At 62.8% G+C, this 57,671-nt stretch carries 46 protein-coding genes (1 of these 46 running past the window's edge); 28 read left to right on the forward strand and 18 right to left on the reverse strand.

Going from position 1 to position 57,671, the window contains the following annotated elements; all coding sequences use genetic code 11:
- Positions 1-545 precede the first annotated feature (545 nt).
- The 4 genes from JQ641_RS29060 to JQ641_RS29075 all read left to right on the forward strand — a co-directional run bounded on the left by JQ641_RS29060 (position 546) and on the right by JQ641_RS29075 (position 6,218).
- Positions 546-2,621: a DEAD/DEAH box helicase gene (locus tag JQ641_RS29060; protein WP_211999300.1), complete on the forward strand. Its 2,076-nt coding sequence runs from the start codon at positions 546-548 to the stop codon at positions 2,619-2,621.
- Between the two features lie 147 nt (positions 2,622-2,768).
- Positions 2,769-3,479 carry an SDR family NAD(P)-dependent oxidoreductase gene (locus JQ641_RS29065; RefSeq protein ID WP_211999301.1) on the forward strand — a complete coding sequence of 237 codons (711 nt, stop codon included), beginning with the start codon at positions 2,769-2,771 and terminating at the stop codon, positions 3,477-3,479.
- 66 nt (positions 3,480-3,545) lie between these two features.
- A complete protein-coding gene (locus JQ641_RS29070) occupies positions 3,546-4,907 on the forward strand; it encodes a class-II fumarase/aspartase family protein (RefSeq protein ID WP_211999414.1) in 1,362 nt (453 codons plus the stop codon).
- Between the two features lie 54 nt (positions 4,908-4,961).
- Positions 4,962-6,218 carry an aminopeptidase gene (locus JQ641_RS29075; protein ID WP_211999302.1) on the forward strand — a complete coding sequence of 419 codons (1,257 nt, stop codon included), beginning with the start codon at positions 4,962-4,964 and terminating at the stop codon, positions 6,216-6,218.
- Positions 6,219-6,242: 24 nt separating this feature from the next.
- On the opposite strand, the gene JQ641_RS29080 is transcribed toward JQ641_RS29075, so the two are convergent.
- Positions 6,243-7,295: an amidohydrolase family protein gene (locus JQ641_RS29080; RefSeq protein WP_211999303.1), complete on the reverse strand. Its 1,053-nt coding sequence runs from the start codon at positions 7,293-7,295 to the stop codon at positions 6,243-6,245.
- A gap of 42 nt (positions 7,296-7,337) precedes the next feature.
- The gene (locus tag JQ641_RS29085; RefSeq protein WP_211999304.1) at positions 7,338-8,153 is read right to left on the reverse strand and encodes an MBL fold metallo-hydrolase; all 816 of its coding nucleotides are present in this window, start codon (positions 8,151-8,153) and stop codon (positions 7,338-7,340) included.
- A gap of 152 nt (positions 8,154-8,305) precedes the next feature.
- On the opposite strand from JQ641_RS29085, the gene JQ641_RS29090 reads away from it, so the two are divergent.
- Positions 8,306-9,235 (forward strand): alpha/beta fold hydrolase, encoded by a 930-nt coding sequence (locus JQ641_RS29090; protein ID WP_249150812.1) that lies wholly within the window; start codon positions 8,306-8,308, stop codon positions 9,233-9,235.
- Positions 9,236-9,317: 82 nt separating this feature from the next.
- Here the strand turns inward: JQ641_RS29090 and JQ641_RS29095 are convergent, their stop codons facing one another.
- The 4 genes from JQ641_RS29095 to JQ641_RS29110 all read right to left on the reverse strand — a co-directional run bounded on the left by JQ641_RS29095 (position 9,318) and on the right by JQ641_RS29110 (position 13,594).
- Positions 9,318-9,953, reverse strand: coding sequence for a 5-bromo-4-chloroindolyl phosphate hydrolysis family protein (locus tag JQ641_RS29095; protein ID WP_249150816.1), 636 nt, complete (start codon positions 9,951-9,953; stop codon positions 9,318-9,320).
- Positions 9,954-10,055: 102 nt separating this feature from the next.
- Positions 10,056-11,114 (reverse strand): toxic anion resistance protein, encoded by a 1,059-nt coding sequence (locus tag JQ641_RS29100; protein WP_192737008.1) that lies wholly within the window; start codon positions 11,112-11,114, stop codon positions 10,056-10,058.
- A 210-nt stretch (positions 11,115-11,324) separates the two neighbouring features.
- Entirely contained in the window at positions 11,325-12,848 is a 1,524-nt protein-coding gene (locus JQ641_RS29105; protein WP_211999307.1) for a permease, read from the reverse strand.
- On the reverse strand, positions 12,845-13,594 hold the full coding sequence (locus JQ641_RS29110) for an ABC transporter ATP-binding protein (RefSeq protein WP_211999308.1): 750 nt from the start codon (positions 13,592-13,594) through the stop codon (positions 12,845-12,847). The genes JQ641_RS29105 and JQ641_RS29110 overlap by 4 nt, the downstream gene beginning before the upstream one ends.
- A gap of 337 nt (positions 13,595-13,931) precedes the next feature.
- Between JQ641_RS29110 and JQ641_RS29115 the strand changes: the two genes are divergently transcribed.
- The 7 genes from JQ641_RS29115 (at position 13,932) to JQ641_RS29150 (ending at position 22,970) form a co-directional block, all read left to right on the forward strand.
- Complete coding sequence (locus JQ641_RS29115; RefSeq protein WP_211999309.1) at positions 13,932-14,807, forward strand: branched-chain amino acid ABC transporter permease; 876 nt, start codon at positions 13,932-13,934, stop codon at positions 14,805-14,807.
- 6 nt (positions 14,808-14,813) lie between these two features.
- Positions 14,814-15,965, forward strand: a complete 1,152-nt coding sequence (locus JQ641_RS29120; RefSeq protein WP_211999310.1) for a branched-chain amino acid ABC transporter permease — start codon at positions 14,814-14,816, stop codon at positions 15,963-15,965.
- The gene (locus tag JQ641_RS29125) at positions 15,962-16,720 is read left to right on the forward strand and encodes an ABC transporter ATP-binding protein (RefSeq protein ID WP_192737013.1); all 759 of its coding nucleotides are present in this window, start codon (positions 15,962-15,964) and stop codon (positions 16,718-16,720) included. The genes JQ641_RS29120 and JQ641_RS29125 overlap by 4 nt, the downstream gene beginning before the upstream one ends.
- Positions 16,721-16,730: 10 nt before the next feature.
- Entirely contained in the window at positions 16,731-17,510 is a 780-nt protein-coding gene (locus tag JQ641_RS29130) for an ABC transporter ATP-binding protein (RefSeq protein ID WP_211999311.1), read from the forward strand.
- Between the two features lie 119 nt (positions 17,511-17,629).
- Entirely contained in the window at positions 17,630-19,468 is a 1,839-nt protein-coding gene (locus JQ641_RS29135; protein ID WP_211999312.1) for an AMP-dependent synthetase/ligase, read from the forward strand.
- Between the two features lie 84 nt (positions 19,469-19,552).
- Complete coding sequence (locus JQ641_RS38170; protein ID WP_249150817.1) at positions 19,553-21,589, forward strand: ABC transporter substrate-binding protein; 2,037 nt, start codon at positions 19,553-19,555, stop codon at positions 21,587-21,589.
- A 181-nt stretch (positions 21,590-21,770) separates the two neighbouring features.
- Positions 21,771-22,970, forward strand: coding sequence for an ABC transporter substrate-binding protein (locus tag JQ641_RS29150; protein ID WP_211999313.1), 1,200 nt, complete (start codon positions 21,771-21,773; stop codon positions 22,968-22,970).
- A gap of 477 nt (positions 22,971-23,447) precedes the next feature.
- Here the strand turns inward: JQ641_RS29150 and JQ641_RS29155 are convergent, their stop codons facing one another.
- Positions 23,448-25,559, reverse strand: coding sequence for a PQQ-dependent dehydrogenase, methanol/ethanol family (locus JQ641_RS29155; RefSeq protein ID WP_349628644.1), 2,112 nt, complete (start codon positions 25,557-25,559; stop codon positions 23,448-23,450).
- 408 nt (positions 25,560-25,967) lie between these two features.
- Positions 25,968-26,789, reverse strand: a complete 822-nt coding sequence (locus tag JQ641_RS29160) for a transglutaminase-like cysteine peptidase (RefSeq protein ID WP_211999315.1) — start codon at positions 26,787-26,789, stop codon at positions 25,968-25,970.
- A gap of 623 nt (positions 26,790-27,412) precedes the next feature.
- On the opposite strand from JQ641_RS29160, the gene JQ641_RS29165 reads away from it, so the two are divergent.
- Together JQ641_RS29165 and JQ641_RS29170 are read left to right on the forward strand one after the other, a co-directional pair.
- Positions 27,413-32,092, forward strand: a complete 4,680-nt coding sequence (locus JQ641_RS29165; protein WP_211999316.1) for a VCBS domain-containing protein — start codon at positions 27,413-27,415, stop codon at positions 32,090-32,092.
- Between the two features lie 362 nt (positions 32,093-32,454).
- Positions 32,455-34,683 (forward strand): CHASE2 domain-containing protein, encoded by a 2,229-nt coding sequence (locus JQ641_RS29170; RefSeq protein WP_211999317.1) that lies wholly within the window; start codon positions 32,455-32,457, stop codon positions 34,681-34,683.
- A 134-nt stretch (positions 34,684-34,817) separates the two neighbouring features.
- On the opposite strand, the gene JQ641_RS29175 is transcribed toward JQ641_RS29170, so the two are convergent.
- Positions 34,818-36,425 (reverse strand): ABC transporter substrate-binding protein, encoded by a 1,608-nt coding sequence (locus tag JQ641_RS29175; protein ID WP_211999318.1) that lies wholly within the window; start codon positions 36,423-36,425, stop codon positions 34,818-34,820.
- Positions 36,426-36,674: 249 nt separating this feature from the next.
- On the opposite strand from JQ641_RS29175, the gene JQ641_RS29180 reads away from it, so the two are divergent.
- The 7 genes from JQ641_RS29180 to JQ641_RS29210 all read left to right on the forward strand — a co-directional run bounded on the left by JQ641_RS29180 (position 36,675) and on the right by JQ641_RS29210 (position 44,001).
- On the forward strand, positions 36,675-38,294 hold the full coding sequence (locus tag JQ641_RS29180) for an ABC transporter substrate-binding protein (protein ID WP_249150825.1): 1,620 nt from the start codon (positions 36,675-36,677) through the stop codon (positions 38,292-38,294).
- A 186-nt stretch (positions 38,295-38,480) separates the two neighbouring features.
- Positions 38,481-39,434, forward strand: coding sequence for an ABC transporter permease (locus JQ641_RS29185; protein ID WP_192737023.1), 954 nt, complete (start codon positions 38,481-38,483; stop codon positions 39,432-39,434).
- Between the two features lies 1 nt (position 39,435).
- On the forward strand, positions 39,436-40,323 hold the full coding sequence (locus JQ641_RS29190) for an ABC transporter permease (RefSeq protein ID WP_211999320.1): 888 nt from the start codon (positions 39,436-39,438) through the stop codon (positions 40,321-40,323).
- A gap of 4 nt (positions 40,324-40,327) precedes the next feature.
- Positions 40,328-41,401 carry an ABC transporter ATP-binding protein gene (locus JQ641_RS29195; RefSeq protein WP_211999321.1) on the forward strand — a complete coding sequence of 358 codons (1,074 nt, stop codon included), beginning with the start codon at positions 40,328-40,330 and terminating at the stop codon, positions 41,399-41,401.
- Positions 41,402-41,417: 16 nt separating this feature from the next.
- Positions 41,418-41,615, forward strand: a complete 198-nt coding sequence (locus tag JQ641_RS29200) for a hypothetical protein (protein ID WP_211999322.1) — start codon at positions 41,418-41,420, stop codon at positions 41,613-41,615.
- Entirely contained in the window at positions 41,612-43,024 is a 1,413-nt protein-coding gene (locus JQ641_RS29205; RefSeq protein ID WP_211999323.1) for an amidase, read from the forward strand. The genes JQ641_RS29200 and JQ641_RS29205 overlap by 4 nt, the downstream gene beginning before the upstream one ends.
- Complete coding sequence (locus JQ641_RS29210; RefSeq protein ID WP_211999324.1) at positions 43,021-44,001, forward strand: ABC transporter ATP-binding protein; 981 nt, start codon at positions 43,021-43,023, stop codon at positions 43,999-44,001. Before JQ641_RS29205 ends, JQ641_RS29210 begins: the two co-directional genes overlap by 4 nt.
- A 120-nt stretch (positions 44,002-44,121) precedes the next feature.
- Here JQ641_RS29210 and JQ641_RS29215 read toward each other — a convergent pair whose 3' ends face one another.
- Positions 44,122-44,295: a hypothetical protein gene (locus JQ641_RS29215; protein ID WP_211999325.1), complete on the reverse strand. Its 174-nt coding sequence runs from the start codon at positions 44,293-44,295 to the stop codon at positions 44,122-44,124.
- A gap of 203 nt (positions 44,296-44,498) precedes the next feature.
- On the opposite strand from JQ641_RS29215, the gene JQ641_RS29220 reads away from it, so the two are divergent.
- The 3 genes from JQ641_RS29220 to JQ641_RS29230 all read left to right on the forward strand — a co-directional run bounded on the left by JQ641_RS29220 (position 44,499) and on the right by JQ641_RS29230 (position 48,133).
- Complete coding sequence (locus JQ641_RS29220) at positions 44,499-44,762, forward strand: GlsB/YeaQ/YmgE family stress response membrane protein (RefSeq protein WP_211999326.1); 264 nt, start codon at positions 44,499-44,501, stop codon at positions 44,760-44,762.
- Between the two features lie 318 nt (positions 44,763-45,080).
- Positions 45,081-46,826: a type I secretion system permease/ATPase gene (locus JQ641_RS29225; protein ID WP_211999327.1), complete on the forward strand. Its 1,746-nt coding sequence runs from the start codon at positions 45,081-45,083 to the stop codon at positions 46,824-46,826.
- Positions 46,823-48,133, forward strand: coding sequence for an HlyD family type I secretion periplasmic adaptor subunit (locus JQ641_RS29230; RefSeq protein ID WP_211999328.1), 1,311 nt, complete (start codon positions 46,823-46,825; stop codon positions 48,131-48,133). Before JQ641_RS29225 ends, JQ641_RS29230 begins: the two co-directional genes overlap by 4 nt.
- 138 nt (positions 48,134-48,271) lie before the next feature.
- On the opposite strand, the gene JQ641_RS29235 is transcribed toward JQ641_RS29230, so the two are convergent.
- Positions 48,272-48,589, reverse strand: a complete 318-nt coding sequence (locus tag JQ641_RS29235; RefSeq protein WP_349628642.1) for a hypothetical protein — start codon at positions 48,587-48,589, stop codon at positions 48,272-48,274.
- A 397-nt stretch (positions 48,590-48,986) separates the two neighbouring features.
- Positions 48,987-49,877, reverse strand: a complete 891-nt coding sequence (locus tag JQ641_RS29240) for a VOC family protein (RefSeq protein ID WP_211999330.1) — start codon at positions 49,875-49,877, stop codon at positions 48,987-48,989.
- Positions 49,878-50,132: 255 nt separating this feature from the next.
- On the opposite strand from JQ641_RS29240, the gene JQ641_RS29245 reads away from it, so the two are divergent.
- Positions 50,133-50,984 (forward strand): metal-dependent phosphohydrolase, encoded by an 852-nt coding sequence (locus tag JQ641_RS29245; RefSeq protein WP_211999331.1) that lies wholly within the window; start codon positions 50,133-50,135, stop codon positions 50,982-50,984.
- Between the two features lie 154 nt (positions 50,985-51,138).
- On the opposite strand, the gene JQ641_RS29250 is transcribed toward JQ641_RS29245, so the two are convergent.
- Positions 51,139-51,621: a CinA family protein gene (locus tag JQ641_RS29250; protein ID WP_211999332.1), complete on the reverse strand. Its 483-nt coding sequence runs from the start codon at positions 51,619-51,621 to the stop codon at positions 51,139-51,141.
- Positions 51,622-51,627: 6 nt separating this feature from the next.
- Positions 51,628-52,626, reverse strand: a complete 999-nt coding sequence (locus JQ641_RS29255; RefSeq protein WP_211999333.1) for an MBL fold metallo-hydrolase — start codon at positions 52,624-52,626, stop codon at positions 51,628-51,630.
- Positions 52,627-52,797: 171 nt separating this feature from the next.
- On the opposite strand from JQ641_RS29255, the gene JQ641_RS29260 reads away from it, so the two are divergent.
- From JQ641_RS29260 to JQ641_RS29270, 3 genes are all read left to right on the forward strand, one after another.
- Entirely contained in the window at positions 52,798-53,883 is a 1,086-nt protein-coding gene (locus JQ641_RS29260; RefSeq protein ID WP_211999334.1) for an amidohydrolase family protein, read from the forward strand.
- Positions 53,880-54,983 carry an amidohydrolase family protein gene (locus JQ641_RS29265; RefSeq protein ID WP_211999335.1) on the forward strand — a complete coding sequence of 368 codons (1,104 nt, stop codon included), beginning with the start codon at positions 53,880-53,882 and terminating at the stop codon, positions 54,981-54,983. The genes JQ641_RS29260 and JQ641_RS29265 overlap by 4 nt, the downstream gene beginning before the upstream one ends.
- Before the next feature lie 79 nt (positions 54,984-55,062).
- Positions 55,063-55,476 (forward strand): Rieske (2Fe-2S) protein, encoded by a 414-nt coding sequence (locus JQ641_RS29270; protein ID WP_211999336.1) that lies wholly within the window; start codon positions 55,063-55,065, stop codon positions 55,474-55,476.
- A gap of 39 nt (positions 55,477-55,515) precedes the next feature.
- On the opposite strand, the gene JQ641_RS29275 is transcribed toward JQ641_RS29270, so the two are convergent.
- From JQ641_RS29275 to JQ641_RS29290, 4 genes are all read right to left on the reverse strand, one after another.
- Positions 55,516-55,812, reverse strand: coding sequence for an HU family DNA-binding protein (locus JQ641_RS29275; protein ID WP_192737043.1), 297 nt, complete (start codon positions 55,810-55,812; stop codon positions 55,516-55,518).
- Between the two features lie 341 nt (positions 55,813-56,153).
- Complete coding sequence (locus JQ641_RS29280) at positions 56,154-56,390, reverse strand: hypothetical protein (protein ID WP_211999337.1); 237 nt, start codon at positions 56,388-56,390, stop codon at positions 56,154-56,156.
- Positions 56,391-56,529: 139 nt separating this feature from the next.
- Positions 56,530-57,312: an HpcH/HpaI aldolase family protein gene (locus tag JQ641_RS29285; protein ID WP_211999338.1), complete on the reverse strand. Its 783-nt coding sequence runs from the start codon at positions 57,310-57,312 to the stop codon at positions 56,530-56,532.
- 47 nt (positions 57,313-57,359) lie between these two features.
- Positions 57,360-57,671, reverse strand: partial view of an SDR family oxidoreductase gene (locus JQ641_RS29290; RefSeq protein WP_211999339.1) — the final stretch only. 393 nt of this gene lie beyond the right edge of the window; 312 of the gene's 705 nt are visible here — the last part of the coding sequence; its start codon lies off the right edge, out of view — the gene reads right to left on this strand; it ends in the stop codon at positions 57,360-57,362.

The following is a 57,671-nucleotide window of genomic DNA, read 5'->3' on the forward strand; positions in this document are numbered from 1 at the left end:
TCATGTGCAGCATTCTTATGCACAATCGCACATGAGACCGCGGGTGCAGCGCGCATCCGGCATTCCCTGCGCCCTCTCATTTTGGGGGCGGGAAGTTTCCAGCAAAGCTCGGGCGCATCGCGTCGCGAGATCGTCGAGGTGTGTGTCACACCCACATGTGTGTCACACCCACAATTGTCGTCCCCGCCGAGTGCGCAATTGCGCACGGGGGGCGGGGACCCAGTATCCCAGAGACGCCGATGATAGAACCGATAGGCTGCGGCGTACTGGATCCCCGCCTTCGCGGGGATGACGATCTCCCAACAGTGCGCGATCATCGCCTTAATGTAGCAATATCAACACCATAGCTCCGCCGTTAACGACGCAATGCAGCCCCCACCAACATTCCATGGCGCTTTGGCTGCGAATGGCCTAAAGGGTGCCTATCTCATTCAAATCGTTCGGGTCATCGGACCCGCGCATCCTCCAGCCGGTAGCCTCGATCGTATGGTTCGAGGCTTTATTCGGCTTTCTGGCGCAGCTGCGCCCATTAAGGTTCTGATCTCGTGACATCCCTGACCACAAGTCCGCCGCTCGCCCGAGCCCTGGCCGAGCGCAATTTCGATTCCCTGACGCCGGTGCAGACCGCCGTGCTGGCCAATGACGCTGCCGGCCGCGATTTGCTGGTGTCGGCGCAAACCGGCTCCGGCAAGACCGTCGCCTATGGCCTCGCCATATCAGCCGAATTGCTCGGCGAAGCCGAGCGGTTCGAGCGGGCCGGCGCACCGCTTGCCCTGATCGTCGCGCCGACGCGAGAACTTGCCTTGCAGGTCCACCGCGAACTCGCCTGGCTCTATCAATACGCCGATGCGCGCGTGGTTTCCTGCGTCGGCGGCATGGATCCGCGCCGTGAACAGCGCGAGCTCGCGGCCGGCGCCCACATCGTGGTCGGCACCCCGGGGCGGCTGTGCGATCATTTGAGGCGCAACCGGCTCGACATTTCCGAACTGAAGGCCGTCGTGCTCGACGAGGCCGACGAAATGCTCGATCTCGGTTTTCGCGAGGACATGGAATTCATCCTCGAGACCACGCCGGAGACCCGCCGTACCCTGCTGTTCTCGGCGACCCTGCCGCGCGTCATCATCGCCCTGGCCAAGGAATACCAGCAGGAAGCTTTCCGTATCGAGGTCGGCGGCGACGAAGGCGGTCATGCCGACATCGATTACCGCGCCATCCGGATCGCGCCCGGCGACGTCGACCATGCGGTCGTCAACACCTTGCGCTTCTTCGAATCGCCGAGCGCGCTGGTGTTCTGCAACACCCGCGAGGCGGTGCGGCATCTGCAGGCGACGTTGTCGGAGCGCGGCTTCTCGGTCGTGGCGCTATCCGGCGAATTGACCCAGAATGAGCGCACCCACGCGCTGCAGGCATTGCGCGACGGACGCGCCCGCGTTTGCGTCGCGACCGACGTCGCCGCCCGCGGCATTGATCTGCCGAATCTCGATCTCGTCATCCACGCCGATATTCCGAACGACCCTGAGGTCATGCAGCATCGCTCCGGCCGCACCGGCCGTGCCGGCCGCAAGGGGGTTAGCGTGTTGCTGGTGCCGCCGGCGCGCAAGCGCCGCGCCGAAGTGCTGCTCAACCTGGCCGGCATCGATGCGATCTGGGGCACGCCGCCGCAGGCCGATGAAATCCGCAAGCTCGACCAGGAGCGCATGCTGAAGGATGCGCTGTTCGCCGAAGAGACCACGCCCGAAGACCTGATGCTGGCGCAGGCCCTGCTCGCCGAGCGCTCGGCCGAGGATATTGCCGCGGCACTGGCGCGGCTCTATCGCTCACGGCTGCCCTCGCCGGAAGACATCATCGATCCCGGCGAACATCGCAGCCGGGGACGCGAGGATCGCGGCCGCGAAAGAGATAGGGATAGTCGTGCGCCGCGCGGTGACGACCGCAACGCCGGACCACGATCCAAGTCGAAAAAGCCGTCGGCGCGCCACGTCATGGGCGAGAACAGTGTCTGGTTCCGCGCCTCGATCGGCAGCCGCAAGAATGCCGAGGCGCGCTGGCTGTTGCCGATGATCTGCCGCCGCGGCGGCATCGACAAGACCGACATCGGCGCCATCCGCGTCATGGACACGACGACCGAGTTCGAGATTTCCGCACGCGCCGCCGACAAATTTGTCGGCAACCTCCGTCGTCCCGACAAGGAAGACAATATTCGCATCGAGCCGATGCCCGAAGGCCCGCAGGGCGAGCCGGCAGCCGAGAAGCGTCCGCCGCCGCGCGAGCGCGAGGAGAGGGCGCCGAGGCCGCACGGCAAGCCGTGGCAGGACAAGCCGCGGGAAGCCAAGCCTTGGGACAAGCCTCGCGAAGACAAGCCTCGCGACGAAAAACCCCGAGACGAAAAGCCTCGTGACGAAAAACCCTGGAGCAACAAGCCGCCCGGCGGCAAATCCCGCGACAGCAAGCCCTATGACGACAAGCCGCGCGGCGAGAAGGCCGCTGGTTTCGACAAGGAGAGGCGCTACGACAAGAAGCGGCCGTTCCGGGAGAAGCCTGCTTATGCCGCCAAGCCGAAACATGCCGGCGCTGCGAAGCCCGCATTCGGAAAGAAGAAAAAGAAGAAATTCCGCGATTGAGGAGGCGCCGGCAACCGCCCGGCGCGATTCAACCAGAACTGTCCGACGCTCATATCCTCGTGAACAGCAGGAAGCGCCCGTTCCGTCGATTGAACTAATGATGGTCGTCATATAATTGTTGATGGACCTCAAACGCGGGAGAGATGGATGGGAACGGCGATAATCATCGGTGTGGGGCCTGATCAGGGCCTCGGCGCACAGCTCTGCAAGCGGTTTGCCGCTGATGGCCTCAACGTCCTCGTCGCCGGCCGCACCAAGGCGGCGCTCGACGCCGTCGTCGCCGACATCGTCGCAGCCGGCGGGCGCGCTACGGCTGTCGTCGCCGATGCCACCAGCGAGGCCGATACCATCGCGTTGTTCGACAAGGCCGGTTCCGATCTCGAGCTTGCGATCTACAACGCCGGCAATAACACCGCGGGCAAGATCATCGACATGACGGCCGATTACTTCGAGCAAAGCTGGCGCGTGGTGTGCTTCGGCGGCTTCCTGTTCGGGCGGGAGGCGGTTCGCCGCATGGTGCCGAAAGGCAAAGGCACGCTGCTGTTCACCGGTGCGAGCGCCTCGCTGCGCGGCCGCTCGGGCTACGGCGCCTTCAATTCGTCGAAGGCGGGATTGCGCACGCTGGCGCAGGCGATGGCCAAGGAATATGCCGGCGACGGCATTCATGTCGGCCATGTCGTGGTCGATGGCGCGATCGGCGGCGAAAAGATCAAGACACGTTTCCCGGAGGCCGCCAGCCGCGAGGAACGCCTGATCAGCATCGAGGGCATCGTCGACGGCTTTGTGTTCCTGCACAAACAGCCGCCGCGTGCCTGGTCGTTCGAACTCGATGTCCGGACCATGCACGAGAAATGGTGATCGGCTTTCCCAACCGGCAATGATTGTGGCATGAGTCGTTCCAGCGAATTGCCTGCAGGAAACGACATGCCCGCCTTTCCGACCTCGACCACCGTTCTCGACTCCATCCTGTTCCGCGACGCCTTCGGTACGCCGGCGATGCGGGAAGTGTTCTCGGATTTCAGCCTGATCTCGCGCTACGCCGAAGTCGAGATCGCGCTGGCCAAGGCCGAGGCGCGCTGCGGCGTGATCCCGGCGGAAGCCGCCGAGGAAATCGCCAAACGGACGGATGTCTCGGCGTTCGATTTCGACCTGCTGCGCAGCGAGACCGACATCGTCGGCTATCCGATCCTGCCGCTGGTCCACCAGATGGTGAAGCAATGCGGCGAGGCCGGCCGTTACGTGCATTGGGGCGCGACCACGCAGGACATCATGGACACCGCCGTGGTCCTGCAGGTCCGCGCCGGGCTCGAAATCATCGAGGCTGATATCGCTGCCCTGCGCAGCATCCTCGCCGAACTCTCCAAGCGTTATCGCGATACGCCGATGGCGGGCCGCACCCATCTGCAGCAGGCGCTGCCGGTGACGTTCGGCTACAAGACCGCGATTTATCTGGCGATGTTCGACCGCCATGCCGAACGCCTCGCGCAATTGAAGCCGCGTGTCCTTGTCGGCCAGTTCGCGGGCGCCGCCGGCACGCTGGCCTCGCTCGGCGATAAGGGCTTTGAGGTTCAAAAAGCGCTGTGCGAGGAACTCGGTCTCGGCGTGCCCGTCTCGACCTGGCATGTCGCGCGCGACGGCCTTGCGGAGGTGATCAATTTCTTCGGCCTCGTCACCGGCTCGCTCGGCAAGATCGCGCTCGACATCATGATCATGGCCTCGACGGAGTTCGGCGAACTCTACGAGCCGTTCGTGAAGGGTCGCGGCGCGTCCTCGACCATGCCGCAGAAACGTAACCCGATTTCATCCGAACTGATGCTGGCGGCGGCCAAGGGCGTGCGCCAGCATGCCGGGTTGATGCTGGACGCGATCGTGCAGGATTTCGAGCGCGCCACCGGGCCGTGGCACGCCGAATGGATGGCGATCCCGGAAAGTTTTGTCCTCACCGCCGGCGCGCTGCATCAGGCCAAATTCGCGCTGGGCGGCCTGATCGTGGATGAAAGGAAGATGGCAGAAAATCTCGACATCAGCCGCGGGTTGATCGTCGCCGAAGCTGTCATGATGGGGCTGGCGCCTGACATCGGCCGGCAGGAGGCGCATGACGTCGTCTATGACGCCTGCCGTGTCGCCAATGAAAAGGGCATGACGCTGGCGGATGCGCTGTCCGCGGACCCGCGGGTCTCCTCGCGCATCGACCGCGTGACCATCGACCGCCTGACCTCGCCGAAGAATTACCTCGGTCTCGCGCCCGAGATGGTCGATCGCGTATTGGCGGCGTCGAAGCGTTGAAGGAACCGGCCGGTTCGCCTATCTCTGTAGCAACGATTGATTTGAGGGCCCGTCATGACCGCACACGAACGTAATTTTTCGACGCCGATCGACCCCGTTAAACTCGACCGCCTTGCCGAGGTCGCCGTGAAGGTCGGCCTGCAGTTGCAGCCGGGCCAGGACCTGCTTTTGACCGCGCCTTCGGTGGCGCTGCCACTGGTTCGCAAAATCGCCGAGCATGCCTACAAGGCCGGTGCGGGTCTGGTGACGCCGTTCCTGTCGGACGAAGAGATCACGCTGTCGCGCTATCGCTATGGCCACAATGACGGGTTCGATCGCGCCGCCGGCTGGCTCTATGAGGGCATGGCGAAGGCGTTCGTCAACAACACCGCGCGGCTGGCGATCGTCGGCGACAATCCGATGCTGCTCTCGGGCGAGGATCCGACCAAGGTGGCGCGCGCCAGCAAGGCCAATTCGATGGCCTATCAGCCGGCGCTGGAGAAAATCGTCAATTTCGAAATCAACTGGAACATCATCGCCTATCCGAGCCCGGCATGGGCGAAGCAGGTATTTCCTGACGTTGCCGAGGATGTCGCGGTGGCCAAGCTGGCGGACGCGATCTTTGCGGCCTCGCGCGTCGATCAGGATGGCGCGGTCGCGGCGTGGGAGAAGCACAACGCGGTGCTGCGCGAGCGCACGCAATGGCTGAACGGCCAGCGCTTCCACGCGTTGAAATATTCGGGACCGGGAACGGATCTCACGATCGGTCTCGCCGACGGCCATGAATGGGAAGGCGGCGCCTCGACGGCCAAGAACGGCATCACCTGCAACGCCAACATTCCGACCGAGGAAGTCTTCACCACGCCGCATTGCCGCCGCGTCAGCGGGCATGTCGTCAGTTCCAAGCCGCTGTCCTATCAGGGCACCCTGATCGACAACATCGCTGTTCGCTTCGAGGAAGGCCGCATCGTCGACGCAAAGGCGTCGCGCGGCGAGGAAGTGCTGAAGAAAGTGCTCGATACCGACGAGGGCGCGGCGCGCCTCGGCGAAGTGGCCTTGGTGCCGCATTCCTCGCCGATCTCGAAAAGCGGATTGCTGTTCTTCAACACGCTGTTCGACGAGAACGCCGCCTCGCACATCGCGCTCGGCCAATGCTACTCGAAATGCTTCGTCGGCGGCGACAAGCTGACGCCGCAGCAGATCGCCGCGCAAGGCGGCAACAAGAGCCTCATTCATATCGACTGGATGATCGGCTCGGCCGAGACCGACATCGACGGCATTCACGCCGACGGCAGCAGCGTTCCGGTCTTCCGCAAGGGCGAATGGGCGTGAGCAGGAGCTCACGCCGGCCGTGAGCTAGGCGAGCTTCAACTTGTAAAAGTCCGTCGCCGTCTTGGAAAACATCGCCGTCTTCTCGGCCTCGCTGTATTGCGCGGCGAGGCGCTTGAAGGCGTTGAAGATCACCTGGTAGCTGCACTGGCCCTTGTCCGGCGGAAAATTGCTCTCGAACATGCAGCGGCTGGGTCCAAAGGCTTCGATGCACGTCTCTATATAAGGGCGCCACGCGGCGGCGGCCTGTTCCGAAGTCGGCGGCTTCGGCCGCAGATGGAAGTCATAGCCGAGCAGGGCCATCGCGAGTCCGCCAAGCTTGACCACGACATTGGGACATCTGGCGATCTCCTGGATCGAGGCCTTCCAGACCGGAAAGATCTCCTCGCGCCGGCCCGCATAACTGCCGATGCCGATCGGGCCGCCGCAATGGTCAAGCACGATCTTCGTCTCCGGAAAGGCGCGGGCAAGATCAGTGAGTTCGCCGATCTGCGGATGAAACAGCCAGCCTTCGAAACTGAGGTCGAGCGGGGCGAGACAGGCGAACCCCTTGCGGAACGTCGGATCGAGCAGCAGACCCTTTGGCCGCGTCGCATACATCCCGGCGACATTGGGATCGGCATCCCATGCCGCGGAATGCCGGATGCCGCGGAAGCGGCCATTGCCAGCGACGATCTCCGCCTCCAGCACCGGCCTGGCGTCCTCGCCGAGCAGCAGATTGACGTGGCTCACGATGCCGGCGCAGATCGCAGCCTTGCCGTAACCGCCGCTCGCAGCCATCGCGGCGACGCCGTTAGCGAATTCGACTTCGCCGACCGGCCGGAACGCCTCGGGCCCACTCGCGCGGTACATCGAGCGGCAATCGACATAGACGGTAGCGATGATGTTGTGGCCGGAGGCGATATCGGCCGCCATCTCCTCGATCAAGTAGCGCAGCCCGCCGCGGTCCCAGAGATGATGGTGCGGGTCGACGATCGGGCGGTCGGGGTCGATGATCTCCTCGGTATGTTGCGCCAACCAGTCTTCGCGCGGATCGGCATAGAGCCCGCTCTTCGAGGCGGGTGCAGTGCTGACGGCCATCGATGGTCACTCCCTGATTCTTGTTATCGTTGTCGTGCCGCCTCACACCCCGTCGAGAATGATCACCGTGGGCGTGGTAGGCAGCGTTTCCCGCGAAATCTTCAGGGTGCGCTGGGTGCGCTGGTCGATCTCGAATTGCTTGCCGATCAGGCGCATGAATTCGTCGAGCGGGGTGGCGAAGCGGTGCATCGGCAGCACCACGGAGGCGCGCAGGCGCTTGGTGATTTCGGAGACGCCGTCGAGCGACATCGTAAAGGTGCCGTCGATCGGAACCATCACGATGTCGAGGCGGCCGATCGCGGCGAAATGGCTGTCGTCAAGCTTGTGATGCAGATGCCCGAGATGGCCGATGCAGAGACCGGCGACCTCGAAGATGAAGATCGAGTTGCCGTCCCGGATCATCTCGCCGCCGGCACCATCGCCGTAGTAGCGGCGGATGTCGGTGGTCACGTTGCGGATATAGACGTCATCGACGCGCAGGCCGACCAACGCAGGCTGCCCCTTGTCGCCCCAGCCGTGCAGCACATGCTTGATCTTGGGATCGGGAAACAGCGTGAAATGCGTCGAATGCGCGCGGTTCATGGTGACGACGTCGGGCAGCCGCCCCGTCTGGTAGTAGCCGTTGAAATCGGTGCCGATCCGCACCCCGCCGGGCGTGTCGATGTAATAGGTGGAATGCCCGACATAGGTGATCGCGACCTCCTCCACCTTGGCCGCGGTGCGGCGGAGGCTGACCGGCACAGCCCGCGGCGGGGCGTTGGCCATCGCCAGGCATTCGCTGCGCAGTGGCGACTGCGCGGTTGCCGGAATGATCAGCGAACCGAGAAAGGCAGTGGCAAGCACGAGCGATCGCAGCATGACATGACCCGTATGCGGCGACGGCCGCTGGCATACTGTATCGCCGAATTTTGCGCCCGTCATGATGTCAATCGCGCACAGCTCCTGTGCCGCATTTGCTTCACCGGCGTTAGGCGATACCGTATGGCCGGATGCCACAACGGGGTGACGCCTTGACCGATACCCAACGCGTGCCGTCGTCGAAGCGGCTGGAACCGCTGCGCAGCATCGATGCCGGCGTGCTCACGATCGCCTATTACGAGGCAGGGCCGGCGGATGGACCGGTCGTCATGCTGATGCACGGCTTTCCGTACGACATTCACGCCTATGTGGACGTGGCGCCACAGCTTGCCGCCGAGGGATGCCGCGTCATCGTTCCCTATCTGCGCGGCTACGGGCCAACCCGGTTTCGCGACAAGGTGACGCGGCGTTCGGGCGAGCAGGCGGCATTGGGCGCGGACTTGATGGCGCTGATGGATGCGCTCGACATCAAGCGCGCGGTGTTCGCGGGCTATGATTGGGGCGGCCGCGCCGCCTGTATCGGCGCGGCACTATGGCCGGAGCGCTGCATCGGCCTGGTGTCGGTTAATGGCTACAACATCCAGGATATCGCCAAGGCGATGGTGCCGGCGCGGCCGGACCGCGAGGCGGCGCTCTGGTACCAGTATTATTTCAACATCGAACGCGGCCGCGCAGGCCTCGCAGCCGACCGGCGCGGCATCGCCAAACTATTGTGGCAGCAATGGTCGCCGAACTGGCAGTTCGACGACGCCTGCTTCGAGCGGACCGCGGTCGCGCACGACAATCCTGATTATGTCGACGTGGTCATCCACAGCTATCGCCATCGCTACGGCCTGGCCGAGAGCGATCCGCAATATGCGGATATACAGCGCCGGTTGGCGGCGCAGCCCGTCATTACCGTGCCGACGATCACGCTGGACGGTGACGGCGATGGCGTGAGCCCGGCCACCGACGGCAGCAAGAGCGCGCCGAAATTCGCCGGCCGACGGGTTCATCGGGTGGTGCCGCGCGCCGGACATAATCTGCCGCAGGAAGCGCCCGAGGCGTTTGCAGCGGCGGTGCTGGAATTGATCAGGGCGTAGGCCACAGCAGCGACGTGATCGAACGAGCGAAGTTGAGAAGCAGTAGCTGGCTACGCCGTCGCCAACCGATCCAATCTAGCCATCAGGCTCTCCCTTTCCCTGGATCCGAGGGAGCGCCGAGTTGCGGCGGTGGCCCGAGGTCCTCGTCGAGTGAGCTCTTCAGCAGTTTGAGCTCAATGTCCAGATTGCCGAGGTCGGCACTCTGCAAATTCCTCGCGTAATGGGTGAACGCGACATCGAGCCGGTCGATCAGTTCAGCGGTCGCGGTGATACGCGCCATGTCGCGGCCGCCCTTTTCAAGCAGCGCGTAGGCCTCGGCGAGTTCGGCTGCCCGCGGCAAATAATAGGTGAGGAAGCGCCGCACCAGGTCGACGCGCAGCGGGTCATCTTCGACACCCGCGAAGATCTCGCGGGAAACCCGCGCCAGATGGCGCACGCGGTCGGCGACCTTGGGCGTGCCGATCGAACTCACCGCAGCCTCCAGCCGCGCCGCCAGCGGCTCGGCGTCGGTCAGCAGTTCCCGCGCGAATTCGATTCTGCCCCGCGCGGCCCCGCTGGCATCCAGCCTCTCGAACGGTTTGCGCGGCGAAAATGCCGTCACCAGCCCGCCGCCCGCCGCAAGGCTGACGATGCAGGCGACCCAGAACGGCATGCCCGCGCCGATCGCCAGCACCGGCAGCAGGACGGCCGCCGTGGCGCCGCCCGCGATCCAGTTCATGGCTGAAAAGCCTGATAGCATTCCGTTATGGCCTCGCACCGCGCGAAATGCCGAGCGCCAGCGCGAACCGCAGGCCGGCAAGGCAACGTCGCATCGCGGACTTCATGTCGTCGACTTGGACATCGCTGACTTCAACTCGTCGGTCAACTGCGCCATCCGCTGCTCGATCTCGGCGCGTTTCTTGCGGCCTTCCGCCTGGACGTTGAGGACGCCCGAAATCGTGTCGACCAGATCGCTATTGGTTTTCTCCAGCGTCGCGATATCGATGATGCCGCGCTGTGATTGCTTTTCGATCTCGATCGCCTGGGTCTTCATCATCTCCGAGGCCTGTTTCATCATCTCGTTGGTGGCGTCGGTGACGGTCGTCTGCAAGTCCAGCGCGGATCTCTGGCGGGTGAGGCCGAGCAGCAGGATCATCTTCTGCTTCCAGACCGGGATCGCGAGTTCGGTGGTCGCCTGCAGGTTCTCGATCAGGGTCTCGTCGCCGGACTGCGCGATACGGATCTGCGGCAGCTGTTGAATGCCGATCTGGCGCGCCTGCTGCAGATAGAAGACGCGCTTCTCGAGCCGGTCGAGCGCCTGGGCGGCATCCTGATAGGTTTGCGCCGCCAGCAAGGCGTCGCTGCCTTCGCCGGCTGCCTTCACGGCCTGCTCCAGTTCGACCAGCCGGCCACGACGAAAGTCCTCGGCAAAGGCCTTGCCGGCGGCGATATGCGAATCGAGGTCGCCGAGCGATGCCTTGGTTTGTTCGTGCAGTTCGTCCATCACGGCGATATCGCGCCGCAGGGTTTCCTTGTTGCGGTCGAGTTCGACGCAGACGCGGTCGATCTGGGAGGCGACGTCGCCGAATTGTTCGGAGAACCGCCGTAAGCGCGATTCCATCGAGGAGAACAGGCGCGTGAAAAAGCCGCTGTCCTTGAGCGTCGCCGGATCGAGCCCACGCGCCTTGCCCAGGATGTCCGACAACAATTTGCCCGTTGTCCCGAGCTCCCGGTTCTGGGTTTGGGCGAGGATGCGGTCCGCGAACTCAACGACCGATCGCTGCGCGCGATCGCCGAAGGTAACGATGCGCGACCGGTCGGAGATGTCGATCTCCGACTTGATCCGCGCGACCGCGGATGCGTCCACCATGACCGCCGGGACATTGATGGCTTCGCTCATCGCGCTTCCTCTCCTGTGCTCATTCCCGCCACATGGCGCCGCGGTAGTGCTTCGGCAAGATAGCCCAGCCAGCCAAGCGAATCGATGACGGTGGGCGCGGCCTTCCAGCCAGTCAGGTTTGCCGGAAATCTGCCTTCAACTTCAATAGGATATCGCTTTGTCGGGGTTCGGTCTGCCGAGGTTCACGGCTGAATGCCGGGCGCTTCCGCATCAATCCCTTCGCGGGCTGATCTTCCACGTCCCGGCCAGCATCAGCGCGGTCATGGCGCCGCTGATGACGGCCGCGATCGGGATTGTGACGGCGAGGATCGCGGTCGCCGCCCATCCGATCGAGCAGAACGCTTCGGCAAACGTCGCGATGCGTGACGAGGTCTGGCGGCGGCGAAACTGGCTGCGTTTGGCCTGGACGCGAAACCAGAGCTGGATCGCGGCCGCCGACACGGTGGCGATGACGACGAAGATGGCAGTGACCGCTGCCTGCACGGGCGAGGCCAAGGCCAGTGCGGCCACCAAGGGAGCGAAGATGACGCCGATCGCGATCATCACCACCTCGACCTTGGCCCTGATCACGCTGCCGGGCGGCATCGGGGCGGTCGCGACCAGATCTGCCGCGTCCTCGCCTGAAATCGTCAGCCAGGCGAGACCGCCGGCGAGTTGTCCGGCCGCCATCACGATCACGGGCGTGACCAGCACGGTCGCGGCCGAACTATCGGAGAAGCTGCGCCACAGCATCAGCGCCGGCGGCACCAGATAAAGTAATTGCATCAGGCTCTGCGACACCAGCCAGGGGTCGCGCCGCAGCAGCATGAACTCCTTCCAGCGCAGCGCGGCCTGCCGCGAACCGCGGCGAAACGAGGTCGAGCGCGACCCGCGACGGATCGTCGTTGCCGTTGCCGAAGCGCTGACGACGGTGCCGGCAAATTTCGGCGAGAAGACCGCCATCACGCCGCCGAGCAGCACGAGGCTGCCGGCCAGCAGAAGCGAGAGCATTTCGCCGTCCCCGATCGCGGCGCGCGCCGGCCACCACAGCGGACTGTCGAAATCGGGGGCGTAGGCCGCGGCGGCGTCCGACGTCAGCACGGTGAACCGCGACAGCGTGCCGTAGGAGAGGATCGCGGCAACCTGGAGCGCGATGACAAAACCCGCGCCGATGACGGCGGCGAGAATTTGCGCAGCGAGCCGCGTCCGGCTCGGGCCGATCAAGCGAAACAATAATACCGTGATTGCGATCGCAACCGCCGCGGCCGACAGGCCAATGGCGATGACGACGCCAAACGCGGAAAACCACCTGATGCCGCCGCCGATCACGAGAACGTCGACGAAAGGGCTCGACAACAGCAGCGCCATGGCCGTGACCGAGAGTGCGATTGCCGCGATCCGCACCGAGAAGATGTTGGTCAGCCTGACCGGCGAGGACATGATCAGATCGAGGTCGGCGCGCGCATAGAACACGCGCGTCACCGATTCGATCGCCTGCGACAGCATCAGGGCCCAGGCCAGGAAGATCGTTGCCGACATGACGATCAGCGTCGGCTTGTCGAGCGGGGCTTGCAGATCGGCAAAGCGGCCGATCACCGCATAGGCCGGCAGATGCAGGAAGGCGGCGAGCACGAGCAGCCCGATCACGGCGCGCGTTCGTTTTCGCCGCGCGCCCGTCATCATGGCGAGCCATTCGCGCCATGCCAGCCGGATTTCGTGCCGGGCAAACCAGGTGAGATCAGTGGCCGAACTCATGCGGCTGCGTCGGTGTCGACGAGTGCAATGAACATGTCTTCGAGGCTGGTATCGTTGCGCCCGTTCTGCTGGCGCAATTCGGTGAGCGTGCCTTCGGCCACCAGCCGGCCCGCGGCGATGACGCCGATCCGGTCGGCCATCCGTTCGGCGACTTCGAGAATATGCGTCGTCATGATCACGGTGCAGCCGGCGCGGACGCGTGCCTGCAGCAATCCCTTGACGTGACGCGCAGACAGCGCGTCGAGGCCGGTGAGCGGTTCATCGAGGATGATCAGGCGGGGGTCATGGACCAGCGCACCGGCCAACGCCACCTTCTGGCGCATGCCTTTCGAAAATCCTTCGCAGCGTTCGTGCAGATGCGGCTGAAGCCCGAGCGACACCAGCAGATCCTGCGCGGAGGATTCGGCAATCGAAGCATCGACGCCCCAGAGGCCGGCAACGAATTCGAGATATTCCAGTGGCGTCAGCTTGTCATAAATCATCGGCTCGTCTGACACCCACGCCATGATCTGCTTGGCGGCGACGGGATCGGCGAGCGCATCGATGCCTAATATCGAGACAGCGCCGGCGTCGGGTCGCAGCAGCCCGGCCACCATGCGCAACGTCGTGGTCTTGCCGGCACCGTTGGGGCCGAGCAGGGCGTAGAATTCGCCGCGGTGGACGGTGAGATCGAGCGCATCGACCGCAGGGCGGTCAAAACGCTTCGTTAACCCTCGCACCTGCAGCGCTGATACATCGGGGTTCATGAGGTCGGGACGGTCCGGGTTTCATGTGTCGCCGCGAACCATGGACCCAAGAACTTTCGGTGCGGTGAATCGAAGACCCCAAATCGCGCCGATATGAACGCTTCCAAGGCAACTTCCAAGGCAACTTCCAAGGCCACTTCGAAGCCAACTTCCGCCCTGCGGCATTTCTGCGCAATTGTTAACGCGGGCCGCAACCAGCGCTCTGTTGACAGTCGTCGGCGCTTTGGTCTCAATGGGGACGGACATATGTGGCTTCAGCGCTTCGACACAAGAGCGCGAAGACAGGATGCGTTAAGGCGATCCGTAGAATCGCGGGGCATCCGGGGGAGGGGAATCAATGCTGGACTTCGTTCAGCAACTGGTGAGTGGCATCGCACTTGGCTGCGTTTACGGCCTGATCGCGCTCGGCTTCGTGCTGGTGTACAAGGCCACCGAGGTCGTCAATTTCGCCCAGGGCGATTTGATGATGCTGGGCGGTTTCTTCGCCTTCACTTTCATCGGTATGCTCGGCCTCAATTACTGGCTCGGATTCGCCGGCGCCGTCATCTGCATGGCGCTGTTTGGCATGCTGGCCGAACGCGTGGTAGTGCGTCCGATCCTCGGCTATCCCCAGTTTTCCATCATCATGGCAACCATCGGGCTCGGATATTTCCTGCGCTCGATCGCCGGCATGATCTGGGGCACCGACGATCTCAAGATCGACACCCCGTTCAGCCAGGGCGTGTTGCGGATCGGCTCGCTGGTGCTGGCCCACGACAAGCTCTCGGTGATCGCCGCGACCGTCATCCTTTGCGGATTGCTCTATCTGTTCTTCAACCGCACCACGCTCGGCACCGCGATGCGCGCCAGTTCCGAGAACATGCTGGCTGCCTACTACATGGGCATCCCGGTCAAGCGGGTGGTGTCGATCGTCTGGGCGATCAGCGCCGCGGTCGCAACAGCTGCCGGCGTGTTGCTGGCGCCGATCACCTTCATTCATTCCAACGTTGGGCTGGTGCTGGGATTGAAGGCGTTTCCCGCCGCGGTGCTTGGCGGCTTCGGATCGATTCCAGGTGCGGTGGTCGGTGGCGTCCTGATCGGCGTGATTGAGAGCATGGCCGGCTTCTATCTGCCGCAAGGCTGGAAAGACGTTGCGCCTTACCTCGTTCTCCTCGTGGTGTTGCTGCTCAAGCCCGAAGGCCTGTTCGGCGTGCACACGCGCAAGAAGGTTTAGGGGCAGATGCGTTTTCTCTTCAAGACCGACTACGAAGACGACATCCGGCTGATGCCGCACAGCGGCTATCTGGTCACCTACGGCGTGCTGCTGGCACTGCTGGCGGTCGCGCCGTTTGTGCTCTCCAGCTATATCATGAGCCAGCTGGTGTTCGTCTGCATCTACGCCACCGTCGGCGTCGGGCTGATGATCCTGACCGGCTTTACCGGGCAGGCGTCGCTGGGCCACGCCGCCTTTCTCGCCATCGGCGCCTATACGGCGGCCTTCCTGCAGCAATACAATGTCCCGTTTCCGGTGTATTTCCTGGCCGCAGGCCTGCTGACCGGCGTAGTCGGCGCGCTGGTCGGATTCCCGGCGCTGCGGCTGCAGGGCATCTATCTCGTCATTGCGACGATTTCCTTTGCCTTCATCGTCGAGGAAATCCTGGCGCGCTGGGAAAGCGTGACCCATGGCAATGAGGGCATGCGCGTCAAGACCATGCAGGTGTTCGGCATGGCGATATCGCGCGATAGCCCGACCTTCTATTTCCTGTGTCTGGGTTTCCTGATCCTGACCATCGTCGGCACCCTGAACCTCCTGCGTTCGCCGACCGGCCGGGCCTTCGTCGCGATCCGCGACAGCGAGACGGCGGCGCGCAGCATGGGCATCAACGTCTCGCTCTACAAGGTGAAGTCGTTTGCGATCAGCGCCGCGATCACCGGGTTCGCAGGCTGCCTGTTCGCGCACAAACTGTCGTTCATCAGCCCGGAAATGTTCACGCTGCTGCTCTCGATCGAGTTCATCATCGTGATCCTGATCGGCGGCTCGTTCAGTCTGCACGGCGCAGTGCTGGGCGCGATCTTCCTGGTCATGATCGATCCGCTCCTGACCTATCTGAAGGACGACTTGCCCGGCATGATCGCGGGCGTCGCGTCGACGTTTGGCGCGGGCAAGGAGAGTGCATCTCAAATTCAGGACAAGGCCGCCGCCATCGCTTCCGCGAACGGCCTCAAGGGCGCGATCTACGGCCTGATCATCGTGCTGTTCGTGCTGTTCGAGCCGCTTGGCCTCTACGGACGCTGGCTGAAGATAAAGCTCTTCTTCCAGCTGTTCCCGCTCTACAAGCGCGCCACCTTCAAGCGGCAGAAAATCTATGTGAAGTCGGAGCGGAACCGATGACCTATTTCCGGGCCGAAGACCTGTCCTTGCACTTCGGCGGCCTCAAGGCGGTCGACGCCGTCAGCTTCGCTGTGGAGAAGGGCGAGATCCTTTCGATCATCGGCCCCAACGGCGCCGGCAAGAGCTCGATCTTCAATCTGATCTCGCGCATTTACCCGCCGACCTCGGGCAAGATCTACTTCGAGGATCAGGACATCACCCAGCAGCCGGCTTACGAAATTGCCGGCCTCGGGATTGCCCGCACCTTCCAGAACATCGAATTGTTCGAGAATGCGACGATGCTGAGCAATCTCCTGGTCGGCCGGCATCGCCACTCCACCACGCAGCTGTGGCAGGAACTACTGTTCCTGCCGACCGTGCGCGCCCACGAAAAGGCGCATCGCCGCCGTGTCGAGCAGGTGATCGAGTTCCTCGACCTCGAAGTCTATCGCGACAAGCTCATCTCGGGGCTGCCCTACGGCGTCCGCAAGGTGATCGAGCTCGCGCGCGCGCTGTGCTCGGAGCCGAAGCTGATCTTGCTCGACGAGCCATCCTCCGGGCTGAACGTCGAGGAGACCGGCGACATGTCGTTCTGGATCCGCGACCTGAAGACCGACCTCGGCATCACCGTGCTGATGGTCGAGCACGACATGTCGCTGGTGAACCGGGTGTCGGACCGGGTGATCGCACTGAACTACGGCAAGGTGATCGCGATGGGGTCGCCTTCGGAAGTGCAGCGCCATCCCGACGTCGTCGCGGCCTATCTCGGCGCATGAGGATGATGCCATGAGCGCTCCCGACATCATCCTGAAGCTCAGCAATATCGAGAGCTATTACGGACCGATTCAGGCGATCAGGGGCATCAGCCTCGAAGTGCCGCGTGGCAAGATCGTCACACTGCTCGGCGCCAACGGCGCCGGCAAGACCACCGTTCTGAAAACCATTTCCGGCATCCTCGATCCGCAGAAGGGCTCGATCGAATTTCTGGGCAAATCGATCCAGCGCGTGGAAGCCGACAAGATCGTGCGGCTGGGCCTAAGCCACGTGCCGGAAGGGCGCGAAGTGTTCCCGTTCCTCTCCGTGCGCGAGAACCTGATGATGGGCGCCTATCCGCGCAAGGATCGCGACGGTGTCGCCGAGGATCTCGAACGGGTCTACGGCTATTTCCCGCGGCTGAAGGAGCGCATCAACCAGCCGGCCGGACAGCTCTCCGGCGGCGAGCAGCAGATGCTGGCTATCGGGCGCGCGTTGATGAACCGGCCGACGCTGTTGCTGCTGGACGAACCCTCGCTCGGGCTGTCGCCGATCCTGGTGAAGGAGATTTTCACCATCATCAAGCGCGTCAACGAAGAGCAGGGCATGTCGATCCTGCTGGTCGAGCAGAACGCCAAGGTGGCGCTGGAGACGGCGCACTATGGCTATGTGCTGGAAATCGGCCGGGTCGTCATGAACGACAGCTGCGAGCGGCTGATGCATTCAAAGGACATCCAGGAATTCTATCTCGGCGCCAAGGAAGAGGGCGCGCGCGGTGAGCGACGCTGGAAAAAGAAGAAGACATGGCGCTAAACGACGCAGTTAAGACCTTGGCGTTCCTAGTGATTTTGAGCTAAATTCGAGCCTGCCTCGACAACAAGACCGGCTGACAAGACCGGCGTCGGACGCAGGCGAGAGAGGGAGGAAGACGCATGGCCAGACCGGCAGTGCTGACGGTCGCCGACACGATCGCGAAGAGCTTTTTGCTGGCCGTGGAAACGCGCGGCGACCGGCCGGCGATCCGCGAAAAGACGTTCGGCATCTGGCAGCCGACCAGCTGGCGGCAGTGGCTGCAGATATCGAAGGATATCGCCTACGCCTTGCATGCCACCGGCTTCAAGCCGGGCGACGTCGCGTCGATCATCGCGAACGCGGTTCCCGAATGGGTGTATGCCGACATGGGCATCCTCTGCGCCGGCGGCGTCTCGTCCGGGATCTATCCAACCGACTCGTCGGTCCAGGTCGAATACCTCATCAACGATTCCTCGACACGCGTGATCTTCGCCGAGGATGAAGAGCAGCTCGACAAGATCCTGTCCTGCCGCGAACGCTGCCCGACCCTGCAGAAGATCGTCGTGTTCGACATGGAAGGCCTCTCTGGCTTCAGCGACCCGATGGTGATGTCGCTGGCCGAATTCACCGCGCTGGGGCGCAACCACAGTCACGACGATCCGGCGCTGTGGGATGCGATGATCGCGAGCCGAGGCGCGGGTGATCTGGCCATCCTCGTCTACACGTCAGGCACGACAGGTCCGCCCAAGGGCGCGATGCATTCCAACCGCAGCGTCACGCACCAGATGCGTCACGCCAACGATCTGTTCCCCTCCACCGACGCCGAAGAGCGGCTGGTGTTCCTGCCGCTCTGCCACGTCGCCGAGCGGATCGGCGGCTATTACATTTCGCTGGCACTGGGATCGGTGATGAATTTCGCCGAAAGCCCGGAAACCGTGCCGGACAATCTGCGCGAAGTGCAGCCGACCGCGTTCCTGGCGGTGCCGCGGATCTGGGAAAAATTCTATTCCGGGATCACGATCGCGCTCAAGGACGCGACGCCGTTCCAGAACTGGATGTACCGCCAGGCGCTGGGAATCGGCAATCGCGTGACCGAGAGCAAGCTCGAGGGTGAAACGCCGCCGCTGACCTTGCGGATCGCCAATCAGTTCGCCTATTGGCTGGTGTTCCGCAACATCCGCCGCATGCTCGGGCTCGATCGCTGCCGTCTGGCCTTCACCGGGGCCGCGCCGATCGCGCCGGATCTGATCCGCTGGTATCTCGCGCTCGGCATCGACATGCGCGAGGTCTACGGCCAGACCGAGAATTGCGGTGTGGCCACCGTGATGCCGCCCGACCGCATGAAGCTGGGTTCGGTCGGCAAGGCCGCGCCCTGGGGCGAGGTCGCGATTTCCCCGCAAGGCGAAATCCTGATCAAGGGCGACTTCCTGTTCATGGGCTATCTCAACCAGCCGGAAAAGACCGCCGAGACCATCGACGCCAAAGGCTGGCTGCACACCGGCGACGTCGGCTCGATCGACAATGAGGGCTTCGTCAAGATCACCGACCGGATGAAGGACATCATCATCACTTCGGGCGGCAAAAACATCACGCCATCCGAGATCGAGAACCAGCTGAAGTTCTCGCCCTACGTCTCCGACGCGGTGGTGATCGGCGACAAGCGGCCGTTCCTCACCTGTCTCATCATGATCGACCAGGAGAATGTCGAGAAGTTCGCGCAGGACCACGACATTCCCTTTACCAACTATGCGAGCCTGTGCCGCGCGCCCGAGATCCAGGACCTGATCCAGCGCGAGATCGAGGCGGTCAACGTCAACTTCGCGCGGGTAGAGACCATTAAGAAATTTTTCCTGATCGAGCGTCAGCTGACGCCCGAGGACGAGGAATTGACGCCGACCATGAAATTGAAGCGCAGCTTTGTGAACAAGCGTTACGCGGCCGAGATCGGCGCCATGTACGGCGAACGGGCGGTGGCGTGAGGTGCTGCCTCTTGAGCAGGGTTTTTTGGAGGCGGCGAGGGTGAGAGGGCCCTTTGCGCAATGAAGGCACTGGCAGATAAATCGATGTCGAGATTGTCCACGGCCCTGTGCTTGGCCGTGGTTGTTCTGCTGTCGACCCATCTGCCCGCGTCGACGCAGACCAGGGTGACAAATCAGGGCATTTCCGGCACCGAGATCGTCATCGGCACCCATCAGGATTTGTCCGGCCCGATCAAGGTCTGGGGCCTTCCGGTTTCCAACGGCATGAAGATGGCCGCCAAGGAAATCAACGCCGCAGGCGGCATTAACGGGCGCAAACTGCGGCTCATTGTCGAAGACAATGGCTACGATCCGAACAAGGCGGTGCTGGCGACGAAAAAGCTGGTCGAGCAGGACAAGATTTTCGCCATGGTCGGCCCGATGGGTTCGCCGACTGTACTGGCTGCGCAAGTTGTCTTGTTCGATGCCGGCGTATTGCAACTATTTCCGATGCCTGCTGCCGAGTTCACCTATCGCTTCGACCCGGCAAGGCCGCAGGAGCGTTTGAAATTCAGCAACCAGCTGCCCTACGCCGACAGTATTCGCTCCGCACTCGCTTATTTGGGCAGGACGAAGAACTTCAAGAAGCCCTGCGTGATGCACCAGGACGACGAGTACGGAAAAAACGTGCTCGAAGGCTTTACCCAGCAAGTCGCCGCGATGAGACTGACGCCGGCCTCGATCGTTAGCCACGAGCGGGGCGCCACCGACTTCAGCGGGCAGGTCGTCAAGATGAAAGCCGACGGCTGCGACCTCGTCGTGCTCGGTACCGCAATTCGCGGAACCATCGGCGCGATGGGCGAAGCTAGGAAGCTCGGCTGGGACGTCACGTTCCTCGGCGCGACACCCACCAACGTGCAGGAAGTGCCGACGCGCGGCGGGAAAACGGTCGATGGCCTTTATGCCGCATCAGGCATTGAAATGCCCTATCCCGACACGGCCAAGGGGAGAGCGAAGGACTGGCTGACTGACTACAGCAGGATGTTCGGGTCCGACGCCAGCCTGCAAGCGATCATCGGATACAATGCCGTTACGACGTTCGCGCACTACGCGAAAAGAGCAGGCCGGGATCTGACCGGGCAGAAGATGCTGGACTCCCTGGAGTCCGGCGACCAGTTCCTGGATATCTTTGGTTCAGCGCCAACCAGATTCTCGAAGACCGATCACCTTGCCAGCACCGTGACGCGGGTCCAGCAAATCAAGGGCGGCCGCTGGGTGACGTTGAAGGATAGCGTCGAGCCTTCCGGAACGCCGGCCATGTCCACTGCACCTGCGGTCTCGCCCGAAACTGCTGCTACCCAGCCCTCAACCCAGGTCGTGGTGGCGCCGCCACAGACCTCGATCTTGCCGGCACCCTCGCCGGCCGGTGCGGATTTCGGACGACGCGTCGCGCTGGCGATAGGCAATTCCGCCTATAAAGGCGCGGCGCCTCTGTCAAATCCTTCGCATGATGCGGGCGCCATGGGTAAGGCGTTCCGCGATCTTGGTTTTCAGAAAGTCGTGGTCGAAGTCGATCTCACCCGAGAGAAGCTTACGGACACGTTGCGTGCGTTCGCAGGCGACGCTGACAACGCTGACTGGGCTGTCGTCTATTTCGCAGGCCACGGCATGGAAATGGGCGGCACGAACTACCTGATTCCGGTCGATGCCAAGTTGCTGACGGACCGTGACATTGAATATGAGGCAATCCGGATCGAAAAGGTCATGAGCGCCGTCGAGGGTGCAAAAAAGCTGCGCCTTGTTCTTCTCGACGCTTGCCGCGACAATCCGTTTGCGAGCCAGATGCGCCGGACGGCCGCAACTCGCTCGATCGGCCGCGGCTTTGCGCGGGTCGAGCCGGAGGCCGGAACGCTGCTGGTCTATGCGGCGAAGCACGGCGAAACGGCGCTGGATGGCGACGGAAGCCACAGCCCGTTTGTCTCGGCGTTGATCGAGCGGATGATGGAGCCGGGTCTCGAAGTCCGGCGGCTGTTCGACATCGTGCGCGACGATGTCATGGCCGCGACGAATAATCGTCAGCAGCCTTTCAGTTACGGCTCGGTTTCCGGCAGAAGAGAATTCTTTTTTGTGGCCGGGAGATAGGTGGCGTCGGCGCCGCAGCGAATTGGTAGAGACTTATGTCGAATAACTATTCTGGCGTGATGCATGATTTGGTTCACGAGAAGTAGACGGGTCGTGGCACAACGCGCGACTTTCGGAAACGGCGAAGGACGAGAAGGCCCCCACCCTTCGCTCAACACGGGCCAACGAAGAGGAGACTGCAATGTCGAAATCGTATAGGGCGTTGGGCCTTGCGGTGAGCGCCCTTGCGCTGACCCATTTGCCAGCCTACGCCCAGACCAAGGTTACCAATGAAGGCATCTCGGCGTCCGAGATCGTCATCGGTACCCATCAGGATTTGTCCGGCCCGATCAAGGGCTGGGGCGTTCCGGTTTCCAACGGCATGAAGATGGCGATCGACGAAGTCAACGCCGCCGGCGGCATCCATGGCCGCAAGATCAAGCTGGTTCTCGAGGACTCCGGCTACGACCCGAAGCGGGCGGTGCTGGCGTCGCAGAAGATGGTCGAGCGCGACAAGATCTTCGCGATGGTCGGCCCGATGGGGTCGCCCACCGTGCTCGCCTCGCAGGACATATTGCTCGAGGCCGGGGTGATGCAACTGTTTCCGCTCACCGCGGCCGAATTCACCTTCAAGTTCGATCCGGCCAAGCCGCAGGAACGGCTGAAATTCAACAACCTCCTGCCTTACGTCGAGAGCACGCGCGCGGCGCTCAAATACATGATGGAGGCCAAGAATTTCAAGAAGCCGTGCATCATGCATCAGGATGACGAGTACGGCAAAAACGTGCTCGATGGTTTCAACCAGCAGCTCGCCGCGATGAAGGTCACGCCGGCCTCCATCACCAGTTACAAGCGCGGTGCATCCGACTTCAGCGCGCAGGTCGCCAAGATGAAGTCCGACGGTTGCGATCTGGTCGTGCTCGGCGCGGTGCTCCGCGAGCCGATCGGCACGATGGGCGAAGCCAAGAAACTCGGATGGGACGTCACCTTCCTCGGCGCCACGCCGGTGAACGTGCTCGAAGTGCCGGCGCTCGGCAAGGAAGTGGTTGAAGGTCTGTATTCCGCCTCAGGCTTCGAAATTCCCTACGAAGACACCGCCAAGGGAAAAGTGAAGGACTGGCTCGTCAACTACAAGAAGATGTTCGGCGCCGACGCCAATACCCAGGCGATCATTGGCTACAATGCGGTGATGACGTTCGCGCATTATGCCAACAAGGCCGGCAAGGATCTGACTGGCCAGAAGATGCTCGATGCGCTGGAGTCGGGTGACAAGTTCCAGGATATCTTCAGCTCGCCGCCGACCGTGTTCTCGAAAACCAACCATCTCGCCACCACCATCACCCAGGTCCAGCAGGTCAAGAATGGCCGCTGGGTGCTGGTGAAGGAAGGCCTGATGTTCTGAGGCTCGTCTTCCGAAGGTTCGCCTTCCAAACAACGAAGGGCTGCGCGATCACCTCGCGCAGCCCTTTTTATTGTGCATTTCCGCTGGTTCCTCCGTCATTGCCTGCGGCAAACGCGAAGCGTTTGCGCAAGGGAGCAAAGCGACGAAGCAATCCATTCTTGCTCGTTGCCTATGGATTGCTTCGCTTTGCTCGCAATGACGCCAACTGCTGTTTCGGACTGAGGCGAGGGGCCTAGCGGGTCGGTGGAGTGCAATCGACCGGCGATCGCCAATGCACGCTCCAATGAGAAAAGCTGCGCGATTATCTCGCGCAGCCCTTCTTTTCTGGACGGATCCTACTCTCTCCGTCATGCCCGGGCATCGCCGTCTGAAGGACGGCGTCGCTTCCGCTCGCCTACGTCCCGGGCATCCACGCCTTGGCGGCATAAGGAACGAAGACGTGGATGGCCGGGACAAGCCCGGCCATGACGAGTTGGGCTATTGCTTCGGCTGTCCCGCGGCTTCGGCCGGCTTCGGCCTGATCGCGTCCGCCGTACCCTGGATGAAGGCGGCGATCTTCGTCACATCCGCTTCGGTCAGCTTGCCGGTGAAGTCAGGCATGCCCTGGTCGCGGAACGGACCCTTGAACACGAAGTCCTTCAGGTTCTCGATGGTCTCCTTCGGAACATAGCCGAGGTTTCGGACATTGCCGCCCTTGTCGACGCCGGGCACGCCGTGGCACTGGGCGCAGGCGGTGACATAGAGCGCGGTGCCATCGGGCACGTCCTTCGGGTCATACTTGACGCCGGCGAGCAGGCCCTCGGTCTGGTACTTCACGAAGGCGGGCAGCGGCGCCTTGCCGTCTACCGCGAAGGTGTAGACCGTGCCCGGGCTCTGCAACTCGGTGGCGCGCATCCCAATCCCGTACACGCCGCCCCAGCCGACCGCGATCGAGACATACTGCTTGCCGTCGAGCATGTAGGTCGAGGCTGCCGCCACCACGCCGGTGCCGGTCGGCGACTCCCAGAGCTTTTCGCCTGACGTGGCGTTGTAGGCGACGAAGCGTCCGTCAGCCGTGCCCTGGAAAACCAGATTGCCCGCGGTGGTCAGCGTGCCGCCGTTCCATGGCGAGACATATTCGGCGCGCCAGGCTTCCTTCTGCTTCACCGGGTCCCAGGCGATCAACCGGCCGAACGGCGCTGATTTCGGCGGCGTCGCATTCAGCATGAAGCCGACATTCCAGCCCGCAGCGGACGCGAATTTGCCCGGCTCCTGCGCATTGTGCTTGACGGTCTTTTCCGGCGTCAGGTTCACCGGAATGTTCTGCGCCGGCAGATAGACGAGGCCGGTCTGCGGATTGAACGACATCGGGTGCCAGTTGTGGGCGCCGTACGGTCCGGGAATGCTGTCATACTGTTCTCGCCCGCGCGCGGCCGGCACTTCGATCGGCCGACCATTGGCGTCGTAACCGGTCGCCCAGTTCACATCGACGAAATTCTTGGCCGAGATGAACTTGCCGTTGGTGCGGTCGACGACGAAGAAGAAGCCATTCTTCGGCGCATGGAGAATGACCTTCCTTGGCGCGCCATCGATGTTGATGTCCGCCAGGATCATCGGCTGCGTCGATGTGTAGTCCCAATGATCGCCGGGGGTTTCCTGATAGTGCCAGATGTACTTGCCGGTGTCGGCGTTCAGCGCCACCAGCGACGCCAAATAGAGATTGTCACCGCCGGACGGGCTGCGGATGTCCCGATTCCACGGCGAGCCGTTGCCGGTGCCGACATAGACCATGTTCAGGTCGGGATCGAAGGTGATGGTGTCCCACGCCGTTCCGCCGCCGCCGTTGAGCCAGTATTTCCCGGCCGGATCCCAGGTCTTGGCGGCTGCCGCCATCGACTCATCTTCGAACGGTTTTGAGGGATCGCCGGGCACCGTGAACCAGCGCCAGGCCTGGTTACCGGTCTCGGCGTCATAGGCGGTGATGTAGCCGCGCGCGCCATATTCGGCGCCGCCATTGCCGATCACGACCTTGCCGTTGAACACGCGTGGCGCGCCGGTGATGGTGTAGGAGTGCTCCTTGCTGACGATGGTGTCCTTTTCCCAGACGACCTTGCCGGTGACGGCGTCGAGCGCGATCAGGCGGCCGTCATAGGCGCCGAGGAAAACCTTGCCCTTCCAGAGCGCCACGCCGCGATTGACGACGTCGCAACAGCCTTTGTAGCCCTTCTCCTTGTCAATGCCGGGATCGAAGGTCCAGAGTCTCTTGCCGGTTCGGGCGTCGATCGCATGGACCACGCTCCAGGAGGCGGTCTGGTACATGATGCCATCGACCACCACCGGGGTTGCCTCGACACCGCGGGAGGATTCGAGCGGATAGCTCCACACCAGGCCGAGCTTCTTGACGTTGTCGATGTTGATCTGGTTCAGCTTGGAAAAGCGCGTTTCCGCATAGTCGAGGCCGATGGTCGGCCAGTCGTTCGATGTCGCGGTGTTGGCCTTGATCGAGGCGCCGTCGACCGCGGAGGTGACGGCCTTGATGTGCTCCGGCGATCCCTTGGCGGGACTTTGCGCGAGCGTCGCCGTGGAGGAGACTGCCAGCCCAAACCCGATCGCCAGCGCAAGGCGAACCGGCCGATGCAAATTGGAAAAGCTTTCAGGAAAAAAACGGCAAACAGAATCACCGCACGGCGAACGCGTCATCCTAGTCCCCTCCAATGATCTCTAGCGGATCTGTCGGAATGGTATGCCGGTGGGAACGACGGCGTCAATCAAACGCGAGCACGAAAACAAAAAGAGAAAATTTGTATCGTCATGTTTTCGCCAAACAGAATGCAGCATGCGGTCCGGCTGCACTGCAGCATGGCATGATGACTCTCGTTGATCGCGCAATGAAAATTGCGGGAAGCGTTGTATCCGATATTCCAGATGCGGATCCTGGGGCGCGCATGGCGACACCAGGTCGGTCGACCGCCGCGCTGGTCGTGCGGCGTTTCAATCGTCGCCGCGGAATGAAATCGCTCAATCGGTTGTCGTCGGAGCCTGGTTGGCGGGCGCGACAGGGCCGGGCGCTGCCAGCGCGCTGATCACGACCGGTGCTTCGGGATTGCGAGATGCGGCGGTGAGCACGGGCGCATCGGTGTATCGCATGACGCTGTGCTGATCGATCACGAAGGTCGGCCGGTAATTCCGGATGTCGGAATCTTCAACCATTGCCATGCGGCGGTTATCAAGCGTCAGCCAGTGCCCGTCCAGCCGCGCGGCGGCAACCGCGTGATCCTCGCCGCGGACGGTGTCGCGCATGATCACGATCCGCAGATCGTCGGGCGCAATGCCGGCCTGTCGCAACGCCACGAATTTCGCAATGGCATAATCCTCGCAGTCGCCGCCCCGCGTCAGCGTGGTAAGCGGCGAGGCCCAGACGTCGAGCTGGCCATATTGTGCGAGGTCGCTCATCGGCCGGACCGCAAGGTTGATGGCCCGATTGATCTCGCCGAGTCGGGCGCGGCCCTCGCGAAGCTTGGCGGCGTCGATGATGGCGAGGAATCGCAGCGCGGCCGGCGAGACGCAGCCTTCGCGATCGCCCTCGCACAGTGCAAGCTGCACCATTTCATCGTCGAGGCGGCGTTGCAGATTTTGCCATTTCTCGTGCAATCCGCCGTCGAGAAGCATCGCGGTGGGCTGCCCGAACGGCTGGGTGGATTTCTTGATCAGAACCGCAGTGCCGGGGGAGAGCAGCGTTCCGGCCGCCGCCGCTGGCCCGAACCAAGCCAGGCCGCCTATGAGCAAGCCGCACGCAAAGAACGCTGCGCGCAACGCACGCGAACTCACTGATATCGCCATTTGACGCCCCTTGTCCGGGCATTGTCGGCGGGCTCGTTAGCCCGCTCGTGACCGGATCATTTCACCGGGATGACGATGGGCGTGGGAGCTTTTGATCTGCTTAAAACCGACGATAGCAGGCCGGAAAGCGCGAAACAGCTTAAAATTTGTCTCGCCGGTTTCCCGAAAATTTTATCGAACCTTTGCGGAGCCGCGACTGCCCTATCCATGGGATGGTGCTTAACCGTGCGTTATCGTTGTTTTCAGGTTAATATGACTAACTTGGTCAGATTCGCGTAATTTGTAAGCCAAGTCACAGTTTTGACTTGGAAAATGGCATCATATACCGAGATATACCGGGGTTTTACGGGGGAAGAGAATTGATATGTATAGATCGAAGACGTTTTCCTGCGAACACCCCAACTAATCTCTCCTCGGCTCAAGTATAACTATGTATTCCTCCGCGTATGCTAGGGGAGTACTAGGTTTGCTTGAGAAAAATACAGAAGACTGATCTGGAAAGTGACTCTAACCTAAGCAGATTGCACAAAAAATGGATGGTTCCCTAAAAGACCATTCGTGATATGCACGGTTAGACCTTTGAATATTGTATTTTCATTAACCCTAGCGGCGGCGGGGCCCATTTGACTTTGGCCGGCAAATTTACCGACGTGTTGCCTGGCGGCCACGGCGCTCACCTCGGTGGGCACGTCCACACGGACAGCGTATCCACGCATGCGCCGTCGGGCGCCATTATCGTTCCAGACGCCCATTTGCTCTTCACCGGCGATTTCAAGCGCACGGGTGTCGACCTCGTCCTGTCGGGCGACGGCCGCGAGTTGGTGCTGCATGACTATTTCAAGGGCGAGAAGCGCGCAGCCCTGGCATCCCCCGATGGCGCCCATCTGACCGGCAATCTTGTCAACGCGCTGACCGGCCACACCCAGCTGGCGCAGGCCGACGGCAGCCCGAGCATGGCCCAGGTCATCGGCCATGTCACCAAGCTGGTCGGTACCGCGACCGCGATCCGCAACGGCGTTTCGATCATTCTGAACAATGGCGACAACGTCAACAAAGGCGACGTGGTCCAGTCCGGTTCCGATTCGACGCTCGGCATCACCTTCATCGACGGCAGCGTGTTCGGTCTCGCATCTAACGCCAGGATGGTGCTGAACGAAATGATCTACGACCCGAACGGGTCGAACAATTCGTCGCTGATCAGCCTGGTGCAGGGCACCATCTCGTTCGTCGCCGGCGCTACCGCCAAGAAGGGCGACATGAAGGTCGACACGCCGGTTGCGACCATGGGCATCCGCGGCACCGCGGTGCTGGTCGAAATCGATTTCGCCGTGCCGGGCCAGGGCGGAGCGCCGCCGGCGAAATTCCAGGTGCTGGTCGAGCCCGACGGCACGACCGGCTCCTACATCCTGTTCGACAAGACCACGATGACGCCGATCGCGACCGTCAATCAGGCCGGAACGCAGACCATCGTCAGCGGCCAGGGCACGGTCAATTTCCTCTCCTCCGTGCAGCTGTCGCCCGATGCGCAGAAGATCATCTCCGATGTCTTCCAGCTGAAATTCACCGACCTGAACAATCCTCAGCAGCTGCACCGGTTCACCGATTCGCCGGTACCGGAAAATATGTTCATCAGACTGGCGGGCGGCGAAACCGTGCCCGTGAAGGTGACGGTGACTCCGTTCGTCGACACGCCTCTCCCGACGAACACCGGTACGGCAGCCAAAGCGACCGACCACATTCCGGGGCCGCCTGACGTCGTCACCTCCAATGCGGCTTTCACCGAGCGCGCAGGCCTGACCGGCAGTGCCGCGCAGGATACATTGACCGGCGAGATCGCGTATTCCGACCTCAATCCGGGCGACGTGCCGACCGCCCAGGCGAGCTTTGCCTCGTTCAAGTATGAGAACGCGCAGCACAGCGACGTCACCGCGTCGCTGACGGCGGAGCAGGTAGCCGCGATCAAGGCGGTGGAAGTGCCGCTTGCCGTCGTGCAGGATCCCAACCAAAAAAACCGCGGCACGGCGACCTGGACCTACAGCGTCCCGGACGGCGCCTTCGATTTCCTGGCCGCCGGCGAGACCTTGACGCTGACCTACATCGCGCGGGTCGACAATAATTTCGCGGCGAACAACGAGATCACGTTCAAGACCTTCACCATCACGATCACAGGCACCAACGACAAGCCGACCGTTGCCACCAGCGGTGGCACCGTCATCGAGCGGGACGGCACCGGCAATAACACGATCGATACGATCTCGGGCACCGTCACCTTCACCGATACCGATTTGACCGATCGCCCGGTCGTGAGCGCAGCGATCTCGACAACCGAGCCGTTCCGATACCTCGACGCGCAGGGGCATAACGTCACCGCGACGCTGACGCAGGCGCAACTGGACGCGATTGCGACCGTCAAGGTTCCGTTGAATGTGGTGCAGGGGGGCGGAAACGGCCATAACGGTTCGGCGACCTGGACCTACAGCATCGCCGACCATGCCTTCGATTTCATCGCCAAGGGCGAGACGCTGATCCTCAACTACGTCATCAAGGTCGACGACGGCCATGGCGGCGTGGTGTTCACGCCGGTCAGCATCTCGATCAACGGCGCCGACGTCACCGTGATCGGCACCAACGACGTCCCCACCATCACGACGACGGACGACGCGTTCGCCGAACTGTCGAACCCGAACCCTGCTCAGCCAAATCCGACGGGATCGCCGACACTGGATACGGCATCAGGCACGATCACCTTCACCGACGTCGATCTGACCGACCGGCCTGTCGCGAGCGCGGCATACACTTCGTATGTCTACACCGGCGCTTCGGACGACGAGTTGACGCTGACGGCGCAGCAACTGGCCGACGTGGCCGTGGCGCTGGGCGTGACCCAGACGCCGGGCAACACCCATAACGGTTCGGCGAGTTGGTCCTACAGCGTCGCCGACGGCAAGTTCGACTTCCTCGCGGTCGGCGAAGTCCTGACGCTGACCTATACCGCGACCATCGACGACGGCCGTGGCGGGGTGATCACAAAACCCATCAACATCACCGTCACGGGTACCAACGATACGCCCGCAATCACGGGCGGTTCGCTGGTCGGCACGATCACGGAAGCCGCCGACACCCACGATCCGCCGACGCCGGATCCGGTCGAAGGCACGATCCTGTTCGCCGACGTCGATCAAAGCGATACGCACGATGTGACCATCACCGGTGTCAGCGCATCAGGCGTGACCACCGGCCTTGCCGGTTACAGCTTTCAATTCGGCTGGCTGACGCTCGATACGCTGGTGGATAGCACCGGCGGCGTGACCGGCACACAAGACTGGAAGTTCTCGGCGTCGGATCAATATTTCGACTACCTCGCCGAAGGCGAGTGGGTCAGTCTGGCCTACACGGTGGAGATCGACGACCATCATGGCGGCATCACGACACAGGAAGTTGTCATCACCGTCCACGGCAGTAACGACGCGCCGGAAGTCGCCGCCGACGTTTCCGGCGACGCCGGCACGGCGTTGCACGCGATCGCCGAAGAGGTTGAAGAGGCTGGTGTCCCCGGCGAGCCCACTGTGCACACCGCCACGGGCTCGCTGGCTTTCCGCGACGTCGATCTGAGCGACACGCATTCGGCCGTCAGTTCAAAGCCGGCGTTTGCCTGGCACGATTCGAGCGGCCATACGTTGTCTCTCAGCGGTAACCTGGAGGGCATGCTGACGGCGGCGAGTGCGCTGACGCTGACGCTGCCCCTGAACGACAGCGTCGGCACCGGCCTCGGCTCGGTTGATTTCAGCTACAGCGCAGTCGATAGCGTCTTCGATTTCCTGGCCCATGGCGAAACACTGACAGTCACCTACGACATCACCGTATCCGACGAACATGACGTCGCCTCGACCCAGCCGATCACGTTCACCGTCACTGGCGCCAACGACGCGCCTGTCGCGGTGGCCGACACCGACATCGGCCATATCGTAGAAGCCGGCACCAACAGCGACAATTCCGTGCTGGCCGGCGTCTCGACCACGTCGGGCGACGTGCTCGCCAACGATACCGACGTCGATCTTTCCGATACCCATCACGTCATCGGTGTCGTGGCGGGTTCGATGGGCGGGGTGCTGACGAACGACGATGTCGGCACGATTGTCGCCGGCACTTACGGATCGCTGGTTCTCAACGCCAACGGCAGCTGGACCTACACGCTCGACAACACCAATCCGCTGACCAACGCGCTGGCGCAGGACGTGCACGCAAGCGACATTTTCAGCTATACCGAATCCGATGGTCATGGCGGCACGTCGACGACGACGCTGACGATCGATGTCACCGGCACCAATGATGCGCCGGTGGTCGTTGCGGCGCTGACTGACAGCGTCAACGAGGGCGTTACCGCCTTCACCAGGAATCTGCTCAACGGCGCGTCCGACGTCGATCATGGCGAGACCGCGACGCTGTATGTTGCGGGCGTGACTTACGCGGTAAACGGCGGAGCGGCCTCCGGGACGGCGCCGGCCGGCGTCTCGCTCGGCGCTGACGGCCATACGCTCACGGTCGATCCGGCCGATCCGGCGTTCGATCATCTCGCAGTCGGTGAGCACGCCACGATCGTGGTGTCCTACAACGTGACCGATGCGCAGGGTGCGACGGTCGCGCAGACCGAAACCATCACGATCAATGGCACCAACGATGCGCCGGTGATTTCGATCGAACAGGTCGCCGCGACGTCCAATGGCGACGGAACGACGACGATTTCCGGCCTTTCCGTCATCGACCCGGATGCCGCCACACTCACGTTGACGACGACGACGGCAGGCAGCGGTTCGGGCACCAGTGCGGCACCTGTGTCGGACTCGGGCACGCTGGCGCACGTCAATGAGACGCTGCTCTCCGGCATCGCCTACAATGAGGGCTCGACGCCGACTTCGACCGACATGGTAACGCTGACCGTCACCGATGCATTCAGCGCAAGCGATACCGTCAATTTCATTTTCAATGTCGCGGCCAACCCCGTCACGCCGGTGATGCTCGCGGGCACCGCCAACAAGGATGTGTTCTTCGGGACCGAAAATGTCGATCAATTCGTGTTTGCGGCCAACTCCAATCACGACACGATCATGAATTTCACGTCCGGGCAGGACAAGATCGACCTGTCGGCGATCGTGACGACCGACGATCCTGAAGGCTGGTTCAACCAGCATGTGGTGGATATGGTGGTAACCATCGATGCTGCGGATACCATCATCCTTCGCGGTCCGGCGACCCTCACACACAACGACTTCATCCTTCATCCCGGTGGCGGCGTCGGTATTTGACGGCGATACTGGCGAGCGAAGGCGGGTAGTCGCTCGGCCTCTTCACGAACGCTCGCCTCATTCTGATGACCCGCGCCGACTTTGCTTTTTGCGTTGTGCAACTTGAGGGTCGGAACATCCGGCACGGCGCACTATTTGTTGTGAACCAGGCAACGGTTGCGGATCAGCGGCCGCAGCGTCAGGCCGAGCTTGCTATGTCTGACATTGTGAATTCGATTGCTCCCCGCGTAGCTACCTCAGCCAGCTGGATTGTCAGCGAAAGCAGGCGATTTGGCCGCTGGGAAACGCCCTGGGCGCAATACCGGCGCGGCGCGGGTCGCAACCCGTTGGAACAATCCGCCTGACCGTGATACCGAAGCAACATGAAGCGGCTGAGAATATTCTGGCGGTGGTTCAAGCGGCGCTTTGGCTATGCCCGGCTGGCCTGCGTTGCCCTGCTGATCGGGATTGCCGCGCTGCGCGTGTGGGACCCGGCTCCGGTCGAGGAGATCCGCGTTCGAACCTTCGACGCCTTCCAGCGCGTCGACCCGCGCAAGAAGACCGCACGTCCGGTCACCATCGTCGATATCGACGACAAGAGCCTGGAAAAGCTTGGACAATGGCCGTGGCCGCGGACGCGGCTTGCGGATCTGGTAACAGAGCTGACCAATCTCGGCGCCGCCGTGATTGCCTTCGACGTGGTGTTTCCGGAGCCCGACCGGCTCAACCCGGAATTCGTCGCCGATACCTACCGTAATCTCGACGAGGAAACCCGCAGCCGGCTGCGTTCGCTGCCGAGCAACGACCAGGTTTTCGCCGACGCCATCCGTGCCTCGCGCGTGGTGCTCGGTGAATCGGGTTTGACGGAAGAACTGGGTGTGCTCGACAAGACGCTTCCGGTGACCGGGCTTGCGATGCTCGGCGAGGAGCCGCAACGCTTCATGTTCGAATTCCCCGGCCTGCTGCGCAACACCAAGGTCCTGGAGCACGCAGCGGCCGGACGCGGGCTGTTCACCATCCGGCCTGAACGCGACGGCATCGTGCGGCGGGTGCCGATGATCATGCAGGCGCAGGGCCAGACCATGCCCTCGCTGAGCTTTGAGATGCTGCGCGTCGCTACCGGTTCGGGCACGATCCTGATCAAGGCCGAAAAGGGCGGCATCAAGAGTCTCGGCATCAAGGGCTTTCAGCTGCCGACCGACGGCAATGGCCAGCTTTGGGTCCATTACGCCCGGCACGATGCGTCGCTCTATGTCCCGGCGGTCAACGTGCTGGAAAAGACCGTTGCGCCGGAGAAGATCGCCGGCAAGCTGGTATTGATCGGCACCTCGGCCGTCGGCCTCAACGATATCAAGACCACGCCGGTGTCGCGCGCCATGCCCGGCGTGGAGATCCACGCCCAGGTGCTCGAGAGCGCGCTGACCGGGGAGGTGATCTCGCAGCCGATCTACGGCATCTCGATCGAATTCGCCACCGCGGTTTTGTTCGGAATATTGGTGATCGCGTTCGCGCCCTTGTTCGGACCGGTCACGCTGGTCGCCCTCGGTGCGGCGTTCGCCACCGCGCTGATCGGAACGTCCTGGTATTTCTATTCGCTGCACCGGCTGCTGATCGATTTCACCTATCCCTTGATATCGACGACGTCGATCTATCTCACGCTGATCTTCTCGAGTTTCGTCCGGGAGCAGAAGCAGCGCAAACAGATCCGCAACGCGTTCTCCCAGTACATGTCGCCCGCGCTGGTCGCCCAGCTGGCGCAGTCGCCGGAAAAGCTCGTGCTCGGCGGCGAGGAGCGCGAGATGACCATCATGTTCTCCGACATGCGCGGCTTCACCTCGATCTCGGAGACCTACAAGCGGGACCCGCAGGGCCTCACCGCGCTGATGAACCGCTTCCTGACGCCGCTGACCAACGCCATCCTCCACCGCAAGGGCACCATCGACAAATATATGGGCGACGCCATCATGGCGTTCTGGAACGCGCCGCTCGACGACAAGGATCACCAGCTCAACGCCTGCGAGGCGGCGCTCGATATGCTGGAGCGTGTCGACGAACTCAATCAGGAGCGGATGGAGGAAGCCGAGGAAGAGGGCCGTCCGTTCATTCCGCTCAATGTCGGCGTCGGACTCAATACCGGAACCTGCGTGGTCGGCAACATGGGATCGGACATGCGGTTCGACTATTCGGTGTTCGGCGACAGCGTCAATCTGGCCTCACGGCTGGAGGGCCAGTCCAAGGAATACGGCTTCCCGATCATCGTCGGCTCGAAAACCGCGCTCGCGGTCAAGGACAAGTTCGCGATCCTCGAGCTCGACTTCATCATGGTGAAGGGGAAGAAGGAACCCGAGGTGATCTACGCCATCGCCGGGCGGGAGGACACCGCGCAGTCCGGCCGTTTCCAGCGCTTGCGCAACCTGACCATCGAGATGCTGGCCTGCTATCGCGGCCGCGACTGGCAAGGCGCGCTGGCCGCGATCGAGCGCGGCCGCCACACCGACGAGGTGCGTTCACTCGAGCTGTTGTTCAATCTGTACGAGGCGCGAATCCGCAACTTCCTGGAAGCCCCGCCGCCGGAAGACTGGAACGGCGCGTTTGCGCTGCTGACGAAGTAGCTTGTGTCGTCCCGGCCTTGAGCCGGGACCCATACGCCGCGGCCCATCCTTTGAAGCGCGATGTTCGACGACTTGTGCGTAACAACGAACGGCTGTGGTTATGGGTCCCGGCCTTCGCCGGGACGACAACTACCCTACTCCAGCCCGATCGTCGTCAAATCCTGAAACCAGTGCTGCGCCTGCACGAACTTCTTCACCTTCGGCGACAGTGCGTGCGGGTTGGTGTCGTGCACCACCCACACCAGCACGGCGTCGTCGACGATCTGGGCGTGGGCCTGCGCCAGCAGCTCGTCCTGCTTGGCGGCATCGAAGGTCCGCTTGGCTTCGTCGATCAGCGCGTCGACCTTCGCAGACTTGTAGCCACCCCAGTTGACGCCGACAGGCGCGATCTGGCCGGAGTGGAAGAAGCGCACGATGGCGTAGAGCGGATCCGAGGTGACATAGGCGATGTTGTTGGAGGTGATGCCGGCGTTCATCTCGTCGGCCGCACCCTTGCGCCAGTGCGTATATAGCGTCTCGAGCTCGACCACCTTGAAATCGATCTCGATGCCGATTTCCTTGAAGCTCTGCTGCATGAATTCGTTCATCGGCAGCGACAGCATCTGTCCGGTGCCGCCCTGCGCGATGATGAAGGTGGCCTTGAGCGGCTTCTGCCTGGAGTAGCCGGCTTCCTCGACCAGTTTCTTGGCCGCCGCCACATCATGCTTGAGCTCGAAGCTCGGCTTGCCGAACCACGGACTCGACGGATCGACCTGACCCTTGGCGGGCTTTGCCAGGCCGTTCATCAGGCCGACGACGCCTTCACGGTCGATCGCAAGGTTGAGCGCCTTGCGCAGGCGGATGTCGGTCCAGGGCGAGCCCGGCAGCACGCTGAGATGATAATTCCAGACATGCGGCGTGATGTTGTCGACGATGCGCATCCCGGCGGATTTCAGCTGCGGCACCGCATCGGGTGCCGGCGTTTCGATCAGATCGACCTGGCCGGCGAGCAGCGCATTGGTGCGCGTCAACGCTTCCGGCATCGGAATCAGGACGATCTTGTCGGCCTTCGGAATCCGCTTCTTGTTCCAGTAATCCGCATTCTTGGTGAGCTCGGCGAGTTCGCGCGGCACCAGCTTCGTCAGTTTGAACGGCCCGGTGCCGGAGGGCTGGCTGGCGAACTTGTCCCAGTCCTTGCCGAGCTTTTCATATTGCGCGGGGCTCGAGACCAGGAACCAGAGCATCTGGTAGGGGAAGAACGAATCCACCGCCTTGGTGGTGATCTCGATAGTGTCGTCGTCGATCTTGGCGTAGCTGGCGACCGAGGGCAGGCGGGTTTTCACCTGCGCGCTCTGGCGCTTGTCGAACTGCGGTGCCTTTTCGTTCAGCACCTTGTCGAGATTCCAGATCACCGCGTCGGCATTGAAGGCGCTGCCGTCATGGAATTTGACATCCTTGCGCAGGCTGAAGCGCCATTTGGTCTTGTCCTTGTCGTCGACCTTCCAATCAGTCGCGAGCCCCGGCACCAGCTTGCCGGGCCGGTCAGCCACGTCCATTTCCCAGGCTACCAGCGGATCGTAGATCGTGTAGGCGCTGAACTGGTAGGCGCCGGCGCCGCGGTCCGGCTGACCCATGGTCAGGGGGATATCGGCCATCGAAATACCGTAGCGCACCACGGATTCGGCCTGTGTCGGCGTGGCCGGCAGGGCGCCGATGGCGAGCGCCACAGCGGCGACGAGTAGCATCGAATTGCGGGTGCGCATGAACTAAGCTCCGTTGGCGGTATGCGGAATACCTGATGCCAACTTGCAAGCTTGATGCCAGAATAGGCAGCACTGGCTTTTCTTCGTGCGGAACGGGAAGAAACCATATGTCACATGGCTATTTTGCGAAGAACTATCTCTTCTGGCACAGGCGTTGCATAACTTTGCATAAGAAATAGTCACCTGAAGTAGAGGAAGGGATTGCTGCAGATGCGTAACGAGACATTCAAGAAAACCGCCACGGCGTGGATGCTGGCGACGGCGATAGTGGTCGGCCTGCCGCTGGCCGCCAGCGCTGAAACCGTGCTGCGCATTGGCATGACGGCTGCCGATATTCCGCGCACGCTGGGTCAGCCGGACCAGGGTTTTGAGGGCAATCGCTTCACCGGCCTCACGATGTATGACGCGCTGACCATGTGGGACCTGTCCTCGGCCAGCAAGGCGAGCGTGATGATCCCGGGGCTCTCGACCGAATGGAAGGTCGATGAGGCCGACAAGAAGAAGTGGACCTTCAAGCTGCGTCCCGGCGTCACTTTCCACGACGGCTCGCCGTTCAATGCCGACGCCGTGGTCTGGAATGTCGAGAAGGTGCTGAAGCAGGATGCGCCGCAGTTCGACGCCAGCCAGGTCGGCGTGACAGCCTCGCGCATGCCGACGCTGGCCTCCGCGAAGAAAATCGACGATCTGACGGTGGAATTGACCACCAAGGAGCCCGACAGCTTCCTGCCGATCAACCTGACCAATCTGTTCATGGCGAGCCCGACCAAGTGGCAGGCGTTTTACGACAAGGCTGAAGGCGCCGACGCCAAGGCCAAATCGCAGGCCGCCTGGGCGGCATTCGCCCGCGAGGCTTCGGGCACCGGCCCCTGGAAGATGTCGAAGTTCACGCCGCGCGAGCGGCTCGAACTCGTGAAGAACGACGGCTATTGGGACAAGGCGCGCGTGCCCAAGGTCGACAAGATGGTGCTGCTGCCGATGCCGGAAGCCAATGCCCGCACCGCGGCGTTGCTCTCCGGACAGGTCGACTGGGTCGAGGCCCCCGCGCCCGATGCGGTCAAGGAAATCAAGGCACGCGGCTTTGCGCTGCAGGCCAACGAATCGCCGCATGTCTGGCCGTGGCAGTTCTCCCGCATCGAGGGTTCGCCCTGGAACGACATCCGCGTTCGCAAGGCCGCCAATTTGTGCATCGATCGCGAAGGCCTCAAGGAGGGCCTGCTCGCCGGCCTGATGGTGCCGGCGACCGGCACGTTCGAGGCCGGTCATCCCTGGCGCGGCAAGCCGACCTTCGAGATCAAGTATGACCTGAAGGCGGCGCAAAAGCTGATGCAGGAGGCCGGTTACGGTCCGTCGAAGAAGCTGGCGGTCAAGACCCAGACCTCGGCGTCCGGCTCCGGCCAGATGCAACCGCTGCCGATGAACGAATATCTGCAGCAGGCGCTGGCTGAATGCTACTTCGACGTCCAGCTCGACGTCATCGAATGGAATACGCTGTTCACCAACTGGCGCCGCGGCGCCAAGGACGCGTCCGCCAACGGTGCCCACGCCACCAACGTGACCTATGCGGCGATGGATCCGTTCTTCGCGCTGGTGCGCTTCCTGCAGTCAGGCATGGCGCCGCCGGTCTCGAACAATTGGGGTTTCATCAACAATCCCAAGTTCGATGAGCTGGTGACCAAGGCACGCCAGACCTTCGACCCTGCCGCGCGCGATGCGGCGCTGGCCGAACTGCACGCCGCCTCGGTCGACGATGCCGCCTTCCTCTATGTCGCCCATGACGTGTCTCCGCGCGCCATGAGCCCGAAGGTGAAGGGTTTTGTGCAGCCGAAGAGCTGGTTCGTCGACTTCTCGCCGGTGACGATCGCGCCGTAAGGCGCAGCCGCCGCTCGCTCGCTTCCCCTCTCCCCTTGTGGGAGAGGGTGGATCGAATGGGCGAAGCTCATTCGAGACGGGTGAGGGGTCTGTCTCCGCGGATGCAGACCCCTCATCCGCCTTCGATGCTCTGCATCGAAGGCACCTTCTCCCACAAGGGGAGAAGGGAAGAAGAAGGTAATCTCTGTGCTCGTCTATATCGCCCGCCGTATCGTCTATGTGATCCCGATCGTGGCCAGCGTGGCGCTGGTGTGCTTCCTCTTGGTCCACATCACGCCGGGCGATCCCCTGGTGGCGGTGCTGCCGGCGGACGCCAGCCAGGAACTCGCGGCGCAATTGCGCACCGCCTATGGCTTCGACCGCCCGCTGCCGGTCCAGTTCGGGCTCTGGCTGTGGCGCGCGCTGCATGGTGATCTCGGCAATTCGATTGCGACGGGCCGTCCGGTGCTGTCAGAGGTGCTGCGCGCGGTCGGCAACACCGTGACGCTGGCGATTGCCGCCGCGTCGATCGGCTTTACCCTGGGTTTGTTTTTCGGCCTGATCGCCGGCTATTTCCGCGACACCTGGATCGACAAGGTCGCGACCTCGATCGCGATCGCCGGCGTCTCCGTGCCGCATTACTGGCTCGGGATGGTGCTGGTCATCATTTTCTCGGTGCAGCTCAACTGGCTGCCTGCGGTCGGCGCCGGTCCCGGCGGCTCCGGCGCCTGGGGCTGGGATTGGGAGCACATGAAATACCTGATCCTGCCCGCGATCACGACCTCCGTCATTCCAATGGGCATCGTCACCCGCACGGTGCGGGCCTTGACCGGCGACATATTGAGCCAGGACTTCGTCGAGGCGCTGCGCGCAAAAGGCCTGCGCGAGACCGACGTGTTCCGCCATGTCATCAAGAACGCCGCGCCGACCGCGCTCGCGGTGATGGGCCTTCAGCTCGGCTATATGCTCGGCGGCTCGATCCTGATCGAAACCGTGTTTTCGTGGCCGGGCTCGGGACTGCTGCTGAACTCGGCGATCTTCCAGCGCGATTTGCCGCTGCTGCAAGGGACGATCCTGGTGCTGGCGTTGTTCTTCGTGGCCCTCAACCTCCTGGTCGATATCGCGCAAGCGTCGATCGATCCGCGCATCAAGCGGAGCTAGCATGAGCGCGATCACAGATACCGCCCTGCAGGCGGCACCGGCCACCCAGGCGCGGGGCTATTGGGCCACCGTCGGCCGCCGCATCCGGCGCGACAAGGTCAGCATGGTCTGCGCCTTCATTCTGGTGCTGATCTTCCTGTCCGCGCTGCTGGCGCCATGGCTGGGCCTCGCCGATCCCTATCAGGGCTCGATGATCCGCCGGCTTCGTCATATCGGCACGCCGAACTATCCGCTCGGCACCGATGAGCTCGGCCGCGACATGCTGGCACGGCTGGTCTATGGCGGCCGACTGTCGCTGCTCATCGGCATTCTGCCCGTGATCCTCGCCTTCATGATTGGCACATCGCTTGGCCTTGTCGCCGGCTATGTCGGCGGCAAGCTCAACACTGCGATCATGCGCACCATCGACGTGTTCTACGCATTTCCCTCGGTGCTGCTGGCGATCGCGATTTCGGGCGCGCTCGGGGCGGGTATCGTCAACTCCATCGTCTCGCTGACCATCGTGTTCGTGCCGCAGATCACCCGCGTCGCCGAGAGCGTCACGACCGGCGTGCGCAACATGGATTTTGTCGAGGCCGCGCGTGCCTCCGGCGCCGGGCCCTTCACCATCATGCGCGTGCACATGCTCGGCAACGTGCTGGGCCCGATCTTCGTCTACGCCACCGGCCTGATCTCGGTGTCGATGATCCTCGCCGCCGGCCTGTCGTTCCTCGGTCTGGGTACAAAGCCGCCGGAGCCGGAATGGGGGTTGATGCTCAACACCCTGCGCACCGCGATCTATGTCAATCCGTGGGTCGCGGCGTTGCCCGGCGCCATGATCTTTGCGGTGTCGATCTGTTTCAATTTGCTCAGCGACGGCATGCGCAGCGCCATGGACATCAGGAACTGACGCGATGACCGAAACCAGCCCATCGGTAGAACCGCTGGAAAAGATCGAGGATGTCGGCGGCGCCGCGCAGCCGCTGCTGCAGGTCAATGGCCTGACCAAGCATTTCCCGGTGCGCGGCGATCTGTTCAGCGCGCGCAAGACGGTCCGGGCCGTCGACGACGTCTCGTTTTCGATCGCCAAGGGTGAAACCGTCGGGATCGTCGGCGAATCCGGCTGCGGCAAGTCGACCACCGCGCGGCTTCTGATGCACCTGATGAAATCCGACGCCGGCGACATCATCTATGACGGCATGCAGGTCGGCCGCGCATTGTCGCTGCGCGATTTGCGCCGCGGCATGCAGATGGTGTTTCAGGACAGCTACGCCTCGCTCAACCCGCGCCTCACCATCGAGGATTCGATCGCGTTCGGCCCCAAGGTGCACGGCATGGCGGATGCCGCCGCGCGCACGCTGGCGCGCGAACTATTGGGCAAGGTGGGCTTGCGGCCCGAGACTTTTGCAAATCGCTATCCGCACGAGATTTCCGGCGGCCAGCGCCAGCGCGTCAACATCGCGCGTGCGCTGGCGCTGTCGCCGCGACTGGTGATTTTGGACGAAGCCGTGTCGGCGCTCGACAAGTCGGTCGAAGCCCAGGTGCTCAACCTGCTGGCCGACCTCAAGCGCGAGTTCGGCCTCACCTACCTCTTCATCAGCCACGATCTCAACGTGGTGCGCTACATCAGTGATCGCGTGCTGGTGATGTATCTCGGCGAGGTCGTCGAGCTCGGCCCCGTCGACAAGGTCTGGGATGAACCGGCGCATCCCTACACGCAGGCGCTGCTGGCGGCGATGCCTTCGGCGGATCCTGATAACCGCACCCAGACGCCGCCGATCTCGGGCGATCCGCCCAATCCGATCGATCCGCCGCCCGGCTGCCGGTTTCACACCCGTTGTCCATATGCGGAGCCGCTCTGCGCAAATGCGACGCCAAAACTCAGCGACCTCGATACAATGGGGCACCAGGCGGCGTGTTACATGGCCATTCCGGGATCAGGACACAGCCGCGCACCGGCCAAAGAAACGACCAAGAAAAACGCATAAGGGAGCAAATCCGCAAATGACAAAACCCAGTCCAAAAGAGGTCAAGGTCATGACCGATGTCGCGGGCGTGCCGGCGAGTGCCGACGTCGCCGAGCGGATCGCCAATTCCATCGGGCCGGCGTTCGAAGGCTTTGCGCCGGTCGCCGGCACCCTGCCGTTCGATCTGGAGCCCGCGAGCTTTCTTCTGGCGCAGAACGTGAAGGTGTCGAAATGAGCACCGAACCGGCCCTGATGTCGCTGGTGTCGGTCGCCAAGGCGATCGCCACCAAAGACGTTTCGTCGCGCGAGGTGACAAAATCCTGTCTCGACCGCATCGCGCAATGGCAGCCACGGCTCAACGCCTTCATGGCGATCGAGGCGGAGGAGGCGCTGGCGGCAGCCGACGCCGCCGATGCCGCGCTTGCCAAAGGCAATGCGCACGGCGTGCTGCATGGCGTGCCGCTGGCGCACAAGGACATGTATTACGAGGCCGGCAAGGTGGTCACCTGCGGCTCGAAGATTCGCCGCGACTTCGTCGCCACCACGAATTCGACCGCGCTGCAGCGCCTGAAGGATGCCGGTACCGTCAGGCTCGGCTCGCTGCAGATGGTCGAGTTCGCCTACGGGCCGACCGGCCACAACCCGCATTACGGCGCGGTGCGCAATCCCTGGAATGTCGATCACATCACGGGCGGCTCGTCGTCAGGCTCGGGCTCGGCGGTCGCCGCACGGCTGACCTTTGCGGCGCTGGGATCGGACACCGGCGGCTCGATCCGGATGCCCGCGCATTTCTGCGGCGTCACCGGGTTGAAGACGACGGTCGGTCGCGTCAGCCGTGCCGGGGCGATGCCGCTGTCGCAATCGCTCGATACCGTCGGCCCGCTGGCGCAGAGCGCGGAAGATTGCGCGCTGCTGCTCGGATTGATGGCGGGCGCCGATCCCGATGATCTCACCGCTTCCACGCTGCCGGTGCCGGACTATATGGCGGCCACCAAGGGCTCGCTCAAAGGCCTCAGGATCGGCGTGCCGACCGCGTTCTATGTCGACGACCTCGATGCCGAAGTGGCGCGCGTGCTCGATGAGACGATCGCGACGTTGAAGAAAGAGGGCGCCGAGATCGTCTCGGTCGAATTGCCCGACCAGCGCCAGCTCACAGCCGCCTGCCAATTGGTGCTCGCAACCGAAGCCGCCGCGTTCCACAAAAGGTGGATGATCGAGCGGCCGCAGGATTACGGCGCCCAGGTCCTGATGCGGCTGCAGAACGGCCTTGCGATCCCGGCGGTGTCGTATCTGGAAGCGATGCGCTGGCGCGGCCCGGCGCTGGCGGCGTATCTCGCGGCGGTCACCGGCACCGATGCGGTGATTGCGCCGGTCGCGCCGATGCCGGCGGCGACCATCGCCGAGAGCGATGTCGGCAACAGCCGCGACGCCGAGGCCGTGATCCAGCGGATCACGAAATTTACCCGCCCGGTCAACTACCTCGGCCTGCCCTCGCTTTCGATTCCCTCGGGCTTCACCAAGAGCGGTTTGCCGGTCGGCCTGCAATTGATCGGCCGCTCCTTCGACGAGGCCATGCTGCTGCGGATCGGCGCGGCGTTCCAGCGCGCCACGGACTATCATAAACAGGTACCCAAACCGGCATGACCAACCTCGTCGAAATCCGTGATCTCAGCATTCGTTTCACCGGCGAGCGCACCGTGCACGCCGTCAACGACATCTCGCTCTCGCTCGGCGAGGGCGAGGTGCTCGGCCTGCTCGGTGAATCCGGCTCGGGCAAGAGCGTGACGTTGCGGGCGCTGATGCGGCTGTTGCCGAAGAAGCGAACGCAGATTTCGGGCAGCGTGAATGTTCTCGGCCGCGACGTGCTGGCGCTTGATGACGAGGAATTGTCGAAGTTTCGCGGCCAGACCGTGTCGATGATCTTCCAGGAGCCGGCGCTGGCGCTTGACCCGGTCTACACCATCGGCCGGCAGATTTCCGAATCCGTGATGCGCCATGAGGGCAAGAGCGAGAAGGAGGGCACAGCGCGGGCGCTGGAAATGCTCGAAGTCGTCCGCATTCCCTCCGCCAAGCGCCGCCTCGATGCCTATCCGCACGAAATGAGCGGCGGCATGCGGCAGCGCGCGATGATCGCGCTGGCACTGGCCTGCAAACCGAAGATCCTGCTCGCCGACGAGCCGACCACGGCGCTCGACGCCACCGTGCAGATCCAGATCCTGCTGCTGCTGCGCGAGTTGCAGCGCGAGTTCGGCATGTCGGTGATTTTCGTGACCCACGACATCGGCGTGGCCATCGAGATCTGCGACCGCGTTGCTGTGATGTATGCCGGCCAGATCGTCGAGCAGGGCAAGCTGCGCGACATCGTGCGGACGCCGATGCATCCCTATGCGCGCGGGCTCCTGGCATCGACCACCCACGGCGCCAAGCGCGGCCAGCGGCTGGAGACCATCCCGGGCACGCCGCCATCGCTCGACAAGGCGCCGGTGAACTGCTCGTTCGCACCGCGCTGCAGTGTGGCACAGCCGCGCTGTACCGAGCAATTGCCGCCGAATGTGCAGGTCGCGCCGGATCGAATCGCACGCTGCGTCCTGGCCGAACAGGCCGCAGCCGCCGCGAGCTGAGAAGCTCCAGCATATGAAGCGTCGTCATGGCCGGGCTTGTCCCGGCCATCCACGTCTTCGCTTCATTTGCGAAAGGAAGACGTGGATGCCCGGCACAAGGCCGGGCATGACGAAAACGCGCTATCCACCCAACCCCGGATCTGCCCATTGTTCGATCTGCGCGGGCCCCACGACCTGCTTGGGCTGGTGTGGATTGAGCGTGCCTGCGCTCGCAGACCAGCCCTTCGCCAGAATCTGCATCGCGAACAGCTTGGCGTCGACTTCCGATTTAAATTTGCGGGTCGAACGGACCATGCTCGTCGCACTCTCGTCGGTCCGGTCCGGCCCAAAAGTTACATACCAAATATCAGGTTGCGTCATTGCCGGATAACGCGGATTGCGATCGAAAGTTTCACCGCCGGCGGCGTGCCGGGCAGATTCAGGTCGTCACATCAGGCAATTGCCGGTAGTCTAAAACCGCGGCGTCGGATCACGCGCGCGAAGCGGGGAATTTTCAGGTGCACATTTCCAACCAGGGCATTTTGGTCATCCTGTTTATCGGGCTCGTCGCCGGCTGGCTGGCCGGCAAGATCGTGCGCGGCACCGGTTTTGGGCTGATCGGCGACATTCTCGTCGGCATCGCCGGCGCGCTGGTTGCAAACCTTCTGTTGCCCAAGCTCGGCATTCACATCGGCACCGGCGTGATCAGGGAGATCATCAATGCGGTAATCGGCGCCGTGATATTGCTGCTGGTAGTGCGGGCGGTGCGCGGCCGAAGGTAGCGGTCGAAGCGCTCGTGTGGCTCGAGGCCTTCGGTATCAAAGCTCCGCCGATACCTGCCGGTGCAGGCCGGGGGCGGGGCAGCTGCCACGATCCGCAGGACCGCGCCCGGTTATCAGCAGGTCCGGGCGGAGCGGCGAAAAACCCACCCCGGAGCTGTTTGCCCCGTCATTCGGCTGATTTCCCGGTGTTTCGCCCAGACGTTCGGCCGCCTGCGGGGCATGAAACGCATTCAGGTTAACGTGACTTAAATAGACGCTGGCCACAAACATCGGTAGAACCAGCCTGTTAGCTAATCCCTTTTGAAGAGACAAGAATTGATGGCAGCTGCTCCCGGTGTCCGGCAGTCCGAACTCGGTATTGCGCTGCGCGCCTGTCGCAACGCGTTTATCGGCGTCGGCGTCATGAGCTGCATGATCAATCTGCTGTATCTGACCGGCTCGATTTTCATGCTGGAGGTCTATGACCGCGTGATTCCGAGCCGGAGCGTGCCGACCCTGATCGGCCTGGTCGTGCTCGCCGGCGGACTCTACGTCGCCCAGGGTGGCCTCGACCTGATCCGGGGCCGGATTCTCGGCCGCATCGGCACCGCGCTCGATGAAGCCATCAATGCCCGCGTGTTCGATACCATCGTGCGCCTGCCGCTGATGGTGGGCGCCCGCAATGAAGGTCTGCAACCGCTGCGCGACCTTGATAACGTGCGCTCCTTTCTCGGCAGCCAGGGGCCGGGCGCGTTTTTCGATCTGCCCTGGCTGCCGTTCTACCTCGCGATCTGTTTCGCATTCCACTGGCTGCTGGGTCTGACCGCACTGATCGGCGCCATCATCCTGGTGATCCTCACCGTGATCACCGAAGTGATGTCGCGCCAGCCGGCCAAGGACGCCATGACGCTGGCGGCGCGGCGCAACGATCTGGCGGCAACCAGCCGGCGCAACGCCGAAGTGCTGGTCGCGATGGGCATGGCCGGGCGGCTGACCAAGCGCTGGACCGAAGCCAACGAGACCTATCTGGCCAGCAATCAGCGTGCCAGCGACGTCGCGGGCGGCCTCGGCGCTATCGCCAAGGTGCTGCGCATGATGCTGCAATCGGCGGTGCTGGCGGTCGGCGCCTATCTGGTGATCCATCAGGAGGCGTCCGGCGGTATCATCATCGCAGGCTCGATCCTGAGCGCGCGGGCGCTGGCGCCGGTCGATCTGGCGATCGCGCACTGGAAGGGCTTTGTCGCGGCGCGCCAGAGCTGGCATCGCCTCAACAAACTGCTTGAACAGATCCCGGCGCAGAACACCCAGACCTTGCTGCAAAGTCCCACCAAGCGCTTGTCGGTCGAGGGCGTCACCATCGTGCCTCCCGGCGATCAGCGGGTCATCGTCCAGGATGTCACTTTCGCGGTCGAGGCCGGCACCGGCGTCGGCGTGATCGGGCCCAGCGGATCGGGCAAGTCGTCGCTGATCCGCGCACTGGTCGGCGTCTGGGTGCCGGTGCGCGGCAAGGTGCGGCTCGATGGCGCCGCGCTCGACCAATGGTCGTCAGACGTGATCGGCCGTCACGTCGGCTATCTGCCGCAGGACGTCGAATTGTTCGCCGGCTCGATCGCCCAGAATATTTCCCGTTTCGATCCCGACGCCAAATCGGATGCGATCATCACCGCGGCCAAGGAGGCCGGCGTGCACGACATGATCATCAAGATGCGCGAGGGCTATGACACCCAGATTGGCGAGCAGGGAACCGCGTTGTCGGCCGGGCAGGCGCAGCGCGTCGGGCTGGCGCGTGCGCTGTTTGGCCATCCCTTCCTGATCGTGCTCGACGAGCCCAACTCCAACCTCGACACCGAGGGCGACGAGGCGCTGACCCGTGCGGTTCGCGGCGCGCGCGAGCGCGGCGCCATCGTGATCGTGGTGGCGCACCGGCCGATCGGCATCGAGGCGGTGGACCAATTGCTGGTGCTGAAGGACGGCCGCATGCAGGCGTTCGGGCCGAAGGAAACCGTTCTCGGCCAGGTGCTGCAGCGCGCCGTCCCGCCGCCGCCCGCACCGATCAAGATCGTTGCCCCGGGAGCCAAATCATGAGCGAGGAGTTGAAAGGCGCACGCCGTTCGATACGGTCGCATCTGGTGGTCGGCCTGGCGCTGATGCTGGTGCTGGTGGGCGGATTCGGCGGATGGGCCTCGACGGTGCCGATCTCGGGCGCGCTGATCGCGCCGGGATCGGTAGTGGTCGATTCCAACGTCAAGAAGGTGCAGCACCCGACCGGTGGCGTGGTCGGCGAAGTGCGGGTGCGCGACGGCGATACCGTCAAGGCCGGTGATGTCGTGGTTCGTCTCGACGAGACCGTGGTCAAGGCGAGCCTGGCGATCGTCGTCAAAACCCTCAACGGATTGTTGGCGCGCGCAGCCCGGCTGGAGGCCGAACAGCGCGGCACCGACAAGATCAAGTTCCCCCCGATGCTGGCCGATCGCGCCGACGATCCCGACGTCAGGGACGTCATGGCGAGCGAAACCAAATTGTTCGAGGTTCGTGTCCACGGCCGCGCCGGGCAAAAGGCCCAGCTGCGCGAGCGGGTCATGCAACTCAATGAGGAAATCGAGGGCCTCTCGGCGCAGGAGAAAGCCAAGGACAAGGAAATCGCACTGGTCGAAAAGGAACTGGTCGGCGTCCGCCAGCTCTACGACCAGCGGCTGATCCAGATTTCGCGCCTGACCACGCTGGAGCGCGATTCCGCCCGCCTGTCGGGCGAGCGCGCGCAGTACATCGCCTCGCGCGCGCAGGCCAAGGGCAAGATCACCGAGACCGAGCTGCAGATCATCCAGATCGACAAGGAGCTGGTCAGCGAGGTTTCCAAGGATTTGCGCGAGACCAACGACAAGATCGGCGAGTTCGTCGAGCGCAAGGTCACCGCGGAAGATCAGCTCCGCCGCATCGACATCCGGGCGCCGCAGGCCGGCATGGTGCTGCAATCGACGGTGCATACCGTCGGCGGCGTGATCACGGCCGGCGACGCCATCATGATGATCGTGCCGCAGGCCGAGGATCTCTCGGTCGAGGCCAAGGTCAATCCGCAGGACATCGACAAGCTGCAGATCGGCCAGAAGACATTGCTGCGGCTATCGGCCTTCAACCAGCACACCACGCCGGAACTGAACGGCAAGGTCACCAGGGTGTCGGCCGACGTCACCACCGAGCAGCGGACCGGGCAAACCTATTACACGATCCGCGTCTCGATGCCGCCGGAAGAAGTCGCCCGCCTCGGCTCCAACAACAAGCTGATCCCGGGCATGCCGGTGGAAGCCTTCGTGCAAACCGGCGACCGCACCATGTTCTCGTATCTGATGAAGCCGCTGAGCGATCAGCTGATGCGTTCGTTCAGAGAGAAGTAGTTCGTCGTCGTCCCGGCGAACGCCGGGACCCATACGCCGTGTCGGTAGTTGCGAGAGACGGTGTTCGACGACTTTGCCTAACCACGAAAGCCCGTGGTTATGGGTCCCGGCCTTCGCCGGGACGACACTGATGGCCGATCAATAGCACCGCGTGATGTTGATGGTCGTCTGGCCATTGCGTCCGGGAACCGTGACGGGTTCCGAGGAGCAGCTCGACACATAGGGCCGGTCGGACGGCACAACGTTCGGCGGATAGCGATGCGCCCAATCCCATGGCACGTCATAAGTATAGGTGTAACGGATATCGCGCGTGGTGGACTGCGGCGCCTCGACCACGGTCTCGCCATTCGAGGGCGAATAGTAATAGCCGCCGCCTCCTGGCCAGTAGGTCCCGACGTTGTGGCGGCGGTGATGTCCGAAACCGTGGACGGCCGACGAAGGGGGACCCGAACGCACGCCACCTGGCGCTGTTCCGGACCGTGCGAATGTATCGCCTGCGGCAAGCAAAAGCGCGGCTGCGCTGAGAGACGCGACAAGAGCCGAATGCATACTATAAGCCATGGCACATACCAATCGTTGGTTTCCAGGCGGCTCCCCCAAGCCGCTCCCTGATGTACGCTAGGTCGGGCATTTCGCGCCCGCAAACGCATACTTAATGATTGGTTAAGATGTAACGTTAATAGGGTCGTCTTTCGAGTGAATCCTGCCGTAGTGGCTCAATAAACCGCCGTCGTCCCGGCGAACGCCGGGACCCATACCGCGTTGTGCTGTCGGTTAGGCAAGGTGGCAGACGCCTTCCGCAACAACAACGTTCGGTGGCTGTGGGTCCCGGCATTCGCCGGGACGACGCTAGTTACCGCCGGTCATATTCGTCAGGTCCCATCGCCCAGGCCCATTGTTCGTGGCCGGGTGCGTAGGTGCGGTTGGTCTCCGCCGGGTTGCGGTTGACCAGCGGCCGCATGAACATCGGGTGCGTGGCGCTGCGTACCTCGTGCTCGACCGTGAACAGATGCTTGCCGCTGTCGAGGTCGACGATGTCCTTGAAGCGGTACTGGTACGGATTGTCCTCCTGCGAGACCAGATTGCGCTCCAGCAGCTTGCGGTAGGGACCCGAGAAATTGGTGATGTAGATCTGCACGTGGTGGCCGTCGAATTCCGGCTGCTTCCGGTCGGTCTCGCGGAACTGCAGATATTGATCCTTGCCGACCTTGACGCGCGCCGTGGCGCCGTCGCCGTTTTTTAGTTCGGCCGGCATCCCCATGATCTCGGGGTAGAAGCCGCAAATGGCTTTCGCTGTCCCAACCGGCACGTCGAACTCGACATAGGGAATGCCGAGCGTGATGCGCCCGAAGCGCGCAGCGTCCGGCTCATAGCAGCGCACGCGATTGCCCCACGGGCAGATCGCTTCGACATAATCATTGTGTTCGCGATACGCGAATTTGGTGCCTTCGAGCTTTTTGGCGACCGACGCCAGCCGTTCGAGCAGCGCGTCGCGGCCGGAGATCACGATGCCGGTATGGCCGCGCAGCACCTGCGCCTCACCATCAGGCAGATGAAACTGGCTCTTGCCGACATTCACCCACATGTTGCTGTCCGACACCATCAGATAGGGATCGCGCGTCAGTCCGAGCCCGGTGACATAGAACAACGTCGCCAGGCGCTGATCGGGCACGAAGACATTGACGTGTTCGAAATGGATCGAGTTGCCGAGGTCTTCTGCGGCGCGGTCGAACGGCTGTTGCATGGCTGCGATCCCCCGAGGTTTCGGCGGATTATAGTCAGGCGCGGTGCCATGATCCAGCCGTCGCCGCGACCAGCAGGTATCTTCCCCGAGCACATCACGGGTGATCAGACATTTCGATGGGTGCGGCGGATATACCCGGCCGGTCGTGCAGGGTTTGGTGATAGGATGGTTTCGATAAGTGAGCGATCGGAAAGCCGGGATGCCGCGGCGCAGGCCGTCGTCGCGGCGCGACCACAGACGGGAGCGGGTGCCGAGATGATCACAATCCCCCAATTGACCGCGCAAGCCCTGGGTTCGTTCCTGTCACGGGAAACCGAGGGACGGTTCGGCTCCTCGCATTCCGATTTGACGAAACTGCTGCCTTTTGCCGCGAAGCTGGCCCTGGAGTGCATCGGCAACAGCGATGCGCTGTATCACAACATCGAACACACCATGCTGGTGACGCTGGTGGGCCACGACATCCTGGTCGGCCGCGCGCTGGCGCGCCACACCACGGCCGACGATTACGCCAACTTCATCATGGCCTGCCTCGCCCACGATATCGGATATGTCCGCGGTGTCGTCCAGGGCGACGAGGATGATGCCTTTGTTGCCGATCTCAGCGGCCGCAAGATCCATCTGCCGGTTGGATCGTCCGACGCGGCGCTCGCGCCCTACCATGTCGACCGTTCAAAGCTGTTCGTGATCGAGCGGCTCGATACCATGGACGAAGTGGACGCGGCCCGGATTTCCCGGGCGATCGAATACACCCGCTTTCCCTATGCCACGAGTCCGAACGACGGTGATGACCTCAACGAGGAGGAGGGATTGCTGCTGCGTGCGGCCGATCTGATCGGCCAGCTCGGCGACCCCAACTACATGCGCAAGTCGAATGCGCTGTTTTACGAATTCGAGGAAATCGGAATGAACAAGACGCTGGGCTACGCCACGCCCGCCGACATCGTCTATCGATTCCCGCAGTTTTATTGGACCAACGTCGCGCCGCAGATCCAGCTTGCGATCCGCTATCTCAACGTCACCTCCAGCGGCCGGCAATGGATCGCCAATTTACACAGCAACGTGTTCCGGGCGGAGCGGGAGGTGAACCTGTCCGGACCGCAGCGATAGAGCGGCGCGCGGTCATGACCTGGCGGATATCCCGGCGAAGGCCGGGACCCATAACCACAGGCTTCAGTGACTAGGCAAAGTCGTCGAACAGCGTCTTTCAAAACAAAGGACACGGAGTATGGGTCCCGGCTCAAGGCCGGGACGACGATGGTGGTTATCGCGACAAATTCTCCAGCAACAGGCTCAGCGCCGTGCTCGCAAACTTCTGCATGTTCGCCTGCCGGTCAGCGCTGCCGGTCTCGAGCGTGAACACCGCATTCTGCGGGCCCGCCACCGCCATGCAGCTGTGGCCGGCGGCGTCGCCGTAGCGGTTGCCGGTCGGTCCCGTGGCGCCGGTCTCGGACAGGCCCCAGTCGGTGGCGAAGCGCTGGCGCACCTGGCTCGCCAGCAGTTTGGCATAGGGCTCCGACGCCGAGCGGAGGCCTTTCATCGCCTCATCGGAAATGTCCATCAGGATGCGCCGTGCGTCGCGGGTGTAGACCACGCCGCCGCCGAGGAAATAGGCGGATGCGCCGGGCACCGACAGCAGCGCCGCCGAGATCAGGCCGCCGGTCGAGGATTCCGCGATCGCAATCGTCTGTTTCCGCTCGATCAGTTTGACGGCGATCTTCTCGGCGATACCAACGAGTTCTTTCATCTGTTCTCAACTCCGGCGCAGCATGCGTTTCAGCAACGACTTCTTGTCGGGCTTGTCCGCCAGCGAATGATAGACGACGCGAATGAAGTTCTTGGAGGCGATCTCGGTCGGCGCCCATTTCGTGTCGAGATCGGCGAACGGCTTGGCGGCCAGCACGTCGTCTTCGCTCTTGCCTTCCTTCACCAGCTTGGCCATGCGGTCCCGCGCGGTGACCAGCATGGCGCGATACTCGGTCAGAGCTGCCTTGTCGGCGATCGGGCCGTGGCCCGGCACGATGCGGCTCTTGGCGTTGGTCATTTTGAGATAGGCGTTGGCTGCCGCGATCATGCCCTTGATGTTGCCGCCATTGGCGAAGTCGATGTTGGGATAGCGGCCATTGGTGAAGGTGTCGCCGGTCGACAGCACATTGGCGGTCTTGAACCACACATAGGTGTCGCCGTCGGTATGGGCGTGGGCGATGTGCTGGAGTTCGGCGACGCGGCCGGGCAGGCGGAGCTTGAGCGTCCCGCCGGCATAGGTCTTCTTCGGCAGCGCGCCGGCTGCGGCCGGTGGTGTCTTGACGCCGGTCAGGCCGTTGGTGGTTCCCTCCGCCAGGCGAATCTTGACGTTGACGTCGGAGACGATGGTGACGCCGTCCTTGGCGAAGGCCTCATTCCCGCCGGTGTGGTCGCCGTGATAATGCGTGTTGACAAGATACTTGATCGGCAGGTTCGAGATGGTCGATATCGCAGCCTTGATCTTGTCGTGCAGCGGCGCGAACTGGCCGTCGACCATGATGATGCCGGTTTTGCCGACCGCCACCGTGATGTTCCCGCCCTGACCCTCGAGCATGTAGACGTTGTCGCCGAGATCGGTGGTCTTGATCTCGACCTTGGAGAAATCGACCTGCGGGGGTGCGGCAGGCGGGGCAGGGGGAGCTGTCTGCGCCAAGGCGCCGCCAGCAGCAAAGACCGCGCCAGCCAGCAAAAGGGTGATGGCAACCGCCGTGCTTCCAGTCCGAATCATCAAAATCTCCTAAGGGCCGACCCATGTTTTCCTAGCACAGGGGGCTAGCGTTTGCCGAGTTGCGGCGCACCGGCCAGCCTGCTTGAATGCGGCCAAAGAACCAAGCGGCGCGGCTAACAAGATGCCGTGAGACCGCGGGCGCGCACGAGGAAACATGCCCGAGGAAACGTCATGACGTCACCGATCGCAGGCGGCGTGGATTGCGACCTGCATCCCGCGGTGCCCCATCTGACCAGCCTGCTGCCGTATATGAACGACTACTGGCGCGACCAGGTGACGACGCGCGGCATGACCGATCTGGTGTCGCAATCCTATCCGGCCAATTCGCCGATCAGCGCGCGCCCCGACTGGCGCCCGGCGCAGGGCAAGCCGGGCTCCAGCCTCAGCGATATGCAAAAGCAGGCGCTCGATCGGTTTCAGGTCAGCTACGGCATCTGCAATCCCTTGTACGGCGTGCAGATGGTGTTTTCCGAGGACATGCAGGACGCCTTCTGCCGCGCGCTGAACGATTGGCTGGTGCAAGAGTGGCTCAACAAGGATTCCCGCCTGCGCGGCTCGATCGTGATCCCGACCCAGAGCGTGGAAAAAGCGGTCGCCGAAATCGAGCGCTGTGCCAAAGACCCGCGTTTCGTACAGGTGCTGATGCTTGTGATGGGCGACATGCCGCTCGGCAAGCGCGCCTATTGGCCGATCTATGCCGCCGCCGAGCGGCTCGGGCTGGCCGTCGGCATCCACGCCGGCTCCGCCTATCACAACCCGCCGACCTCGGTCGGCTGGGGTTCCTATCATGTCGAGGATTACGTCGCGCAGGCGCAGGCGTTCCAGACCCAGTTGACCAGCCTGATCGTGGAGGGCGTATTCGCGCGGCATCCAAAGCTGAAGATGGTGATGCTGGAAAGTGGCTTCACCTGGCTGCCGTCATATCTGTGGCGGCTGCACAAGTTCTGGCGCGGGGTGCGGATGGAAACGCCCTGGGTCGACCGCGCGCCCTCGGAAATTGTGCGCAGCAACATCCGCTTTTCGCTGCAGCCGGTCGACGCGCCGCCGGATCCCGCCACGTTAAATCGCCTGTTCGACCATATGCAGTCGGACGAATTGCTCCTATTCTCGACCGACTATCCGCACTGGCAATTCGACGGCGACGAGGTGCTGCCGGAGGGGATTTCGGAAGGTCTTGTTCGCAAGATCATGATCGATAATCCGCACGCGACCTATCCTCGTCTCACGCAGCCCGCGATCAAGGAGGCAACGCCATGAACGTGCAGTTTCGCGCCGAGCCGGCCGCTTCCACTGGCGTCAAGACCGCGATCGCCGATTGCGACATCCATCCCGCGCGCGCCACCGGGACCGAGCTTTATCCGTTCCTGGCAAAGCGCTGGCATTCGCATCTGGAGACCTACGGCAAGCACGCCTATCAGGGCATGATGGAAGGCCCGCCCTATCCGAAGGCGCAGCCGAATGCCTCGCGCCGCGACGCCTATCCGCCGGAAGGCGGCAAACAAGGCTCCTCGCTGTCCTTCATGCAGAAGCAACTGCTCGACCCCTACAATGTCACGCTCGGCGTGCTCAATCCGCTCGACACCGGGCAGGGCCTGCGCAACCACGATCTTAGCGCAGCATTGGCGACCGCGATCAACGACTGGCAGATCGAGAAATGGACCAGCAAGGATTCGCGTCTCAAAGGTTCGATCGTCGTCGGCAATGAAGACGGCCTCACCGCCGCCGCCGAGATCCGCAGGCGCGCCGGTGACAAGAACTTCGTGCAGGTGCTGCTGCTCAGCCGCAATGTCGAGCCGCTCGGCCAGCGCCGCTACTGGCCGATCTACGAGGCGGCGCAGGAGATTGGCCTTCCCGTCGGCGTCCATGCCTTCGGCTTCGGCGGCAACCCGATCACGGCTTCCGGCTGGCCGAGCTTTTACATCGAGGAGATGGTCGGCCATTCGCAGTGCCAGCAGACCGCGCTCGCGAGCCTCGTGCTCGAGGGCGTGTTCGAGCGCTATCCCAAACTGAAGATGGTGATGATCGAGGCCGGCTTCGGCTGGGCGCCGTCGCTTTCATGGCGGCTGGACAAGAGTTTCGACCGGCTGCGCAGCGAGGTGCCGCATCTGAAGCGCCGTCCGTCGGAATATATCCGCGATCACATCTGGTGGACCACGCAGCCGATGGAAGATCCGGAACGCCGCGAGCATCTGTTCGAAGTGATCGAATGGATCGGCTGGGACAAACTGCTGTTCGCGACCGACTATCCGCACTGGGATTTCGACGAGCCGACGCGCGTGCTGCCGGCCGGCGTCAGCGACGCCAACAAGCAGGCGTTCTATCTCGACAATGCGAAGAAGCTGTACGGGATCGCATGATCAGGAAAAGCATGCCCTCGGGCCACGACCCGATGGGTGGGACCCGGTTTTCCGAAAAAGATCATGCGTAGGAAATAATATGGCTCGACACGTCATTGCCCCGGTGGATGAACTTCCGCCGGGCACGCGAAAATTCCTCACCATCGACGAGCGGCCGATCGCGATCTTCAACGTCAAGGGCGAGTTTTTCGGCCTGTTGAACCGCTGCCCGCATCAAGGCGCGGCGCTATGCGAAGGCCCGCTGATTGGACTCGCGACTTCCTCTGATCCCGGCGAGATCGAATATACAAAACTCGGCGAAATCATCCGCTGCCCCTGGCACGGCTGGGAATTCGATATCCGCACCGGCCAGTCCTACTGCGACCCCAAGCGCTTCCGCGTCAAAGCCTATCCCGTCAATGTCGAGCCGGGCACCAACGTGGTGAAGGGGCCGTATGTGGCGGAGACCATCGCGGTATCGGTTGAGAGCGACTACGTGGTGGTGGATCTGTAGCGGCCGCCGTTCCGCTGAACGCCGGCCGCTTCGTCATCCCTAGACAGCGTCTTTGGCAACCTTCAGCGGCGACGCCTTGACCGATTTGCTGGCCGGCTTGGCCGCGAATTCCATCGGCTCTTTCGTGAACGGATTGATGCCGCTGCGGGCTTCAGTCGCCGGCTTGTTCACGACGGACATTTTGACGAAGCCGGGAATGACGAACTCACCGGATTCATTCAGCTCCTTGTAGCCGACGGTGGCCATCTGCTCGATGACGGCCTTGACGTCATTCTTGGAGAGCTGCGTTCCCTCTGCGATTGCATCGATCAACTGAGTCTTGGTCATCTTGGCCATTGAAAAATTACCTTTCTGTGTGGGGCTCGGAATGGGTTGAAGCGCGCGCGCTACGCTGGGTGCATAACTCGATCTGGCGCACGGCAAGGCCGCGCCAATCGCTTCCCGTTCATGGCTGCGGTCATGAAGCTACCGGGCTTAAAACCTATCGACGCCCAAAACGCAAGGCGTAGATAGGCCTGTGGGGAACCGCTTTCCGAATCGATCGGCACCTGCAGAAGGCTTGTATCGTTGCGGCGCATCCGGCCTCCTGCGAGGTCACGTGCCGCTGGGCCTGCCCTGATCATCTTGCAATGACACAACAAATTCCTTCAGCCGCGATGAGGGATGCTGGCGGCAGCTCAACCCTGGCTTCGAGCTATGTGCCGGCCATCGACGTGAATGTTCAATCGCTTGTTGAAAAATCCGGAGGAAAAAATCTCCACAACGCGGTTGGCCTCGCTCGTTTTCAACGCACCGCGCAGCAAGGCCTTGCGGTTGTAAAGCGACACACCGGAGGCTGAATCAACCAACTCCCCGTCGATGTGCAACTCCAAATCATCGATCCGGCTTTCTCCATATCCGGGACCGCGCTGCATGCGATCTGATGTCCTTCAAAGGTCATCGTCACTTCCTCGGTAAACACACCCATTGATTGATCTGCTTTATCCCGTTGTTCACCGAAATTGGCGGAGCTCGTCGAACTGCGGCGTACCGTCCTGAAACGTCGCCTTGCCGCTATGGCTTCAACGTCCCCTGCAGCAGCTTGATGCCGTCGGCGAGCGCGCGCTGCATCAATAGCGTATCGACGCCGTAGGCGATCATGCGAAAGCCCTTGGCGCGGAAATCGCGCGCCCACTTCGCGTCGCCGGCGAGGAAGCCCGGCGTCTTGCCGTGTTTCCGGCAGGCTTCGACCAGTCTATCGACAGCGCTGTGGAATTTCGGGTTGTCGAACTGCCCCGGGATGCCCATGAAGTTCGTCAGATCGTAGTGGCCGAGCCAGACCACGTCGACGCCGTCGACCGCCGCGATCGCATCGACGTTCGCGATGCCGTCAGCGGTCTCCACCAGCGCGATCACCATCGTGCGCGCGTTTGCCTCGGCGATCTTGTCGGTCTCGGCGCCGCCGGCATAGTCGTCATGCGCCGCGACATTGAACGCGGCGCCGCGACGCCCGACGGGCGGATACTTCGTGCAATCAACGATCGCCCTGGCCTGCTCAGATGTTTCGACCATCGGCACCATGATGCCCATCGCGCCGATATCGAGCGCGCGGGCGATGTGATGACAGTCGCCGGAGGGAACGCGTACCAGCGGCACCAGGTCGAGCCCGCGGCAGAATGCGAACTGCGCCTTCATTGTTTCGAAGCCGACTCCGGAGTGCTCCATGTCGTAGAGGATGAATTCGGCGCCGGCCTCGCGGCAGATCGAAGGGTAGCCGGGCGTGAAGAATTCGAACGTCATCGTTCCGAACGCGCAGCCGCCGGCCGCAAGCCGTGGTTTTATCGGGTTTGGACGCAACGGATTTCTCCTCCGAAGTGTTCACGCGTCGGAGTGGACGCGCTTTGTCAGACCGAGCGTGTCAGGCCTCCGTCGACCCGCAGGTTTTGGCCAGTCATGTAGGCCGCCCCCTCGGATGCAAGGAAGGCGATCGTGGCGGCTATTTCCTCGCTCGTACCGTATCGCTGCATCGGCACGGATGATCGGCGCTCCTCGGTAGCCGGCAAGCTGTCGATCCAACCGGGAAGCACGTTGTTCATCCGCACATTGTCAGCCGCGTACTCCTCCGCGAAGATTTTTGTGAATGCTGCCAGCCCGGCCCTGAAGACGGCGGATGTGGGAAACATCGAGCTTGGCTCGAAGGCCCACGCGGTCGAGAT

This window comes from Bradyrhizobium sp. JYMT SZCCT0180 (genome assembly GCF_018130165.1).
GTDB lineage: Bacteria > Pseudomonadota > Alphaproteobacteria > Rhizobiales > Xanthobacteraceae > Bradyrhizobium.

Coding starts and splice junctions, on each gene's coding strand:
- JQ641_RS29275 (WP_192737043.1), bottom strand. CDS start 55,812: ATGGCCAAGATGACCAAGACTCAGTTGATCGATGCAATCGCAGAGGGA.
- JQ641_RS29100 (WP_192737008.1), bottom strand. CDS start 11,114: ATGAGCGAAGCCATCAATGTCCCGGCGGTCATGGTGGACGCATCCGCG.
- JQ641_RS29110 (WP_211999308.1), bottom strand. CDS start 13,594: ATGAACCCCGATGTATCAGCGCTGCAGGTGCGAGGGTTAACGAAGCGT.
- JQ641_RS29225 (WP_211999327.1), top strand. CDS start 45,081: ATGGCAGCTGCTCCCGGTGTCCGGCAGTCCGAACTCGGTATTGCGCTG.
- JQ641_RS29135 (WP_211999312.1), top strand. CDS start 17,630: ATGGCCAGACCGGCAGTGCTGACGGTCGCCGACACGATCGCGAAGAGC.
- JQ641_RS29200 (WP_211999322.1), top strand. CDS start 41,418: ATGACAAAACCCAGTCCAAAAGAGGTCAAGGTCATGACCGATGTCGCG.
- JQ641_RS29255 (WP_211999333.1), bottom strand. CDS start 52,626: ATGATTCGGACTGGAAGCACGGCGGTTGCCATCACCCTTTTGCTGGCT.
- JQ641_RS29070 (WP_211999414.1), top strand. CDS start 3,546: ATGCCCGCCTTTCCGACCTCGACCACCGTTCTCGACTCCATCCTGTTC.
- JQ641_RS29095 (WP_249150816.1), bottom strand. CDS start 9,953: ATGAACTGGATCGCGGGCGGCGCCACGGCGGCCGTCCTGCTGCCGGTG.
- JQ641_RS29250 (WP_211999332.1), bottom strand. CDS start 51,621: ATGAAAGAACTCGTTGGTATCGCCGAGAAGATCGCCGTCAAACTGATC.
- JQ641_RS29270 (WP_211999336.1), top strand. CDS start 55,063: ATGGCTCGACACGTCATTGCCCCGGTGGATGAACTTCCGCCGGGCACG.
- JQ641_RS29205 (WP_211999323.1), top strand. CDS start 41,612: ATGAGCACCGAACCGGCCCTGATGTCGCTGGTGTCGGTCGCCAAGGCG.
- JQ641_RS29175 (WP_211999318.1), bottom strand. CDS start 36,425: ATGCGCACCCGCAATTCGATGCTACTCGTCGCCGCTGTGGCGCTCGCC.
- JQ641_RS29080 (WP_211999303.1), bottom strand. CDS start 7,295: ATGGCCGTCAGCACTGCACCCGCCTCGAAGAGCGGGCTCTATGCCGAT.
- JQ641_RS29280 (WP_211999337.1), bottom strand. CDS start 56,390: ATGCAGCGCGGTCCCGGATATGGAGAAAGCCGGATCGATGATTTGGAG.
- JQ641_RS29150 (WP_211999313.1), top strand. CDS start 21,771: ATGTCGAAATCGTATAGGGCGTTGGGCCTTGCGGTGAGCGCCCTTGCG.
- JQ641_RS29160 (WP_211999315.1), bottom strand. CDS start 26,789: ATGGCGATATCAGTGAGTTCGCGTGCGTTGCGCGCAGCGTTCTTTGCG.
- JQ641_RS29190 (WP_211999320.1), top strand. CDS start 39,436: ATGAGCGCGATCACAGATACCGCCCTGCAGGCGGCACCGGCCACCCAG.
- JQ641_RS29195 (WP_211999321.1), top strand. CDS start 40,328: ATGACCGAAACCAGCCCATCGGTAGAACCGCTGGAAAAGATCGAGGAT.
- JQ641_RS29260 (WP_211999334.1), top strand. CDS start 52,798: ATGACGTCACCGATCGCAGGCGGCGTGGATTGCGACCTGCATCCCGCG.
- JQ641_RS29245 (WP_211999331.1), top strand. CDS start 50,133: ATGATCACAATCCCCCAATTGACCGCGCAAGCCCTGGGTTCGTTCCTG.
- JQ641_RS29265 (WP_211999335.1), top strand. CDS start 53,880: ATGAACGTGCAGTTTCGCGCCGAGCCGGCCGCTTCCACTGGCGTCAAG.
- JQ641_RS29115 (WP_211999309.1), top strand. CDS start 13,932: ATGCTGGACTTCGTTCAGCAACTGGTGAGTGGCATCGCACTTGGCTGC.
- JQ641_RS29170 (WP_211999317.1), top strand. CDS start 32,455: ATGAAGCGGCTGAGAATATTCTGGCGGTGGTTCAAGCGGCGCTTTGGC.
- JQ641_RS29125 (WP_192737013.1), top strand. CDS start 15,962: ATGACCTATTTCCGGGCCGAAGACCTGTCCTTGCACTTCGGCGGCCTC.
- JQ641_RS29130 (WP_211999311.1), top strand. CDS start 16,731: ATGAGCGCTCCCGACATCATCCTGAAGCTCAGCAATATCGAGAGCTAT.
- JQ641_RS29180 (WP_249150825.1), top strand. CDS start 36,675: ATGCTGGCGACGGCGATAGTGGTCGGCCTGCCGCTGGCCGCCAGCGCT.
- JQ641_RS29230 (WP_211999328.1), top strand. CDS start 46,823: ATGAGCGAGGAGTTGAAAGGCGCACGCCGTTCGATACGGTCGCATCTG.
- JQ641_RS29215 (WP_211999325.1), bottom strand. CDS start 44,295: ATGGTCCGTTCGACCCGCAAATTTAAATCGGAAGTCGACGCCAAGCTG.
- JQ641_RS29240 (WP_211999330.1), bottom strand. CDS start 49,877: ATGCAACAGCCGTTCGACCGCGCCGCAGAAGACCTCGGCAACTCGATC.
- JQ641_RS29120 (WP_211999310.1), top strand. CDS start 14,814: ATGCGTTTTCTCTTCAAGACCGACTACGAAGACGACATCCGGCTGATG.
- JQ641_RS29075 (WP_211999302.1), top strand. CDS start 4,962: ATGACCGCACACGAACGTAATTTTTCGACGCCGATCGACCCCGTTAAA.
- JQ641_RS38170 (WP_249150817.1), top strand. CDS start 19,553: ATGTCGAGATTGTCCACGGCCCTGTGCTTGGCCGTGGTTGTTCTGCTG.
- JQ641_RS29105 (WP_211999307.1), bottom strand. CDS start 12,848: ATGAGTTCGGCCACTGATCTCACCTGGTTTGCCCGGCACGAAATCCGG.
- JQ641_RS29065 (WP_211999301.1), top strand. CDS start 2,769: ATGGGAACGGCGATAATCATCGGTGTGGGGCCTGATCAGGGCCTCGGC.
- JQ641_RS29085 (WP_211999304.1), bottom strand. CDS start 8,153: ATGCTGCGATCGCTCGTGCTTGCCACTGCCTTTCTCGGTTCGCTGATC.
- JQ641_RS29210 (WP_211999324.1), top strand. CDS start 43,021: ATGACCAACCTCGTCGAAATCCGTGATCTCAGCATTCGTTTCACCGGC.